Below are 55,064 nucleotides of genomic sequence, written 5' to 3'. Positions count from 1 at the left end.
AAGTTTTTTAATCAGTTGAAATCTAATTTCTTAACTTCTTTTTAACTTGTTTGCCGCATCTCTCAGCGACGTGTTTTATCTTAACATCATCCATAATATATATTTATAACAAATCAATTCATATTTATAAATTATATTTAATATACTCTTTATTTCTCTTTTTAATTAATTTATCCTAATATTGACACACGTGGATAAGTTATTATTGTATACTACTACTTTACTGAGTCTTTCTATTGACATTACTATATTAAATACTTAAACAAAGCTATTAATTGTATATTTATTCCATTAATAAGCTTTAATTATAAGCACATCTAATGTGTTCCCCCTCTTAAATATATATTTTTAGTATTTTATATTGTACTTATAAAACCTACTCGTGAAACACACAATCTATCAGTTCTTCTTTTTAATTCAAATTAAACACCAGCACAATGTTTAATTTATATATAAGTTAACTTTCCTATTGGGAAAATGATGTTTACTTTAGTTCCTTGGTCTTTTAAAGAATTAATATTTATAGATATCCCTAGTTTTTCTGAAAGCTTTTTACAAATATAAAGTCCCATGCCTGTAGACTTTCCATATATTCTTCCGTTTTCTCCAGTAAAACCTTTTTCAAAAACCTTATCTATATCTTGATCATTTATTCCAACACCATTATCTTCAACAACTAAGGTTACATTATGATTATTTTTTAAAGAATAAATTTTTATCTGTGCATTATTGTTTTTAGAGTACTTTAATGAATTTCCTATTATCTGATTAAGTATAAAATAGATCCATTTTTCATCACTATATACATTCTCTTCTAAATCATTTATTTCTAGGGATATCTTTTTAGTTATAAAATCTCTAGAATTATTTTTTATAACCTTATTAATTACCTTTTTTATATTAAATTCTTTAACTATGTAATCCTTGCTTACTTCACCTATCTTTGAATAATATAATACTTGCTCTACAAATTCCTCTACTCTCTTAATTTGATATTTTATTTTATTGGTAGTTTCATTTAAGTTATTATCTATAACTAACATAGATGATGCTATAGGTGTTTTTATTTCATGTACCCAAGTTTCTATATATTCTCTATAGTCTATTTGAGCATTTTTATATTTCTTTATTTCCTCATTCATATCTCTATTTGTTTCTTTTAATATATTATAAAGAAGTCGTCCTTCAATAAAATTTGGCTCTTCAATAAGTTCTGACAATAAATATTTTCTATCTAGCTTTTCAAGCACACCATTTAAATTATCATAAAATTTCTTATATTTAAAAACTTCTATAACAAAATATATTCCTATTGGTAAAAACCATATTAAAAATGTTATAAAAATTAATACTAGTGGTGTTTTTAAAATTATCATTACACTAATTATACTTATAAATAATATAAAGTTTATTATTAAATAAAGTAATCTATCTTTTAAATATTCTAATATACTCATGGCATTATATATCCTAGTCCTCTTCTGGTTTCTATTGCATCTTTTATACCTATATCATCAAGTTTTTTTCTTAATCTTGTTACATTAACCGAAAGGGTATTATCATCTACAAAAATATCTGAATTCCATAGCGTTTCCATAAGTATATCTCTAGAAACTATACTCTTTTGATTTTTAATTAAGCATGCTAGAATTCTTAGTTCATTTTTTGTAAGTTCACAATATTCATTATTATAACTAATACTTCCATTAGACAAGTCCAAAGTTAAATCCTTATACTTTAAAATTTCAGATGAATCATTCTTTTTATAAGTTCTCTTTAAAATTGATGATATTCTAGCTAATAGTATTTGTGTATTATATGGTTTAGTTATAAAATCATCTGCACCTAAATTCATACTCATAAGTTCATCTATTTCACTATCTCTGCTTGTAACTATAATTATAGGTATATCTAAATTTTTTCTTATTTCTCTACATATATGATATCCATCAAATAATGGTAAGTTTACATCAAGTAAAATTAAATCATAATTATTTTGCTCTATATGATTCACTACATTAGAAAAATCATCTGTAATACCAACTTCATATCCATATCTATTAAGAAGATTTTTTAATTCATCTCTTATAGTAACATCATCCTCGACTATCATTATCTTATACATGATACTTCTCCTTTTTTGATATATTTTTTTGTTCTCAAGTTTAATATCGTACTATCTCTATAAAAATAACTACCTTAAATAAAATTTTATTATCTAAAGTAGTTACTTGTTTTAATTTATTTTGCGTTGTTTATCGTATTTTTATATGCAACAACAGTTGTATAAAAATATCCACCATATATAACTAGTATTAATGCTACTGTAGAAATAGATGCTATACCTATATCAGATTTACCATAAAACTTTATATAATCATTAACAACATGTATTCCTACTACTGAATGTATTAATGCTAAAACTAGCGGAATCATAAAATATATAAATACTTGAACAAGTATAGTTTTATTTATCATTTTTTTAGGAACTCCAATTCTCTTAAGTGATTTATACCTTTCTAAACTTTCACTTATTTCAGATAATTGTTGTAATGCTAAAATTGCAGCACTAGATATTAAAAATACAATTCCTATATATATTCCTACATATATTATTAAAGTAGATGCTCCTCTATTTGTTGCATATATATCAGTCTTAGTATCTCCTAAAATAAATATACTATCTTCTCCAACTGATTTATTAGAATCAGTAAACATTTTGAAAAACTTATGATATTTTTCTTCAAAATATTCTTTATTATCTTTAGGATAGTTTACATTAAAATATGCTACACTAGGTTTAATATTCTCTAAAACATTATCAGGAACTATTATTGTAAATATATTTCCTAATAAAGTTGAACTACTCAAAGCTTCTTTGAAAATTTTTTCATTATATATTTTATAATCCTTATTATTTAAACTTATTTTATTTTTTTCTTTTACAAACTTATTTAATGATTTTTCTAAAGCATTAAAATTAGAAGTTATTATTACTTCATTATCTTTTAAGCTTACACATTCTTTATTTTTTAATTTTAATATATTATTGTAATCAGAAATTTTCACTAAACTTATTTCATTTGGTCCATCTTGTAATAATTTTTTAGTAGAATCATCTACATCCTGTAATAAATTATTGATATTAAATTCAACTCTATATTCATTATAAAATTCTATATTTTCACCTTCATTAAAGTTAAAGTTAATTTCATTTAGTGCGTCTTTCATATTTTCAATTTTGTTATCATCTTGTAAAAACATATATCCAGATACATCAAAGGGAGTTGATGCTTCTAAGCTTTTTTCCATTGTGTTCTTAAGACTAATCCCTGTAGATAATATTGTTACCGTAAAAAATAACATTAAACATATTAAGCTCATAGATATAAAATTAGTATTTACTTTGCTATATATTTGTCTGCTTACAAATATATTTAAATTTTTAAAATATATATTTTTATTTGAGTTTACTATATATAAAATAAATCCTGCTAATCCAAAATAAAACATAAAAGTTCCAATAACACCTAATAATATAGCTAACTTGAATCTAATATCATTAATATTTAATCCACTTTTATTAATACAGTAATAAGCTAACACTAGTATAATTATTGATAATATAAACAATATTATATTAAATTTATTATTTCTTATTTTAATATTTTCACTCTTTTTAGGTGAATTAATCATATCTATTAATTTATATTTAGAAATAATAGTTACATTAAATATCATTGCAAATATAAATATAATGCTAAAATACAATATAGTTTTTAATATTGCTGATCCTGAGATTATAAATTTATAATCTATCATAGGTACTTCAAACATCTTGGCGGTAAATACTGATAATCCCTGTGATAAGATAACACCTATAAATAATCCAATAATTAAAGAAATCAATCCAATAATAAATGTTTCAAAAACTAAAATCTTAGATATTTCAGATTTTTTCATTCCTAAAGTCATATATATTGCAAATTCTTTTTTCCTCTTTTTTATTAAAAAATTATTTGCATATAAAATTAATCCACATAATACAAAAGAAATAAAAACTGAAATTCCAGAAATAAAATTATTTATTAATGTCATAATCTCACTTTGGCTACCATTAAGAGAAAATATCATCTTTTGTGATTCTATAGAATTAAAACTATAAAATATACATACACCAAAAGTAAGTGTTAAAAAATATATTGCATAATCCTTAAAGCTTCTTTTTACATTGTTTTTAGAAATTTTAAAAAACATCGCTAGAGTCACCCCCTAAAAGAGTTACAACTTCAATTATTCTATTAAAAAATTCTTTTCTTGTATCGGTACCTCTAATTAACTCATTAAATATTCTTCCATCTTTAATAAATAAAATTCTATGTGCATAACTAGCTGTAAATGCATCATGAGTAACCATAAGTATAGTTGCCTCTAAATTACTATTTAACTTTTCAAATGACTCTAAAAGCATTCTTGAAGATTTAGAATCTAATGCTCCTGTTGGTTCATCGGCTAATATTAATGAAGGATTTTTAACTATTGCTCTTGCACACGCAACTCTTTGTTTTTGTCCTCCAGATATTTGGTATGGATATTTATTTAATATCTCTTCTATTCCTAATTCTTTTGCTACATTTTTTATTAATGAATCTATTGATCTTTTTCTTTTATTTTGAATAGTTAATGCTAATGCTATATTCTCATATGCTGTTAAAGTATCTAATAAATTAAAGTCTTGAAATACAAAACCTAATTCATCTCTTCTAAAATCTTCTAAAGATTTAAGTTTTAATCTAGTAATATCTTTATTGTTTATTGTTATACTTCCTGTTGTTACATTATCTATTGTAGAAATTAAATTTAATAATGTTGTCTTTCCACTACCTGATGGTCCCATTATACCTATGAATTCACCTTTTTCTACATTAAAACTTATATTATCTACTGCCTTTGTTATGTTATCCTTATTTCCATAATATTTTTCAATCTTATCCATTTTTAATATCGTACTCAATTACATCACTCCAAACATTCTTATAGACAGTATTATAAACAATGTAGTTAAAATCACATATCTATATATCTTTCATTTAAATTACATTTTTGAAAGATAAGAAATAAAGTATCTACTCTATACTTTTCTTGAAACCTATTGATATTACTTACTCTAAAGTCTGTCCATCTCTATAATTTCCTGTACAAAAAAAGATATTTCCAAAATAAATTCTATTTTTAGAAATATCCCCTATTACACTATTTAATACTATTTAATAAATTATCTAAGTTTTCTTTTAAAGATTTAGCTTGTTCTTGAGATATATTTATTTTACAGCACATCTCATTAGGAACAGTAACTATCTCCTCTTTTAACTGTCTTCCTTTATCAGTTAATTCAACAATAACTACTCTATCATCATTTTTATCTCTATATCTATTAACCAATCCCATAAATTCTAATTTTTTTAATAACGGTGTTAATGTGCCAGAATCCAAATGCAATCTTTTACCAATGCCTTTTACTGTAATTTTCTCATCTTCCCACAAAACAAGCATTGCAACATATTGAGTATATGTAAGATTAAATTTATCTAAAACTGGCTTATATAATTTAATTATTTCTCTAGAAGCTGCATATAAAGAAAAACAAACTTGATTTTCTAATTTAATGCAATCATATTTACTCATAAAATTCTCCTATTCTTAATATATATAAATTTCAAATTAAAATATCAAAATTAAATTTTAACAAATTAAATCTATTAAAATAATATTATAATTATATAAATTTTATGTCAACACATATAAATAATGTAGCTCTATCATATACTATTTAAAATTAAATTTATTCAGCCTTAAAAAATTTTATAATTTTTTATACAAAAATTTAAGCTTCTTATTATATTAATATAATAAGAAGCTGTTTTTTACAAATTAGCTTCTATATTTTGTTTTAATACATCCTTAGGTAAAAATCCATTTAATTTGCTTACTTCTTTACCATTTTTAAATATCATAATAGATTGAATTGAAGGAATATCATATTTGTTTACCAAATCTCTACTTTCGTCTACATTTACTTTCAAAAATTTTGCTTTATCAGCTACTTCATCTTTCACCTCATTAAATACAGGCGCAACTAACTTAGAAGGACTTCCTAAATTTGAATAAAAGTTCACTACTGTGGTCCCATCTTCTATTTCTTTTTTAAAATCAAAACTATAAACTTGTTTTATCATAATTCTAACCTCCAATTTTTATATTTGTTTGTTAGAATTATTTTTAGCTTCTTTTCTTTCTATATACATAAATTTTAATTTTATTTTAATTATTGGTAATAAACTTTTATTTTATTCTATTTTTTAACATTCCTTTATAATAACTTGTTTAACAAATCAACATATTCATTTTTTATATCTTCATATATTTTTATTAAATCATCAGTTTCTTGTTTTACTCTTTCAACTATATAATCATAATTTTCTACAACTAATTGAACTATGTTGTAATCTACTTTATTACTATTTGCCATATTTTTAAGTATTTCAACTATTCTGTCTTTGCTAAATTCATCTTTATAACTTCTAACAGCCATTAGTGCACTAAAAATATCTGCAATTGCTACTATTCTAGCTTCTCTTGATATTTCTTCACCTTTTAAACCAAATGGATATCCTGTTCCATCTAATTTCTCATGATGAGCCATAGCTATATCTCTAATATCATCTATATCCAAATTACTTAATATTTTGTATCCAATAATAGCATGATCTTTCATGATTTCAAATTCTTCATCTGTAAGTTTTCCTGGCTTCTCCAAAATATTTATAGGAGTAGCTATCTTTCCTATATCATGAATCATAGCTGAAATTTTAATTTTTATACACAAGTCATCATCAAAATTCATCAATTTCGCTACTTCATAGCTCATAGCTTGTACCACTATAGTATGTTTTACTGTTATCTCACTTCTAAAATCTATTGCATATGTTAACATCTTTATATAATTTATGATTTCTTCTCTACTAATATATTTCTTATCAAAAAATTCAATTAACTCATCTTTATATGTGTTATCCTCAAGCTTTTTATTAAAATCTGTTGTTTCTAAAGCTTTTAAATATAAATCTATATTTTCTTTTTTATATGCTTTTGTTCTATTTATAATTAATGATTTATTTATTTTATTATGCTTTAAATGAAGTAATGAAATATAATCTGCCAATCCCATTAATAGAGCTTCATTTGGCATATCTTTAATATTTTTTTCTTTAATCTCTGTGTCTGTAAAGTGATGGCCTAATACCACTTTATGCATCTCAGATACAGGTGAAAAATATTTAATAAATAATGAACCATATATAGCATGATTTATTGGCGCTATTGAATCTATTTCTATAAGTTTATTTCTTTCTGAAACTTTGTATGCCCCTATATCATGAAATATTGCTACTGTGCATAATTTTAAAACTTCATCATCAGTATAACTTCCATCAGCTTGCAATAGCTTCAATAATATATATGATACTTTTTCTCCATGGTCTAACAATCTTTTGTCCATTGCATTAAATGCCCTTTGCATTATTATTATTACATCTTTTAAAGTAACGTTTCTCATTGTATCTCCTATTTACCCTTCTTTGAAAATTTCTTATTTATACATATATTATACTTATTTTGCTTTAATTCCAATAATAAGAATATCAATATTTAAATATTATTTTCTTTTTCTTAAAATATCGATTGTTTTAATCTCAGCTATAGTAGAAAAAATTTTTGCTATTTTAGTGTACTTAAATTTTCATTTTATAAAACCCATATTAAAAAAGAAATATAAAAAAGAGCTAATTTCAAAATTATTATTTAAAATTTGAAAATAGCTCTTTTTTATTTATTGACCCTATTTTAAAATATGTGTTAATATTTACAATAGATTATTTTACATTGAAGTTGGACTTATCTATATCTCACAACCCCCTGCTAAAACATAGCCTATTTATTCTATAAGATGACAGAAAAAAGCATGTTGCTTATTTAGTTCTTTTTGATACCAATCTGTCTTTATTACACTTATATACCCATCCACTATTCTTTTTACTCGTTCTTCTTTAGTGAATTGCACAGTTATCATAGTTAAAAAGAATCCTATAATTGCTATTATTATTACATATCTCATTGTACTAGATAAATTTAAGAATATGCATAAAGATATTGATGAAAAGATTACTACAAATATTGATATATATGTAATAAAGTTTATAATTTTTTTAGTATCCTTTATTTTACTTACTAATTTGTCTACTGTAGATACATCCTTAAAAAACACATCTAGTTTATCTTTATATAACTCAATAAATTGAGATATTATATGTTTGTATATATCTTTATTTTTTATCTCTGAAATTCTCATACACATTACTAATGGATATTCATAATCACTTATGTCATTATATTCATATTCATTTCTATTTTGTAGACTAGGAATTCTTACTTTTAATTGTCCTTTTACATCTAAAACTAATTCATAATTATCGTTAACTAAGTTTATAAAGTTATCTTTAATAATTTCTAATGATCTTATAACTGATGGATTACTTGAATATTTTTTTTCCAAAATATCTATAATTGTCATAATTCTATACCCTTTCAATAACCAAAATTTACAAAAATAAATAATCTAAGTATTCTATATTAAATTATATCAATATTTGTACATATTGTCCAAATATTGTATTTTGATTATATATATTCAAAATAATAATAAAAAATATAAATATATTTAAACATTTACCTCTACTTTAAGATATCGAGCAATATTTAAATATATTTATATCTATAAAATTTTTATTTAATTATGACATACCTATAATCATCCCTATAATATAAGGAACTAACCATACTAACCATACTGCTATACTAAGCTTATGGAAAACAGCTTTCTTATTCTCATCATTTTTATATAATACCCATGTTGCCCATACTGCATGAAATAACATTAATACTATTGCTAAGACCCCTGTTACTCCATGAATGGCTTGTGTTGCTGTATTTGCAATTTGCACTTGAGATTTAGATATTTGTCCCATTAAAAGTGTGCCTATAGTATCACATAAAAGTCCTAACCAAAATATAATTACATGCCTCTTCTTCAGTGTTTTTGCCTTTCTTTCCCCAAATACACCTATTGTATAAAATACAAGTGCTAATGTTATTGCAATAATTGCTAAAATTAATTTCATATCCATACTAGTCATTCTCCTTTATTTTATCCCTAAGTTTTAATAAACTGCTTTTTACTTCTTTGATTTCTTCTTCTGTTAAATTTTTAAATACTTTATCAAAACTCTCATTAATTTTATTTTTATATTCTTTTGCAAACTCTAATCCTTCATTTGAAAATGTAACATAAGTATTTCTCTTATCATTTTCTAATTTAATCTTTTTTACATATCCTAATGACTCTAACCTAGTAACTATTCCAGATACAGTTCCTTTAGATAAAGACATCTTTTCACATAATTCAGATATATTAACTTTTTTATTATGTGCTATTAACTTTATAACCATAATTTGTTGATGTGTAAGTCCCACTTCCTTTAAACCACAACTTACTGATCCAATAGTACTTGAATATATCTCCTTTATTAACATTGCAATCTGAAATGAATCACTCTTCATTTATTTTCCCTCCAAAATCTAATTATTATATCTTAATTTTACTTTTTTAAAATTTAACGAACTTATTAGAAATAATATGCCTGACATAAACAATGCACCTCCTAACCCCATATAAAATGTTCCTATATATATAGGATTGAATATACCTAAGTTTCTTACACTTATTCCTAAAAAAATCATGAATCCCATTATAAAGTAGCTTCTAGCATCAAAGAATGAAAATATACAATGCCTCTCTAATTCACTAGTTACAATTCTTTTAGTGTGCTTATTATACATTTTGTTAAATACAAACTTAAAAAATATACCAAAAATAATAGCAGCAAATATTAAATCAACAATGAAATTACCATTATTATTATTTACATCACCTATTCCTAAAATTAATACTCTAAACCCTGCAAAAGACCAAACTGATCCTGCTATCAGTAATAAAATCTTTTTTTCTACTTTTAAAAATCTATCTAAAACTTTCATAAGTTTTCCTCCTTAAAACAGTTTGCATTGAAACTAAATGGTTCCTATGCAAACTATTTTACTACAAAAATAAACATTGTCAATAAGATCTATTAAATAGGAATTCTTTTCTTAAAATATAAATAATAATTTAGAAATTAGTATTTAATAACTAATTTTTTCTCAAAATTTATATTTTAACATTAAAACCTGTGCTTCACTCATTAACTCTGCAGCTTCCAATTTAAAATATATACTTAATTTCTTTATAATATAAAATTCTATATACAAAAAATAAGGACATATCAAAACAAAATATTGATACATCCTTACTTTAAATATATAAATTTTATAAACTAATATGGCTGATTTACATTATGATATTGCAGTATAAAAATAAGCTTATGTTGGAAACTATTTTAAAAATTTATAAATTAAACTCTATACTACAATATCAACAAATTATAAAATTTTATTTTACTAACTCTTTAGAAACTTTCTTAATGTTTTCAACAGTTAATCCATACTTTTCTAATAATCCATCTGGATCTCCAGATTCTCCGAATACATCATTAACCCCTATTTTCTTAACCATAGTCGGATGGTTATCGCAAACTACACTTGCTACTCTATCACCTAACCCACCAATTATTGAATGTTCTTCAACTGTTACAATTCCCTTTGTTTCTTTAGCTGCTTTTATTATTATTTCTTCATCTATTGGTTTAATGGTTGCAATATTTATAACTCTAGCATTTATACCTTCTGCTTTAAGTTCTTCAGCTGCTTTTAATGCCTTATGAACCATTATTCCAGTTGCAACTATTGTTACATCATTTCCTTCAACTAAAGTAGATCCTTTTCCTATTTCAAAATCATAATCTTCTGTATATATATCATCTAATGCAATTCTTCCTAATCTTATATAAACAGGAGATTTAATTTCAGCAGCTGCTTTAATACATTTGCAAGCTTCAATATCATCAGCTGGTGATAAAACTACCATGTTAGGTAATGATGCCATAAGTGCGATATCTTCTATTGCTTGATGCGATCCACCATCTGGACCTACTGTTATTCCTGCATGAGTTGCAGCTATTTTAACATTAACATTTGGATAACACACTGAATTTCTTATTACTTCAAATGCTCTACCTGCTGCAAAAACTGCAAAAGTAGTAGCAAAAGGTATTTTTCCACCACTGGCAAGACCTGCTGCCATACCAATCATGTTTTGTTCAGCTATACCAACATTAATAAATCTATCTGGATGTGCTTTTGCAAAAATTTCTGATTTAGTAGCTTTTGAAAGATCCGCATCTAATACTACTATATTTTTATTTTCATTTCCTAATTGAGCTAAAGTTGCTCCATATGATTCTCTAGTTGCTCTTTTCATGTGCTTTCTCCTCCTACTATTTACTTAATTCAATTATAGCTTGTTCTTTTTGTTCCTTTGATGGAGCCATACCATGCCATGCAACGTTGTCTTCCATAAAAGATATACCTTTTCCTTTGATTGTATGAGCTATTATAACTGTAGGTTTTCCTTTAACTTGTCCTACTTTATTAAATGCTTCATCTATTTCATCAAAATTATGTCCGTCACATTCTATAACATTCCATCCAAAACTTTTCCATCTATCCCCTAATGGATCTACATCCATTATTTCTGATGTTCTTCCATCTAGTTGTATTCCATTTTTATCAACAATGGCAACTAAATTATCTAATTTAAATTTAGCAGCTGCCATAGCTGTTTCCCAAACGATTCCTTCTTGTATCTCTCCATCGCCTAAGACAACATAAATCTTTTCACTTTTATTATCCATTTTAGATGCTAAAGCTAATCCACAACTATTTGAAAATCCTTGTCCTAAAGATCCTGTAGAAATTTCAACACCTGGACATTTCTTTGCATCAGGATGTCCTTGTAAAAATGATCCTAATTTTCTTAAATTCTTTAATTCTTCTCTTTCAAAGAATCCTCTTTTAGCTAGAGCTGAATATTGTGCTGGTGCAGCATGACCTTTACTTAAAATAAATCTATCTCTACCTTCTAATTTAGGATTTTTAGGGTCTATGTTCATCTTTTCAAAATATAAATATGTAACTATATCTATTATTGATAAAGATCCACCTGGATGTCCTGAACCTGATTCATAAATCATTTCAATAATATCTTTTCTTAATTCTTTTGATATATTTTCTAAATGTTGCTTATTCATAGATTGTTACCTCCAATTTTATATTTGAAAAAATGAGGAATTAAATTCCTCATTTTTTTATTATATATTTATTCTTTTTTTATGCTTCTTTTTTCTTGCTTACCATTGTTAAGCCTATCATTATAGCAACTATTCCAAGTAATGTTGCAGTTAATCCTACTCCTCCAACAAACTCTTGAACTTTACCAAGGAATATACCAACTATTCCAAAGTCACCATCTGAGAATGTTGAGTTAGCAAAACCTAAGTTTCCTAGTACAGGTAATAATGCTACTGGTAAGAATGAAATCATAACTCCATTTACAAATGAACCTATCATAGCACCTCTTCTACCACCTGTTGCATTACCAAATACTGCTGCAGTAGCTCCTGTAAAGAAGTGAGGAACAACACCTGGGATTATGATTACTAATCCTAATGCTCCTAATACTAACATTGATACTACTCCACCTAAGAATGAGAAGATAAATCCTAATAATACAGCATTTTGTGCATATGGGAATACTATAGGACAATCTAATGCTGGTTTTGAATTAGGAACTAACTTAGTTGAAATTCCTTTAAATGCAGGAACTATTTCATTAAGTACTAATCTAACACCATTTTGGATTAATATAAATCCAGCTGCGAAAGTTAATGCTTGAATCATTGAATAAACAATAAAGTTCTTTCCACCTGATAACTCTGTTTCTACAAATTCTGGACCTGCTGCTATAGCAACCCCAACATATAATACTAACATTGTAAGTGAAATTGAAACCACTGAATCTCTTAAGAAACTTAGAGATTTAGGAACTTTCATTTCTTCTGTTGATTTTGAACCTTTTCCTACTAATTTACCAATTATAGCTGATACTGCATAACCAATTCCTGAGAAGTGACCTAGTGCAACAGAATCATTTCCTGTAATTTTCTTCATGAACGGTTGTAATATAGCTGGTGATAAGATCATTATAAGACCTAATGCTAATGAACCTGTGAAGATTAAGTGAGCTCCACTCATTCCAGCTGATCCTAATATAACTGCTATCATACATGCCATAAATAATGTATGATGACCTGTTAAAAATATGTATTTATACTTTGTAAATCTTGCTATTATTATGTTAGCTATCATACCAAAAGTCATAATTAAAGCTGTGTTTGTTCCAAACTTGTCCATAGCCATTGCTACTACAGCTTCATTGTTAGGTATAACCCCTGATATATTAAATCCAGCTTCAAACATAACTCCAAATGGTTGTAATGATCCAACGATTACGCCTGCTGCTGATGCTATAACTACAAATCCAACCATTGCTTTTAATGTAGCTTTTACTATTGCATCAGCTGGTTTCTTTTGAAGTACTAATCCAACTAAAACTATAATACCTATTAATACTGCTGGTTCTGATAAAAAGTCTACTGCAACCTTTAAAATACCACCCATTATAATTCCTCCTAAGCTTAATAATTTACATATTTATTTTTTGGTAAAGTGGTAATTTAAATTACCACTTTACTTGTTTTAAAGACCTATTTTTTCTTGAATCTTTCTCTTTAATTCATCTCTATCTAATAAAGAGTCTAAAACTATAAGTTCTGGTAAGTGACTTGCACTATCTGCTAAATCTATTCCTGTTACAAATATATCTGCATCTGATGCTGTTACGTCAGCTAAAGATGTGTGATTTGCTTCATATTGATCATCTACTCCTAATTCTCTTAATACATCTGTAATGTTCATTTCCACCATAAAACTTGATCCTAAACCTGATCCACAAACTGCCATAATCTTTTTCATAATTAAAGTACCTCCTTGATTTCTTTTTCACATTTTGAATTTATTATTATATCTAATTTTTCTTTATTCATACAAACTTCTGCAATTTTTCTTAATAAATCTAAGTGTGAGTCATTGTCTTTTGCAGAAAGTGTAAAAAACACATTTATTTCTTTTCCTAAAAAATCTACTGGACTGTTAAGTTTTACAACACTAACACCCTCTTTTAAAGTTCCATCTTCTGGTCTTGCATGCGGCATTGCTACCCCATCAGCTATACAAAAATATGGGCCAAGATCTTCTATCTTTTTTAATATAGAATCATAATATCTTTTTTCCACAATTCCGTTTTCTTCTAATATATCGCAAGAAAGCTTTATAGCTTCTTTATAGTCCTCTACTCTATCAACAACTTTTACTAGCATTTATATTACCTCTCCTAAGTTATACTTTTTATTTCATCATAGTTTGCTGCATTTTTAAGTTTTTCTATATTCTGGTCTTTTGTAATTATTTCTAATAAGTTTACTAAATTCATATTCTCAGTTTTATTTGCTAATACAACCATAGCTTTAACTGGAACTTTGTTCTTACTGCCAAATTGTATCTCTGATTTAAGAGTTAATAATGCCATAGAATTTTCTAAAACATTATCTGGTGTAGCATGAACAAATGCTACTTTAGGTATAAATACCATGTAATTACCTAAGTTCTCTATAACTTTTATAATTTCTTTTGAATAATCTTTAGTTATCTTATTTTTATTTACTAATGGTTTTGTTGCTACTTCTATAGCTTCTTTCCAGTCATCAATATCTACATCTAATTGAGTAACATCTTGTGGTAATAACTTAATTATTTCACTTTCATTATCACTCTTAACTAAATCTATTAAATACTCACAATTTTTTTCATAACGTTTATTGTAAATTTCAGTTTTAATTTTATCTACATCGCTATTATCTAATAATGGGTTTACTTTTATAACCTTGTATTTATCCGCTTTAACTGGAATAGTGCTTACTATAAAGTCTATATCTGTATTTTCAAGTTCTTTATCAAGATCTTTTAATCTACATACATTTTTTATTTCTAATTCAGGAAGCATAGCCCCTATTCTTACTTTTAAAAGACTTGATGTTGCTAATCCTCCATTACATACTAGTAAAATTTTATATGTAAATTTAGATTTTATATTTCTCTCAAATATAGCATCAAAGTACATTGCCATATATGCTATTTCTTCTTCTGGGAACTTTACACCTATGATGTCTTCTTTGCTTGATAGTATAGTTTCAGTTATTTGGTATATGAAAGACATCTTGTATTTTATTTCTTCTAACATAGGATTTTCTATAACTAAATTGTTTTTTATTCTATGAATTGCTACTTTTAAATGCATTGCTATTTGGCTTGTAAATTCTAAATCATTACTACAGTCTATATTAAGAGTTTTGCAAAGTTCATCTAATATTTCTTGTGTTATATTATTTACTTCTCCTCCAACAGCTCTTCTAGATCCATCAGATATTTTCAATAAATAACATATTTCTAAATCATCTAAACTTAAGATTTCTTTTAAAACACTAAATTCTCTTCTTCTTATTAAACTGCTTTTTTCTTTTTCAGAATAATCAATTTTGAAATTATTATTATATCTATTTATTGATAGTAAAGTTATAATCTCTAATTCTTCTATTGATTCTTCAGAATATACTGTGCCTATGTTTTTTTCTACTTTCTCTATTTTTTCCTTAATAAAAGAATTTTTTAAGTTTGTTTCTTGCATTAATCTCTTTTTAATATCATGTTTCAGCTCATCACTTAATTTACTATATATACTGAAGAAAACATTTCTTATCTTTTCTTCATTGTCATTTATAGTTATTCCGTAATATGTTTTCTTTGAAACCTGTATATTATATTCTTCTAATTTAGCAGTTACTAATTTAAAATCTTGAACTAATGTATTCTTACTAACATCAACATCCTTAGCTAACTCTTCTATTGTCACTTTACCTTTTATAATTAAACTCAATATAATTACTGTTATTCTGTCATCAGAAGAATAAACTTTATAATCTTGTTCATTTATTACTTCTTGAATATTTTGACCATTTTTAAGAATTAATTTAATTCCTACTCTTGGCTTTCTTTCGAGAATTATATTTGATTCTTTCATTAAATCTTCAATAGAGTCTAAGTCATTCCTAATTGTTCTAGAACTAACTTCAAAAAACTTAGCAATACAATCAATTGTTACATATTCATCTTTTGATTCTAAAAAATTAATTATATCCTTCTGTCTCTTGTTAAGTGTAATCAACTTTTCCCTCCTCAAGCTACCTTATGTCATTATTGTAGTCGGTTTCATTAGTTTCTTCTATACCAATTTACTTCACGAATTGTGGCAACTTTTATAATATATTTAAATTTCAGTTTATACTTTAAGTACTTTTTATATTTTATTATATAGAATTTTGTCATTAAAATTTGTTTTTTGGAATCATAATTATACGATTTGTACTAAAAACAATATTCTATTAAACCAACAAATCTGTTTAATATTTATATTATTTTAATATTAATTAGATTTTATTAATATAGAAAATGGATACATCCTATTTAGTTAAAAATGATGTAGTGAATTAAAATATATATTGAAATTTCCCAGGAAATTTTTTCCTATTATTGATTTTCAATTTTTAATTTTTAAACTGTATTTCGGCGTAGTGTAATCTATGCCTAAGAAGTGTATATTTAAAACAGAGCCGATTTTTTAAATAAAATTATATACATCGTTATATAGCAAAAAAAGCTATAGAGATGTTTCTTATCCCTATAGCCTTCTAAAATTTAAGATTATTTTCTTAAGTGTTATTGTTAAAGCATAATCAAATAAATAATTAAAAACTTAGTTTTACTACTATTTATATTACTATTAAATTTCTAAAATTAATACTTGATATCCTTGCAATGTTATTTTCTTGTCTTCAACATTTACTGTTTCATAATTATTAATTAATACGTTCTTATAACTTGATAGTTCAATTACTTGTTCATCTCTTTGATAATTAGCTACTAACATTAACTTCTTATCTAAGCTCTCTCTGTAAAAAGCAAAAATATTATTATGCTCTTCTAATGCTGGCTTAAACTTACCATATACTATAGCATCTTTAAATTCATCAGATTTTCTTAATTTTATAAGCTTTTTATAAAAACTAAGCACTGAATTTTCATCATCAATTTGTGATTCTGCATTAATTGATTTATAGTTTTCATTAACTTTAAGCCAAGGCTCTCCTTCTGTAAATCCTGCATTCTTGCTATCATTCCAATGGAATGGTGTTCTAGCATTATCTCTACTATATTTATTTACAATTTCTAGTGCTTCTTCATTATTATAGCCATGTTCAATTGCAACATTATATTGACCTATTGTTGAAATATCATCAATTTCTTCTATTGAATTAAATTTATTATTTGACATTCCAAGCTCTTGACCTTGATAAATAAAAGGAATTCCTCTTAACATAAGTGATATAGCTGCCAACATCTTTTTACTATAATCATTACACTCTTCAGTAGGAAGATATCTGCTTACCCCTCTTGGCTCATCATGATTTTCAATAATATTTGCTTTAAATCCAATATCAGCTGTTTTTATTTGGCTATCAAAAATCGCCTTTCTTAATTCGTTTGGAGTAAAATCTCTATAACCATACCAACCCTTTTCATTTTCTCCTAGTATGTTCATACTAAAATCAAACATAGAAGAGAAATAACCATCTTTGCCTATAAATTTATAAAGCTCGCCTTCTTTTTCATTAAACACTTCTCCAACTGTAAAAGCATCAAACTTATCAAAAGTTTCTTCTTTTAATTCTTTAAGCATATCCCCAACACCTTCAGCTGCATCTAACATATTGTGCATACTACAAAGTCCATCTTCTCTATCAGATGGGAAATCTTCAAATCTTAAATCCTTCTTTATATTAATAATCGCATCAATTCTAAATCCAGATAAACCCTTTTCAAGCCACCAATTAATCATGTCATATAATTTCTTTTTTAGTTTAGGATTTTCCCAATTTAAATCTGGTTGCTCCTTTGCAAATAAATGAAGATAGTATTTATTGCTGTTAGGTATCTTTTCCCATACACTTCCACCAAAATATGAACGCCAATTACAAGGTGGATTTCCATCTTTACCTTCTCTAAAATAGAAATAATCAGCAAATTCTCCCTCTGGATCTTCTATTGCTTTTTTAAACCATTCATGTTGATCTGAACAATGATTAACAACTAAATCCATTAATATATGCATATCTCTTTTCTTAGCTTCCTTTAATAATTCATCCATATCTTCCATTGTTCCAAATCTAGGATCTATATTATAATAATCAGAAATATCATATCCTTGGTCTACCATTGGAGAACAATAAACTGGAGAAATCCAAATTATATCTACCCCCAATTCTTTTAGATAATCAAGTTTATTAATAATTCCTCTTAAATCACCTATTCCATCTCCATTAGAATCATTAAAACTTTTAGGATATATTTGATATGCTACTTTGTCATGCCACCATTTTTTTATCATAATTATATTTAGTAAGAGATTTAAATATTTAAATTCATATAAATCTCTCACTAAAATTCACCTCCTCATAAGACTCTCGTTGTTTTACTATAATTATATAATACAATCTTAAATTTGAGTTTTCTTACGTATTAATGATTTAAAGTTACGTTTTTATGACTTTTTATTACCAAAATCTTTTCTGTATTTCATTGGATTTATTCCTGTATGCCTTTTAAATACCTTAATGAAATTCCCCATATTGTGAAATCCACACTCTAGACATATATCCATGACTTGCCTATTAGTTTCCCTTAACAGTTCTTTAGCCTTCTTTATTCTATATTCATTAACATATTCCATAGGCGTTTTACCAATCATCCTTTTGAAAAAACGGCAAAAGTATTGTTCATTCATATTAATTTGCTTAGCTAAATCTTTTATATGTATCTTTTCTGAATAATTATTTTGAATATAAGAAATAGCTGTTTTTATATAATCTACTCTATAATCTTTATTGTTATCATTCTCTTTTATAAGCAAATTATTTTCATATAGTATTGCTAAAATTTTTAATAAAGATGCTTTTATTTTTATTTGTGATGATAATTTTTCTGCAATATTACCTTCTGGATTTTGTGATATTTGTCCACTTATTTTATATGCGTCTAAAATCTCATAATACTCTTTTAAAATTTCTTCTCCATATTTTTCTTTCTTAAAAATAAAATGTGGCATCTTTAATTCACCATTTAATAATGGTTGAATTAATGAGCCTTGTATAGAATCAAACATATCAAAACTAAGCATTTTTAAATCAAAAACAATAGCACTTTCTTTGCACGGGTGATTTGATTTGATAAAATGAAGCTCCTCACTATTGATAAAACAAATAGCTTCTTCATGTACAACATGCTTATCCATATCTATTTCTACTTGAAATTCACCTTTTTTCATGTGAATTAACTCTAATTGATCATGCCAATGGTGTTTCACGATTAAATCTTCCGAATCACTTCCTGTATAGTAAAATGCACATGGAAAATTTACAGTTCCATGCTTTTTAATTTCCTTAAGTTGATTTTTTTCCATAATCTAACCTCTAACCCAAAATATAAATTATTTTTTTCACTACTTTTTATATAATTTTACCATATAAAAATATTTTAAATTTAGATTACTATAACATTAAATCAATATAATTATCTAATATAAAATTCTTTAATAGTATTAATTAAACTCTATAATATTAAATTTTTGTATAGTTGTTGCAATAATAAAAAGAGTAGTTATTTGTTTTAAAATACATTTGAAATATAATGCATTCTAAATCTAAAAACTACTCTCTCTTTTTTAATGTTATTTATTTATAACTGTTTTAGACATTTCAATCATTTGATCTTTATCAACATCATCATACCCCATATTCATAATGCTATATTGAATACCATTTTCATACCATCTTACAAATTGTGTATTAGATTCACTAATTTCATCAGCTCCAAATCCAATTTGCAAAGTTCCCTCTTGAATTAACTTTGATTCTTCTTCTGATTCTACGTAATCTACTGGTACAGCTTTATATTTAAAATTGTTGTAATATACCTTGATTCCATTGTACTCAGTAATATCTTTTTTATCTTCCGAATCTTTATTAAAATATTCTTCACTAATAGGTGTTGCTTCCAAAAATAAACTTTGATCTTTTCTAGCACCATCTTTTTTATAGCTGAAATTTGCATCTTTAGTTTTTAAAACTGAATCACCATTATCATTTTCTAATGAACTATCTGAAAAGTTAAATGATTCAAACTTAAATCCATTTGAAAATTCATCTACATATTTAGGACAATAGCCGACTGTTTTTTTAACTACATCTTCTGTTGGAAACTTATTAATTTCATTCATTCTAGAACTGCTTGAATTCCAGTGTAATCCTCCTGTTGCTGCAACACAAGTTGCAGTTGTTGCTATAAATAAAAGGCCTACTACTATCATGGTTTTCGCTTTTAAAAATCTAATTTTCATATTAAATAACACTCCCCTATCTTTTTCCTCTAAAATTCCAGCTCTAATTTTAAAAAACATATTTTCTGGAGCTGAAATTTCATCAGATTTTTTATTTAAACAATCTATAATTTTTTCATCTATGTTTTCATTTAATTTTCTGTCCATTAAACTTCACACTCCTTTGCTTTTGATATTTCACACTTTTTATCTTTTGATAAGGTTTCTTTTAATTTTTTTCTTGCAGTATAAAGCCTTGATTTTATCGTTCCCTCAAAGCATCCCATAATTTTTGCAATTTCCTTTACAGTTAATCCATTAAAATAAAAAAGTATTATCACTGTTTTTTGCTTTAAATCCAAATGCTCAATTTCAGCATGAAGTGTTTCTGCCTCTTGGTCTCTTATATATATATCAATTGATTTATCAATACTTTCATCATTTGCTTTTTCAAAAATATTTTCAAAAGGCAAAGCTTTTTTCTCTTTACCTACATGTTTCCAGGCAATTCTTGTTAGAATCTTAAAAAACCATGGTTTAAATTGTTCTATATTTTTTAGACTCTTAGCACTTAAATAACATTTTATAAATGCTTCTTGTACAATATCTTCACTAGTAAATTTATTACCTGTAATTAAATATGCATATTTTAATGATTGACTTTTGTATATTTCAAATATTTCGCCTAAAGCGTTAATATCACCAGACTGGATTTTTTGAACAAGTTCTTTTTCACTCACTTTTATATCTCCTTCCTTAAAGGCCTCTCTAGATGCATCTATATATAAGAGACTTTAACTTTAAAAATGGTTCATTTATAATAAAAGATTTTTTTTAATATTTTTTTAACTTTATATATTCATCTTACTTATAGTCTATTAAAATAAAATAAGACTTTTAAAACAAATAAAAAAGCGCTCTTTGATTATAAAATGTATTTAAATCATAGAGTACATTTTATTTCAAAGATAGCACTTTTAATTATATAGCTATAAAATTATTTTTATTGCGTATGTTATGTATTCATTATTATATAAATAATTTAATTATTAATATAAACAATGCTGAAAATATTGCTGTTATTGGAATAGTTAAAAACCATGCCCAAACTATTTGTTTCGCTACTCCCCATTTTACATTTTTAAATCTTTTAGATGCTCCAACCCCCATTATAGTTGTTGTTATTATATGTGTTGTACTTACTGGTGCATTAAATAATGTTGCTGTTAATATTACGCAAGCAGCACCAGTTTGAGCTGCAAATCCATTTACAGGAGTTAATTTTGCCATTCCACTTCCCATAGTTTTTATTATTTTTTTACCACCTATAGAAGTTCCAAGTGCCATTGATAATGCACAAATAAAAATTACCCATGTAGGCACTTCAAATGTACTTATTAATCCACCACTTAGTAACGCCATAGTTATTATTCCCATAGATTTTTGCGCATCATTTCCACCATGATTGAATGCCATAAATGCGCCAGCTAATACTTGTAATTTTAAAAATATCTTATTCACAACAGTTCTCGTATAAGACTTTAATACAAAATTTAATATTATCATTAATATATATCCAACTATAAATCCTATCACAGGTGAAAGAAATAACCATAAAATTACGCTGTGAAAAAGGTTGTACCAATTAACAACATTAAGAGTACTAGTATATGCAATTCCCGCTCCTACAAGTGCTCCTATTAAGGCATGAGATGAACTACTTGGAATTCCAAAATACCATGTTAGTAAATTCCAAATTATAGACGAAATTAATACACACATTATTACCCATTGTGGTATAGATGCATGGCTTACAATGTTCTCGCCAACTGTTTTTGCAACTGCTGTTCCCATAAAGGCACCGAAAAAATTAAATATACAACATATTATAATAGCTTGTTTAGGGGTAAGTGCCCTTGTAGTTATTGAAGTTGCAACTGCTGTAGCTGTATCATGGAAACCATTTATAAAGTCAAATGCTACTGCAAAAATTATTATTAGTATTGTTACAATTAACGAACTATGCATTTTTAATTACAACTCTTTCTACTATATTAGCTACTTTTTCACAATTATCCACTGTGTCTTCTAAAATCTGATAGATTTCTTTCCACTTTATAATTGTTATAGGATCTCTCTCATGTTTAAATAATTGCTGTACAGTTTTTCTAAATATTTTATCTGCTTCACTTTCAATTTTACTTATATTCATGATTTTAGTATTTATATTTTTAGATTTACAGCCATGTATTTTTAACTCACTCATTAAAACTACAAGTTCTTTAGTAGCTTGTACTAACATATTACATATTTCTCTTAATTCTTCTGTACTTTCTGTTATATCAAACATTATAAATCTGTGAACTGTTGAATTAATGGAATCTAAAATATTATCCATTTCTTTTATGATTTCATATACATCTTCTCTGTCTATAGGTGTTATAAATGCATCATTTAATTCTTTAATTAAAGTGCGAACTAATTCATCACCAATGTTTTCTAATTCTGATGTATTCTTTACTTGTATCTCTCTCTTATCTAAACACTCCAAACTTTTTCTCAATTCAATAGCCGCTTCATTAACAATTTCAGCTGATTTTAATAACATCTGGTAAAATTTATCTTCTTTACAATTAAAATTAAACATTATTTCATCTCCTAGATTAATATAAAAATATTATATCTGATTTTAACCCCAAAATAATTATATTCCTTTTGTGGTAAATTTTTAAACTGGTTTGAGTAAAATTTTAGAAATTTAACATAGATTTAATATTTTATGTAAAGTATTTAACTTATAAACGCTAATAAGAGTCTATTATTTTGTATGTAAAATAATTACTTTTAAGTTTATTTATTATGTATTTTTATCCTAAAAAATAATAAATTAACTAATTATTTACATAATAACTGGTTTATTTTATTATTACCATAAATTATTTAATATAAAAACTAAAATTCAATGTCTAAATTTGTGGTAAAAAAATCCTTAAATGATACTTGCTAGAAATTTAAATCTGTAGTATCATTCAATTGTGGTAGCAATATTAACCATAATTGAATAATATTTTATAGTAAGAGAGTTTATTGATCGCTATTTTTAAAGATGCATTTTTTGCCTTTATTAATAGCGCTTTTTTAATTTTATTATTACGAATTAAATGAAAACGTTTAGGAGTGGTATTAATGAAAAAAACACGTAAATTAGTAGCTTTAGCTACTGCATTAGTTTTAAGTGTAGGTCTTGTTGTTTGTGGACAAGTGAGCTGTAATGCAGCAACAATCTCAGCTTCAAGAGAAGCAAATCAAAGTATTAATAAGTCTGATAAAATAATAATTGCTCATAGAGGAGCTTCAGGTTACTTACCAGAACATACTTTAGAAGCATATTCTTTAGCATATGCAATGGGAGTAGATTATATAGAAGCAGATGTTAATATTACTAAAGATGGTGTTCCAGTAGTAATGCATGACACGCATCTAGATACAACAACTAATGTAGCTGAGCTTTATCCAAACAGAAAACGTGCTGATGGAAGATACTATATAGTTGACTTTACTTTAAAAGAAATTAAAAACCTTACTGTGCATGAACGTATAGACCTTGATACAGGAAATGCTGTTTTCAAAGATAGATTTCCTCTAGGAAGTTCTCATTTTGAGGTACCTACTTTAGAAGAAGAAATTCAATTAATACAAGGACTTAACAAGAGTACAGGACGTAATGTGGGAATATATCCTGAATTAAAATTCCCTAAATTCTATAAAGAAAATGGACATGATATTGGAGCTATCACTTTAAAAATGCTTGATAAATATGGTTACAACCAAAAAGATGCTAAATGTTATATTCAATGTTTTGACCCAACTTATTTAAAGAGCTTTAAAGAAACATTAAACCCTAAATGTAAATTAGTTCAATTAATAGGTCATTCAGATTGGGAAGATAATGAAGGCGATGATGTTCCATACATGCTTTCTGCTAAGGGATTAAAAGAAATTGCAAAATTTGCTGATGGCGTAGGCCCATGTACAGATCAAATATTAGATGAAAACGGAAATCAAAAGAAGAGTGCTTTAGTTGCTAATGCAAACTTTGTAAAAGATTCACATGCTAATAATCTTGAAATACATCCATATACAGTGCGTAAAGATGATCTACCAAAATACGCTAAAGATGCAGACCAATTCATTAGAAAATTATTATTTGAAGTTAATGTAGATGGTTTATTTACAGATTTCGCTGATATCGGAGTAAAGGCTAAAAGCGAAGGACCAATTAAATAATTTAAATAAATGTTTATACTTTAGTCACGTATTAATCCATGTATAAGTATACCTGAACAGGCTAAATAAAAACAAGTTACCGATAGTTTAGGTTTTTCTTCTAACTATCGGTAATTTTTATATGTATTACAACAAACTTATCATATACTTATATTCTATCTAGCTTGTTGAGTTCTACCACTTTGTCTCTTTCCTTGCTGACTACCATTGCCTTGGCTTCTTCTTTTATCAGCATACCAATTTCTTCTTGGTTTTTTATTAGCATCAGTAGTCTTCTTATCTGCTTCTTTCTTTTGAGCTGGTTCTCTAGTTATAACTATTCTTTCAAATTCAACATTCTTCATTACAGGAATGTTTTTTCCTATTGTCTTTTCAATATCCTTAAGTGCACTTTTTTCATCAACATCACAAAACGATATTGCTACACCACTATGTCCAGCTCTACCAGTTCTTCCAATTCTATGTACATAAGTTTCTGGTACGTCAGGTAAATCATAATTTATAACATGTGATAATCCATCTACATCGATTCCTCTTGCAGCTATATCAGTTGCTACTAAAACCCTTATTTTCCCCTCTTTAAAATTGCTTAAAGCAAGTTGTCTTGCATTTTGAGACTTATTACCGTGAATTGCTTGAGACTCAGTTCCAGTCTTAGCAAGATCTTTTACAATATTATTTGCTCCATATTTTGTTCTTGAAAATACTAATAATGACTTAATAGATTCATCTTTAAGAAGATGAACAAGTAAAGACTTCTTATCTTTCTTTGTAACAAAATATACTCCTTGAGTAATAGTATCTATAGTTGATGAAACAGGTGCTACTTCAACTTTTACTGGATCTTTAAGAATACTGTTTACTAAGCTCTTAACTTCTGAAGGCATAGTCGCAGAGAATAAAAGATTTTGTCTAACCTTTGGTAACTTAGCTACTATTTTCTTAACATCACGAACCATTCCCATATCAAACATACGGTCAGCTTCATCTAACACAAAATGTTTAACATTACTTAAATCAATATATTTTTGATCTATTAAATCAAGTAATCTACCTGGTGTTGCAATTAAGATATCTACTCCCTCACCTAATATTCTAGTTTGGGGTTTTTGTGATACTCCACCAAAGATTACTGTATTTTTAATATTAGTATGCTTACTATAAAGAGTAAAATTCTCTTCTATTTGAATTGCTAATTCTCTAGTTGGCGCTAATATTAAAGCTTTTATTGTTCTTGGTTCATCTGATTTCTTTTGATTTTTTGCTATGTTTTGTAAAACAGGAATAGCAAAAGCTGCTGTCTTACCTGTACCTGTTTGTGCACATCCTAGAAAATCTTTTCCCTTTAATAATGATGGAATTGATTGTTCTTGTATTGGTGTTGGATTTGTGTATCCCGCTTCTGTTAAAGCTTTCTGAATTGGTTCTATTATATTTAAATCTTTAAATAACATCTTTTCTCCTTTTTAGGGCATTATACAAATTCACTGCCCTCATAAATTATATTATTAAAATAAACTCTTATATTTATTTCTTTACAAAAAACAAAGAAAGACACTAGCTATATGTAAGTAACAAACCCATACTTATAGCGAGAGTCTCTCATAATTATTATACAATTATTTTAGTAAAATAGCATCATTTATTTATAATATCCTCAGAAACAATAAAAAACTTTTATTGAACTAATGTCAGATTTTATCTTTACTAATTACTGATATGGTATATTTTTTAATTCTATAGAATCAACTACTTTTGTAGTTTTATCAAAATAAATTTCCATCTTTTGACCATATTCCCCAATATCGCTTGTAAAGTAATTAACAAAACCAGCTTCATTCATATAATCTACTTTTGGCTTACCATATGCATTTATAACATCATCATAAGTTGAATTTAAAGTAATACCTTTAGGTAATACAACAGTGTTCTTATAAGGTTCTTTACTTTTTTTAATTTTGATTTCACCAATTTTAGCATCATCTAACTTCACTGTTGTTCCACTATTATTATAAATTGTTACCCTAATTCTAGTATCCTCACCTTTTTTTCCATCATCCATTATTATATCATCTACATAATAATCATTTTCTAATTCTTGTGACTTATGATCATAATCATTAAATTTAAATCCATTATCAGCCAACGTTTTTACATTAATAGGCAACGATAACTTGACCCCATTCAAGTTAATATCTCCAGATAAAGGATCTTCTTTCATTTGTTCTGCATATGTTTTTGTATCCTGATCTGTTAATTCTTTTACTTTACTGCCTCCACTACACCCTACTATTAATAGAGTGCAAATTACTCCGCAAAAAAAGGCTATTACTTTTTTTTCATTTGCTATCTACCCCTTCTTAAATTAGTATATATTTTTATTCCGGAAACAATTATACCACAATAATGTATATATTACATATTATATGTAATATATACATTATTGTGGATTTTAGTTGGTAATTTGCCTTACTATTATATCTTAAGATATTCTCTAATTTTTGTTCATAAAAGTAGCTTTAACCAAGTAATATCTACAAAATTAGGTGTCAACTTAAAGCTGACACCTATTAACCATTTTGGACTTATCAAAGAAATAAAATAATAATTTATTTCTTAGTACCTTTTTCACTAATTTTTTCTAGAGCCTTTTCTGGAACATTATGCTTTTCAACTACATTGGTATCTAATTCAATAGTTTTGCTTACATCTACTTTAATATAAATTCCTGGTTCATAGTAATCTTTAGCAGTACCTCGTTTGAAAAAATGAACTTCTCTTTCTTTTCCTTCTTTATTAAATCCAATTAAATCATATGATTTTCCTTTTTCTTGCTTTTCACCTTTATTATCAACTAACCATGAATCCTCATTTACTTCATCTAATGGTATTTGAGTGTAATATGTATCTGAAACAACATATCTACTATTATAGTATCCTTTGGCCCAAAATGCTCCAGATATAATGATTACTATAGCAATAATTCCTATTATTTTTTTCATAATTATTCCTCCTAAAATTCTAATTCTTTTTTTCTAAACATTATTATTGTAATAATGGTAGGTAATACAATATATACCAAAATTCCTGCTATGATTAAAAAGTCAAAACTTCCTGTTTCAATGAAAGATAATTTTTCTTTATATAAAATTATTGTATACATGAATTTAGTCAAGTCCCCAATTGAATTTATAATAAAACCTTGCCCTAAAATAGTCGCTAAAATTAGCATAACAGTCTTTGATGATAACAGAACGTAGAATATAGTACCTATCATTGCATTTTGTGAATAATAAACTAATATAGTTGACATACTGATATATCCAATAATTCTTAATGCTTCTGCGCCAACGCCTAAAATAATTGTAAATATTTCTTTACTTGATAAAGACATTTTTAAAAATATTGGAATAACTAAAATCACAATTCCCAACAATAATGCTGATAAGAGTGAAAGTATAGCCACTTCAATAATTTTTGTTAAAACAACTTTACTTCTTGAAATTCCATATCCAATGGCAATCTGCATAGACTTGCTTTTAAAATCATCATAATAAATTGATAAAAAAATAGAAAGTCCCATAACCAATGGAAAGAAACCTAAAAATGTATCTGTTTTTTCAAGATATGCATTCTGATTAAATGTTGGATTATAATATATAAAAATCATTAGTAGAAACAATCCAATAAATCCACCTAGTGTATAAATAAATGATTGCTTACGACTAATCCTACGAATATCAGCTAGAATATAATTAATCATTTTATTTTCCCTCCCACAAGTTCAAAGTAATAATCTTCTAAAGTTTTAGTAGAAGATTTTTCTGCTAAAATTTCAATATGATTTGACTTTAAAATTTCTCTAGTTCTATCTATGTCATTTACACTTATTTGGATAGTATCTGATTCACTTTTTAAATCGTCTAGAGTAATTTCACGTAATACTTTTCCTTCATGCACAATGCCAAATCTATTTGCAGTATGTTCAAGTTCACCTAATATATGTGAGGAAACAATAATTGTCATTCCATATTCCTGATTCAGTTGTTTTACCAGATTTCTAATATCTACAATTCCTTGAGGGTCAAGTCCATTTGTCGGCTCATCCAATATAAGAATCTCTGGATTTCCAAGTAATGCACTTGCAATTCCTAATCTTTGTTTCATTCCCATTGAAAAAGATTTGTATTTTGCTTTAGTAGTATTCAATCCAACTATTTTAAGGACTCGTTCTATTTCCTTCTTATCCTTAATACCTTTTAATTTACGATAATATTGTAAATTTTCTTTTGCATCAAGATAGTCAAAAAAGTTTTTTCCTATAAAGAAACCTATTTTTTTTCTATTAGTTAATAGTTCAGAATAATTCTTACTGTTTTTGATAGACAACTCTCCATCTGAAAAATCTGATAAACCAAGGATTATTTTAAAAATAGTTGTCTTACCTGCACCATTTTTTCCTATTAAACCATATATCTCTCCTTTTTTTACATGCAAGTTTAAATCTTTGGTAACATGAAAATCACCATAATATTTATTAATGTGTTTTAATTTAATCATAATAACTCCTTTATTTATTCTCAAAAACTTTTCAATTCTAGTCATACTTTGTTCATAATCTTCAAAATTTGTACAAAATACTAGCGTTTCATTTTTATAAATTTCTATACTTATATATTTATCTTCAATATCAATAAATTTGATAGTTATCTCTCTTGGTACATGAAGTAGATTTACTATTTGTCTAATATTATATATTTTGAATAAACTTCAATCTTTAATATAAGCTTAAATAAACCTTAATTCCTAAAAATCATTGCAAAAACCCACAAGGCTTACCCAATTAATATCTTGCTAAAATATTTTTTAATTTTCTCTTGTGCTTTTATTTTTTACTTTAGGTGTAAGATAAACCATACTCTAGCTATCTTTTTTATAAGCTATTAAATTTATTTTATTATATCTATCTAATAAAAAACCGTATCACTTATTTGTGATACGGTTCTCCATTACTTATTCTAAATGAGGTTTTTCCAATTAATACCCACATATTCATTCTACATAATTATGGTATAATATCCAAGTTAGAATATAGAAATGCCGTAGTAGGATGGCTACGGGGGTTTTGAACATTTTATCCTCCTTGGACTATTGTAGAATTAACTATAAAAAGCTTTGTTACTATTTATATTATTAAATTAGTTTTAAAACATAATCTTTTTATTTCTAAGTTAATTATCAAGATTAAATTTCTTGGTATTCATAGAAAGCTTAATGGCAAAGAGAAAAAGCACCCATCCCACAAAGAATAGTGTACTTTACTCTTAATTAAATTTATTTAATTAATTCAATAGCCCTAAAACAAAATAAATGTTCTAATTCTTCATTTTTTAATATTAAATGTTTTTAAGTGTTTCTATTATCTCATTTTCATATATTCCACCATGATAACATATGATTCTATCAATATCATAATTCAAAAATTTTTTAATAGACCTTTTAGCCTCTTCTATATCGAAAGTATACTGAGGTAATGCAATATCTAAATTTCCATTTTCTACAACCAAAGCATCTCCAGTTATTAATGATTTGCTTTCTTTGTGATAAATAGATATGTGACCTAGCATATGTCCAGGTGTAGCTATTATTTCAATTCCTCCACAAAACTCTAAATAATCTTTATCTTTTAATGTTATATCTACATTACAACTTTCTACTGCTTCAAGGATTTTATGAAAATGATTAGCTTGCTCTTTTTGATTTTCTGTTAAAGAATCATATATACTTTCAGCTTGTTGTAGTCTTAACGATTTTTTACTAGCATTAATATATGGTTCCTCTTCTTTAGATGCTAATATCTGTATATTAGGATATTGTCTCTTAAATTCTGCTAACGCTCCCATATGGTCAAAATCATGATGCGTTATAATTATTTTAGATAAATTTTTTATGTTGACTCCATTATTTATTGCAACCTTCTCTATCAATCTAAGAAAATCAGGGTATCCACAATCTATTAATACCATTTCATTTTCATCTTCTAATATTACAGGGTAAATAGTATCCTTTTTGTTACCAAATTTGAAAGACAATTCTAATATGCTTATCTTACTCATGTTAATTCCTCCTAATAATAATTTAATTATTTAAATAGTATCATGCGTTTTAAAAATATAGTTAGTCTATAAACATTTCTGTATTATTTATTCCTACATACTAAGTGCTTTATTTATAATACATTTTATATTCCCTAATAATTTTCCTAATACTATTTTCAGTAAGATAATATTTATTTGCTAATTCCTTAACTGAACTTCCATTATTAAAGCTATTGTAAATTTGTATATTTCTTTCTATTAATTCATTTTTAAATCCACTATTTTCTCCCCAGTTTTTCCTATTTTCATCTTTTCTAGGTATATATAAATAACTTCCATCAACGTACTGTTGAATTATCTTAATAATTTCCTTAGGTAATATATTTTGTGCATTTTTATATTTCATAGCCTTTGCTCCTATTTAATATTATATTTTTTTAATATTAAAGCAAAAACTGCACAAAACTACTTTGATTAAATCTCTCTTTTAAAGCAGCTCCTAACAAAATATGTTCTGTGCTATTACAGTCTTTGCTTGGAGCTTAATGCAATAACTAGTTTTTGTGTTAAGTTTTTCATATGTTCTCTCCTAACTATTGATTTATATATTTACTAAATCTTAAACTCTAAATACTAATTATTCAACAGTCCAATTTCAGTAAAAACCTCACTTATTTGTGATACGGTTCTCCGTATCAGTTACAAATGAGGTTTATTCTATTTACTCCCCTTATAGTTCTCTCTTATAAATGGTTCTTGAACCTTCTTATCTAATAACTCTTTATAATTTCCAACTTTCCTATATGCATTTCCCTACGTTTCCCTTTAATAAACTTTTTACATCCTATACCTATCTACTTCTCTTTGTACTTTATATAGTTTCAATCTCAACTTTTATTGCTGTAGCACCTTCTAGTTGAATCCAGTTTAAATTCGCTTTGAATTCTGTAGTAACCTTATCTAAATTACATATATTTTCTATAACATACGCTCCTTTATTTTCAACATATTTGTCTATTGCTACGTGAGCTTTGCCATGTTGTATTCCACTTAAGTCAATACCTATTAATTTTATATTACACTCTAATAATTTATCTATAAGCTCATTAGTTAAATATGGACTTGCTTTAGAATTAAAATATTCTTCACTTCCATATCCATAATTTTCTAAATATCCGGTTCTAAATATTACGAAAGAATTTTTTTTAATTGATATACTGTCTAATATATCAATATCTATAATATCTAGATTTCTAACATCTATTACAGTAACATCTATTTCTACTGGTAACTCTATATTTGATAGATTGTAGCAATCTATATGCGTTCCTATATGTTGTCTTTGATGTGCTGGTTGTGAGTCTCCCCATTTTAATATTTTCTTTGGAATATTAAATTCCGTTAAATGTAAATTCATATTATATATCTCCTTCTGATTCTATTATTTCATCTAAATAGTTATTAAATTTTATTAAGAAACTAGCTACAATTTCTTGGTCTTGCTTAGTTATGCTTTTAAAAAATTTATTATTTCTTTCTTCCCACTGCTTATGTTTTATTTCATGATATTTGTATAATTTTTCTCCCAATTCTGTTAACTTAAAATATATTTCTTTATCATTCTTAGGCTTTTTATATTTATCAATAAGGTTATTATTCAAAAGTTTTTTGCACAATTTACTTATTGCACCTCTCGTCATATTCATACTTTGAGATATTTTAGTAACATTAGGATCTTTTATTTTTCCTATAAAATCTAAACAATGTATTTCTGAAACTCCATAATTTTCATATTCACCTTTAAATGCTAATTTTCCTAGAGTTTCTTCCTTTTCATATATATTTTTTAAACTCTTCATAATAATATTATTATCCACTTAAAAAACCTCCTTTAGAGTTCTAACTAAACAGTCTTTATGATTTTTGTTTCCTTGGAAATAATATTATAATATTTTTGTTTCCTTGTCAACATTTTGTTCGACTCAATTTGTTGCGTAAATCTTGTAATTTTATATAACCCCAAAAAAGCTATAGAAATCATTCCATAGCTTTTTGAGTATTACATTTTAATTATACAAATTTAGTAAGTGAGGTTCCTTCTATTTTACCCTTATGTATATATTCTACATATTCAAATTATATTCTAAAGTGGTTTTATATAAATATTTTTAGATAATTCCTTAAGTTGATCTATATCTAATATATGTATTTTTTTATCATCACATCTTATAATTGACCTTAATTCCATTTCTTTAAGAGTTCTATTCAAATGTCTATATGTTGTACCTAAAAATTGTGCAATTTCCAAGTATGATGAATTTAAAATTATATAACTCTTATCTGTCAAATGCTCAACTAAATAACTTGATAGCCTGTTAATAAGTGGATATATAAAATTATATGAGCTGTTATTAATAGTTCCATAAAGCTTCTCACTCAAAGAATCTACTAAATGATGCAACAGCCTTATATTATTAAAGTATTTTTCTCTAAGTATAGCTGCAGGTATTGCTATCAAATAAGTATCTTCTACTGCATCAATATTGCAAAGGATAGGGATATCTTTTAAAAGTTCTAAATCTCCTATAGTATTAAAATCTTTATAGAATTTTAAAAGCATTGATTTCCCATTTTCAAAAGGATAATAAATTTTAATTTTACCATCTACAAGTAAATAATAATATTCAAGATTTTCCCCTGATTCTAATATATACTCTTCCTTTTCATAGAAATGAAGTTGTGCATATTTTAATATTTCATAGTCAAAAATCTGTTCTATATTATGTTTTTTAATATACTGCTTTATAAGCCTAACATCTGAAATTCTTCTCATAAAACCTCCTTACATGACTAATGTCATGTTCTAATTGTTATAAATATATTATTTTATTTATAAAGACTTGTAAAGGGGTGAACGAACTTGAATAAGTATAGAAATTTAGCTGTTTTAAATTGTATTCTTCTTGCTATAGTGTGGTTATAAATTATTTATATGAAATTTGGAGGACATATTATGAAATATAAAGTAATATTATTTGATGCAGATGAAACATTATACGATTTTAAAAAATCTGAAAGAGAAGCATTTAAAAACACAATGCTTAATTTTAACATAAAATATAATGAAGGCTATCACTTAAAAATTTATCAGGAAATAAATACCCTTCTATGGAAAGAATTTGAGCAAGGATTTATTACACAAGAAAAATTAAATGTAGAAAGATTTAAAAGATTATCAGATCAATTAAAGGTAAGCTTTGATGAAACTAACTTTGCAAAGTCATATATAGAACATTTGGCTGATGCATCATTTCTATATGATGATAGTATAGATCTTATAGAAAACTTAAATAAGTTTTACAAGCTTGCTATCGTAACTAATGGTCTTACCTTTGTTCAAGATAGAAGAATTAGAAAATCTATTATATCAAAGTATTTTGATATAATAGTAATATCTGAGGAAATATTACTATCAAAACCAAACCCTAAAATTTTTGAGCATACTTTAAAAAATATAAAACATACTGATAAAAGTAAAGTATTAATGGTAGGAGATAGCTTAACTTCTGATATACAAGGTGGAATAAACTTTGGTATAGATACATGTTGGTATAATCCTAATAAAATTATAAATAAAACATCAATAAAACCCACTTATGAGATCTCTAATTTTAATGAGCTTAAATCTTTACTACTTAATCTGTAAAAATTTCTATAAGTAATAGTACAAAAGGTATAAAATTAAATTTAGTTCTATACCTTTTTAAATTTTAATAAAAACCTCTGTTACTTATGATACGGTTCTCCGTATCAGTAATAAATGAGGTTTTTATAGTTTCATAAATATATTAAATAAAAAACTCGAATTTATAGATTTTTTTTATAATATAAATTATAACTTCTTCAATTATTATTTATTAGATATATTATTTAACCACTTTTCCTTGGTAATACAAGTAATAACCTCTGTCCTTATATCATCCATCAAAGGCCAAAGCTTGTTATAGTTGGTGCGGTTATACTCAAATCCACATTTCTCTTGAGCACGAAGTGATTTCTCATTTCCCTCAAAATAACCACACCAAAGTGCTTTAAGTTTAAGTTCTTCAAAACAATAGCGCATTAATTCTCTAATAGCCTCTGGCATAAGCCCTTTGCCCCAATAAGGCACACCAATCCAATATGCAATTTCACCTTCGTCTGATCCGATTCCAAAATCACTTGCTTCTCCTCTTAAAAGTCCAATACATCCAATAGGTTCTTCCTGTCCTTTTTGAACAATTGCGTAAATCCCTTCATTTGAAAATACGTCTCTGATGGTTTCTATACTGTATTTAATGCTAGTATGTACTGGCCATCCAGCTATTGGTCCAACTTTAGGATCGCTAGCATATTTATATAAAGAAGGTGCATCTTCACTTCTCCATGGTCTTAGTATAAGACGTTCAGTTTCTAATATTTTTTTCATTTTAATTTCAATCCTCCTTAAAAATTCTTATTTTCTTTCACCTACTTATCAAATATATATTAATCGTAATATTTGATAGTGGTTCTTAAATTCTTTAAAACTATGTTTTTATTTTATATTTGTAAACACTATAATAATAGCCTTAAGAATAGCTATAATTGTTTTTTCCTATACATAAAAAAAGATACCACCACAATGGTAGTATCACTTTTATTCTATCTATTTACTATTTTTCTTACTGAATCATATGATAAACAATACTCCTTAGCAATATTGATTATTGTTGCTCCATCTATATATTTATTGATTATTTCTCTATTACGTTTTATGTAGTATTCTCTTGAACCACTACATTGTCCCCACTTTTGCTTCTTACCTGATGTAGGAATATATAATAATTCTCCATCTACATAATTAAATATTTCTTTCAATAACTCCTTTGGAAGAACATCCGCCGCATTAATATATTTCATATTCATACTCCTTTACTTAATCAATTAAATAAAGTGCAGAATTAGCAGCTAATGCAACTTTTTATCCCACGCAGTTTGTTGCATTTCTACTATTCTGCATGGGCATAAACACTACTAAAATCATTATCATATTTAATCTTTATGAACATACCCCCACCTCCAAAGCTTTCATATTTATAAATATGAATATATCATATTTTATATCTATGTCAATATCAAAATAATTCTTTTCGATTTACAATACTATAAATTGGAAATAATTTAAATATACTAAAGATAACATATATGGATTTGAATGCTCTTCCTAAGTTATATATTAGCTATAACTATTTATTCTAATTATTTTATTTCTCCACTGATAAAGCTCATTACTCTTAATTCTAAAAAATAAATAATAACCCCCCAACAACACATTTCTGATATGCTCCCTTTAAGGTAGACAGATTAAAAAAATAAAAATCTGTTACTTGAAAGGGAGTATTTTTATGTCTAAAAGATCTAAATATACAGCAGAAGAAAAGTATAAAATTTTAATTTATTATGAGAATGAAGTTGGATCAATACAAGAAATCTGTATTAGATATAATATTAGTACGTCTACTTTTTATGAATGGAGATATAACTATGAAAAGAATGGAATAGACGGATTAATTGAATCAAAAAAATATAATAAATATTCAAAAGAGTTAAAGGAACAAGCTATACAAGACTATTTTTCAGGAAAATATTCACAGATGGAAATTGCAAAAAAATATGAATTACCCAATAGATCAGTATTTAAACTTTGGATAAACAAGTATAATTGTCATAGAGAAATAACTGGAACACCGAAAGGAATGAAACACTCTATGGCAAAAGGACGAACTGCATCTTTTAATGAAAAACTTGAAATTGTACAATACTGAATTGCTCATAAAAATGACTATAAAAAGGCCGCCGAGACTTATCAAGTCTCATATAATCAAGTATATCAATGGGTTAGAAAATACGAATTTAGTGGAGAAAATGCGCTACAAGATATGCGCGGTAGAAAAAGGCCTGAAGCTGAATTGACACCTGAAGATAGAATAAAACTTGAAATGAAAAGACTTGAAGCCGAAAATGAAAAACTAAGAGCGGAGAATGCATTTTAAAAAAAATTGGAGGAACTAGAAAGGAGGCGGTATTAAGCCGCATAAGACAAGAAAACAAATATATTTCTATAGAGGAGCTTCATAACACTGAAAAGTTCTCTATTTCACTATTGTGTGAAATAGCAATGATTTCACGTTCATCATTTTACAAGTGGGTAAATCGTGAAAAATCTGCTTTGGAAAATGAGAATAAAATGTTAGTTGATGAAATTATTAAAATCTATGAGGACGTAGATGGCATTTATGGATATCGCAGAATGACAATGAATTTAAATCGAAAGCTAGGTCAAAATTTCAACCACAAGCGTATTTATCGACTTATGAAACTTGCAGGTCTACAATCTGTAATTAGAAGAAAGAAAAAACGTTATATGAAACTTGATCCGCAACAAGTAGCAGAAAATCTTCTGAACCGTAAATTTACAGCCGATAAACCGAATCAAAAATGGCTTACAGATGTTACTGAATTTAAGTATGGAAACTCTGAGAAGGCATATCTAAGTGCTATATTAGACCTAAATGATAACTCTATTGTTGCATATGTACTCGGACATTCTAACAACAATGAGCTTGTATTTAAAACTTTAGATTTGGCGCTTACAGCTTCGCCCGGCGCAAAGCCTATGCTTCATAGTGATCGAGGATTTCAGTATACTTCATATGGATTTAAACGTAAGTTAATATTAGCAGAAATGACACAAAGTATGTCTAGAGTAGGCAAATGTATAGATAACGGTCCTATGGAAGCATTTTGGGGAATCCTAAAGTGCGAAAAGTATTATCTACACAAATATGATACATATGAGGAACTTTCCAATGCAATTGATGAATATATAAGTTTCTACAATACTAAAAGATTACAAAAAAGATTAAACGGCCTAAGTCCTTTGGAATTTAGGGCTTTAGCCGCTTAATATGATTTTTATTATTTTCACTGTCTACTTGACAGGGTGCAGTTCAATAGGTATTGCGGCATTTCATGAAAAAATAAATGCAATGAATTTATTGGGAATTTTACTTGTTATGGCATCAATTGGATTAATGAATTTGAAATTAGCTGCAATAAAAGACAACAAATGTCTTTGAAGTACTTAAAAAGACTGGACAATTATATATCCAGTCTTTTTCAACACGTTATAATCCAATTTTAGTAAATTTATCATTCATTTATTAAAGACCACTGTTGATGCTTCATTAATTGAATTAATGCTTAACTAAAAACTGCCATTAGGCTTATTCAATTTATTCTGTTGATTTAAAGCATCCTTCATAATGCTTACTAACTCATTTTCTCTATTATTTTGAAAAACACTAAACCTCCACTGTTGGCTATTTTTTCCCGAAGGTGCTTTAGTTGCTAATTATAAAATTTTTTCTATTATCTCTTTTGGTACTGTTTTATCTTGAAACTTTCTTATCTTCTACTGTCCTTATTAGATCAATATTAGTCCTCCTCATTTAGTACCTTAATTCACATTGTGAATCAATTATAACATGATTTTTGACATTTTTTCTTCATTAATATTATATAGAAAGTTATATATTTACAGGATTTATCATCAACTTTCTTCTAGAAACAAAATAAGAAGTTTAAATATTATTTATTTTTTTGCTTTTAAAAATTCTTTAATTTCTTTATAATACTCTTTATCAGCAAGCTCTCTTGGAGCAAAAAGTCCAACAAAGAAAGTTTTTATCTTAGAATCTACTAAAGAAGCTTTAAGCATAAAATGATCAGTTGTTGGTATCAAGGTAACCTTTAGAATTTCTGAAGGTACTTCCTTTTCATAAACTTCTTTTGTATTTTCACTATCTACATTTATATCCTTACCACCTAAAAATAACTTTACAGGACTATAAAAATGTTTAATATCTTCTGTTGCATCTGCTTTATAATTCTTCTTAATAAAAGTCCGGCGGTCTTCTGATACTGCTTCTTTTTGTCCAACTTCTTTTACATACTCTTCATAGCTGACATCCTTTTTAAGGAGTTCCAATTCATTTTCAAATTCTTTTTCTTTTTTAATCATCTCATCTTTCGTTGCACCCTTTTTCTCCAGTTCTTTTAAAGTATTGTATTTACCTTGCTCAATCCAATTTATTGCAGGTGCCACTAGTATATTAAAAGCAATATTTTTATTAAGCTGAACAATTTTAGGAATAACCCAACCTGCTTGACTTGCTCCCCATAAACCAATTCTGTTATTATCAATTTCAGGTAAAGTTTTTGCCCACTCGATAACTTCATTTGCTTCACTTGCTCTGTCATCCATTGATTGCAATAACCAATTTCCCTCTGAACCACTAATACCTGGTTTGCTCCATGATAATGATGCATAACCTTGTTTAGCTAATTCTTCCCACAGTGGTTTGTACTGCTCATTATATGATGCATCAGCCGGACCATCCCCATGTATGAATACCACTAAACCTGCTTTATCTGATAGCTTTTGTGGTAATACTAAAGTCCCTTTCAAAATACCCTTTGAAGTTTTAATATCAACAGATTTTTCTACAATTTTGAAGTCATTTTGAATTAAAATTACTCCTCCTAAAATAATCGCAACCATAAATAATGCTGTAAAAACTTTAAAAATTCTTTTTTTCATAGTTATCTTTCCACCTTTTATTAAAACATTTTAAACTTATAAATTTCTATTGCTTTTTCTTCTTCCTTTTAATAATTTTCTTTTACTTTTTTAATTAAGTTCTTTCTCATAAATACCCATTGATTTATCCCTATAAAATAGCCCTTAAAACGGCTACTAATATGCTCAATCTCTTTAAACCCTTTTCTGTCATATAAATGTTTTGCTATATTACTTTCTGCTACTACTAATGACAAACTTGAAAATCCCATGCCACTTAACACTTCTTCTGCATAAGATATAAGAAGTTCTCCTACCCCATTTCCTCTGATAAACTTATCCACAGCAATGTGCTCAACATAGCATTCTTCAACAGTAAATCTTTCCAAAACAAATAACTTAAAAATCAAGAACAGCATATTAAAAAATCCGTAATGATAGCAGAGGTTGAAAAAAGGAATTTTTTTATTACTCTTTAGTTGTTTACCTACTCTTATTAATATAGCTCCTACTACCTTTCCATCCTTTTTGGCAACAAAGTGTACGTAGCTTGAATTTTCTGCTTTTATATCCCAGATAGAATACAGAATATTTTCAATGTTATCCATTGTCAAGTTTTGCCTGTGGTAAAACTTCTTCTCAAATGAACTGACTAATATAGATATCACTTCTTTAAAATCACTATCTTGATACTTTTCAATGCTAATCTGTGCCATAATACTATCTCCTTTGCAATTCTCATTTATTGATGTTATACTCATCATAAACTATGGAGCTACTCAAGTGTCAAGATTATATTTTAGGAGGTACTTATGCAAAAATTATTAAGGATTGGTCAGGTAAGTAATTTATACAACATATCTCTTGATACCTTACGATATTATGATCGCAAGGACTTATTAAAACCGATTATCGATGACCAGAACGGATACCGTTATTATTCTTTAGAGCATCTTGATATATTAGAAATGATTCTTATAGGTAAATATCTTGAAATCCCTTTAGAGCAGATGAAAGAAAAAATAGATTCTGAAAGCATAAGTGGATATCTTAATATGATGGAGGAACAGAACCAATCTATTGAAGAAAAGCTTGCTATATTAACCAAACTTAGCCAATATACTAATGAAATGACAAATATGCTTAAACATATACAAAATTTTTCTAATGACAGCACTTTTTCTAAAATAACTACAGAAAAAGATTTAGATATTACCATTTATCAAATTAACCTTAAAAACTTTCCTAATAACCTAGAGAACACTCAGATAAATGGAATAGAAGCCTTTGACCAATGGATTTCTTATAATGTAGATAATAATTACTCAATTATAGGAAATAGTGAGATTTTAGGCTTATCTATTAATAAAAATATCATCCATTCGAATGAATTAGGCATATATCTTGACACTGTTACAAAGGAAGAAAAAATGTCAAAACACCATATATCAGGAAGTTACAGACACATTAGTTTTTGGGGAAATGAATATGAATTACAAGAATATCTGCACTTGCTTTGCAATCATTTTAAATTAAAAAATACATCTCTTCATATCAAATTTTGTTTTGCATTGCTTCATAAAGATATGAAACATGAATATTTTGCAAATATTTATTTCCCCCAATAATATAAACACACTTACTTTTACTCTAGATATAATAATTTTTAGGAGAGAAAAAATTCTTATTTATAACACTTTTGAAAACACGGATATTAAAAACTTACACAATACATTTTTGGATGCATTTTCAGACTATCAAGTTAAAATGGATTTGCCTCTTTTAAAGTTCCAGCAGATGCTGCTTCGAAGAGGTTATATTCCTGAAGCTTCAATAGGAACATTTAACAATAATATTTTAGTTGGATTTCTTTTAAATGCAATTAGACAATGGAACGACAAATCAACTGCTTATGACACTGGCACAGGTGTTATAAAAAGCCATAGAGAGCATGGAGTAACAAGTAATATGTTTCAAAATGCCAAGCAATTATTAAAAAAAATTGGAGTAGAACAATATTTACTTGAAGTAATTCAATCAAATACTTCTGCAGTTAATCTTTATAAAAAACAAGGCTTTGAGATTTCAAGAGATTTTGAATGCTTTATTTTAGATAAAAACAATTTTACATCCATGCCAACATATGAAGTTGAATATATAAATTCAATTAATGAAAATTGCTTTCTAGAACTAACAAACTTTTGGGATTTTAAACCATCTTGGCAGAATTCTATTGACTCAATTAATGCTGTATCAGATAATTTCATATATTCTATTATAAAAATCGATTATATTATTGTTGGATATGGAATCATTGATAAAAATACAGGGGATATTCCACAGATAGCAGTATCTAAAAATTATAGATGCAAAGGAATCGGAAGAAGCATATTGGCAAACTTATTAAATAGTACAAAATCATGTAGTAGTAGTGTTTTAAACGTAGATAGTCAGTGTGATTCTATGAAAGATTTTTTGGTGAATTTAGGGTTTAAACAACATGTCAAGCAATATGAGATGGTTTTAAAAATATAAGTCCTATAAAAATTCTTATGTTTCAGAGAGAATGTAAAAGAATTTGTGTAAATTGAATATTTCAATATATCAAATTTTTTTGCCCCTCTTTTGAACCTGCTTCAAAATACATCTGTTGAAGGTTTTATGAATGAATCAAATATTAAGCTTATTTCAGTTTCTGATACTCCCTAATTGTTAATAGAAAAAATGAAAATTTATATTCCTCCAACAATGGAGAATAAATGGAGCGAATTGCAATAATAGTAGTTACATCAACGTTAAGCAGAAAAACTTAATGTTGATGTAACTATTTTTATCCAATTTTAGTAAAGTTCGCATTTACTTATGATACGGTTCTCCATTACTTATTCTAAATGCTCTATATATTTGTTCTAATAGCATAACTCTGAAAAGTTGATGTGGAAATGTCATTTTACTAAAGCAAAGACTATGATTAGATCTTTTTAAAACAGCTTCACTTAAACCTAAGCTTCCTCCAATTACGAAGCATAAGTTGCTATTACCTCTTACTCCGCAATTATCAATGAATTTAGATAGTTCTTCTGATGACATCATCTTACCTTTAAGATCTAATGTAATTACATACATATTATCTTTTATAGAATTTAAAATCTTATTGCCTTCTTTATCTTTTATGATGAGTTCGTCCTTTTCAGACGCATTGTCTGGAGTTTGTTCATCTTGTAGCTCCACTATATTTAATTTACAATAACGAGATAATCTTTTAGAATACTCATCTATAGCATGTTTCAAGTATTTTTCTTTAAGTTTTCCTACTGAAATAATTGTTATATTCATATTTTCTCCTTAGTTTTAGTCTCATAATCTATTTTATTTTCACCTTATATTTTAGGTAATTATTAATATTTTAGTACAAAAATAAGCTCGTAAAATTTAATCTTTTCTACAAGCTAAGATATAAAACTAAAAGTTCTACCTATACTAAAATACTAATATACACTTTAAACACAATTCTGTTTTAATAGCCTAAAGTTTCATTTATAAATATTACATGTATTCTATCTTTATCAATTTGTCTCTTAATTAATGTGTATTCATTACAAATTCTTTCTTTGCTATTACAGTCCATGCATTTTCCTATTTTTGAGCATGGTGTAGCCTTGTTTAATCTTTTTGTATTTGCTGGTGCTGATACTTCTTTATTTCTTTTAATTGCATCCTCTATAGTTGGAACTATCTTATTTACGCCTGCAATTATTATTACTTTTTTGGGTCCATAAAGAATAGCTGCTACCCTATTACCATTACCATCAACATTATAAATTTCACCTTTTTCAGTAATAGCATTTGAGCTTGTGAAATAAGCATCTGAAAGAAATGCTTGTCTGTATATTTCATTTACTTCTTCACGTGTGATATTAGGTTTATTTCTATCTAATAAATTGTATTTTCCATTCTTAAGATAATCCATAACCCCACATTCAAATAAGGTCATTGATCCTCCAAATGCAATTTTATTGCCTGGTTCTATTATATTTTCTATAATACCTATTAAGTCATCTTTAGATTTAGCAAAATATCCATTCATATTACTTTTTCTTAACTCATCTATTGTTCTTAATATTTTTTGTTCATTTACCCACATAATATTATTGTCCATATTATCACCCCACGCTATATTGTATTTATAATCCCAATCAATCATATTGAGTATAAATCATAATATCATTATACAAAATTTACCATATAGAAATCAAATAATATCCCTATAATATTTTCACTTAATTTTAAAACGTATATTATCTTTTATTAATAAAAGGTTTACTATATTTATCAACTAATACCCAAAATAAACATAGTTGATTATGAATTTAAATTCTTATATATTTTTACAATGGTTGTCCATTAAAATTTTCTATATATAAATAAAAGGGATCATTGTAGATCCCTTTTTAGAAAACTATTTACCACAACACTTTTTATATTTCTTTCCGCTTCCACATGGACAATCGTCATTTCTTCCAACTTTTTCATTATTTCTAATGATTTTAGAATCTCTAAATTGTTTTTGAATTTCTTTTCTCTTTTCTTCTGAGAATATTCCATCCCATTGTGGTAAAGTGTAAAGATATTCAGCTTTTGCATCTAACATATTATAATATAAATTTTCTAAATCAATATCTAATACTAATTCAGTATTTTCATCTAAATTTTCTAAATCATATTGATTTTTTAAACTATCATTTATTCCATCAATGAATCCCATTATAAATTCTAATGAAGAATCATATTCTTTTGCTAAACCAGCAATTGTTGTTTTCTTAGGTTCTTTATGTTTTGCTAATAAATCTTTATAAATGCTTTTTTCTAACTTACTATATTCTTGCCAGAAAGCATTTTCTCCCTTAGTTTTTACATAGTCTACAACCATATTAGTCCAATCTGTATATAAACTCATTTTTAAAATCCTCCCTTAATGTTGCTTTTGTTTTATATTTATAAATTTATTTTATAGTAACCAATTTAAAATTCTATAAATTCACTAGGTTCATGTCTATTTGCCATAGTTAATGTTATGTCATTCTTTTCATTAATTCCATTTTCTCTTAATACATTAACTACTGTTTGATATGCTAAATCAGGTTGATTATTAGTACTGCTTAAATGTCCTAAAATAACCTTCTTATTAAAGCCATTCTTTAATATTTCTACAATAGCTTCACCGCAATCATCATTAGATAAATGTCCTATCTCACTTAATATTCTTCTTTTTAAGCTATAAGGATATGGTCCATATTTAAGCATACTGACATCATGATTACTTTCAAGTAAAATAATTTCTGATTCTTTGATATTATCATATATTTCTTTTGTAAATGTTCCTAAATCAGTTGCTACACTAACTTTTTTATCTTTGTTAGCAATAGTATACCCCATAGGAGATATTGAATCATGAGGAATATTAAAGGCTTTCACATCTAAGTCTTTAATTTGAGTAACTGATCTTTTATCAATTACCTTTATATTATGCTCTTTTATCTTTCCAATTAATGATTCCATAGCACTCCAAGTGTTGGCATTTGCATATATTGGTATATCATATTTTCTTGATAAAACTCCAACACCCTTTATATGATCACTATGTTCATGTGTTACAAAAATACCATCTAAATCATTTGGTGACTGATTTATTGATTTCAATGCTTCATCAATTCTTTTACCTGGAAGTCCAGCATCTATTAATATTTTTGATTTTTCAGAAGCAACAAACATACTATTCCCACTGCTTCCACTGTATAAAGAACAGAATATCATTTAAATTCCTCCTATGATAACATAAAAAGCCACCCTATTCTACTATAGTTCTCTTTATATCCGCTCCTAAAGCTCTTAATTTATTTTCTATATGTGGATATCCTCTATCTATATGTTCTATACTTGTTATTTCTGTTCTTCCTTCAGCTAATAAACCAGCTATAACCATAGCAGCTCCAGCTCTTAAATCAGTTGCTTTTACTACTGCTCCAGTAAGTCTTTTAACACCTTCAATAATAGCTACTCTACCTTCAACTTTTATGTTAGCGCCCATCTTTTTAAGTTCATCTATATGTTTATGTCTATTTTCCCATATAGACTCAGTAACTATACTCTTTCCAGAAATAACGCTTAATAAAGCTGACATAGGTTGTTGAATATCAGTCGGGAATCCTGGATAAGGGGTGGTCTTTACGTTTACTGCTTTTAGTTCATCACTAGCACAAACCCTTATACAATCATCATCTTCTTCAATTACTGCACCCATTTCTTTAAGTTTTGCTGAAATTGATTCTAAATGCTTTGGAATAACATTCCTCACATAAACATCTCCACGAGTTGCAACAGCTGCTATCATAAATGTACCAGCCTCTATTTGGTCAGGTATAACGCTATAAGAACAACCTTTTAGTTTTTCAACACCTTGTATTCTAATAACATCAGTACCAGCACCTTTAATATTTGCACCCATTGAGTTTAAAAAATTAGCTACATCAACTACATGTGGTTCTTTTGCCACATTTTCAAGAGTAGTAACACCATCTGCTAATGTTGCTGCAATCATAACATTTATTGTAGCACCTACTGATACTACATCAAAAAATATATTTGTTCCTTGTAATTTTTCTGCTTTTACTATTACAGCACCATGTTCTATAGTAACTTCTGCACCAAGAGCTTCAAATCCTTTTATGTGTTGATCTATAGGTCTAACACCAATTGGACATCCACCAGGTAACACAACCTTTGCTTGCTTAAATCTTGCTAATAAAGCTCCTATAAAGTAATAAGAGGCTCTCATTCTTCTTACATCCTCAGTTGAAGCATCAAAATTACTTACATTTGTACTATCTATTTCTAATGTATTATTATCTATTTTTACTGTATTACAACCTAAACTTTCTAATATTCTTTCAAGGCAATGTACATCTTCAATATCTGGTATATTATCAATTACACATTTTCCTTCACTGGCCATTATTGCTGCTGGTAATATTGCTACAGCTGCATTTTTAGCACCATTGATCTCAACAGAACCTCTAAGAATATTCCCTCCATTTATTATCAATCTTTCCATCGAATTCACCCTATTCATAAAATCTATATTTAAATACGTCAAACTCCTGATTATATCTATATTTTCATTAGACATTATTGTCCTATTATATTTATTAAAATCTACTTTTATCATTATATCATAAACTTAATTTATTTAAATATATTTTTTTCCTTATATTAATAGTTTTTTAAACATTTTACTTAATAAATTTCCTTTTTATAATATTAAATGTAATATAGTCAAATTTTAACGATATAAATTATGGGTATTATGTAAAATTATTTACTTAATTACATTTTTATTATTATCATTCATATTTTAATTATTCTTCTATTTTTTTATTTGTTCTATTGTGTTATAATTTATTAAAACTTTGTAATAGCAAGACATTAGTTTAGATTGTGAGGTTTACATGAAGTATTATATAGTTGCGGTATTTGATGATGAAACATATCAATTAATTTCACCTATTCAAAAAAATATGTCAAAAAAATTTAGAGGCAATAGAAATTCACCTATGCCATTTATTCCTTTATGTATTGTTGATAATCCTAATTTCGATAAACTTTATCCGATTATAAACAAAATTATATCACCATATAAAGTTTTTAGGATTGATGCTTTGGATTCTGTTTATGTATACGATAATACTAGAAGCGTTAATTTAAGGATTGATAATAGAGGATATATTAAGAGAATTTCTCGTGCTCTTAGTGACATGCTTATTTTAAGTGGATTTAATATTAAAACATTTGATGAAAATTTTGTTTCTCTATCAAATTTAGGTTATATATCAAAAGACTATAAAAAGCAGGATATAAAGTTAAATTTTCCATACCTATATAAAAATAATCCTTATATAAAATTAAAGATTAAAAAAATAGAAGTTTGGAAAATACCTACATCTAAAAAAGATTTACCGTTAAAATCATTTGTTTTAAAAAAATTTTAAATATATTTATTTGTTTTAGTAAAAGAGAATTTGATAATTAATCATTCCCTTTTACTATTATTTTTTGTATTTTTAAGAAAATTAAAAATATTTTTTATTGTATTCGTTTTCTCCACTTTCTTTTATTTTAAAACTTTTGTAAAATAAAAATAATGATTTATTAAAGTAGGGGGATTCAGTATGAATGTTAAAGACCTCTTTGAAACTCAAAGAATAATAAATAAAAATTTAACATTAAATAATCAATTAGATGACTGTAAGATTCAAACTAGAAAATATTTGGAATTCAACGTTAAGATTAGCGAACTAGCTAATGAAACTAAATGCTTTAAATACTTGATGGATACTAACAATTTTATAGATATGCAAGTTGTATTTAGAAAATATGTATCCTGTTTATCGCAAATTATTACTATCGGACTAGATAATAATTATTCTGATATAACTGAGATTGATGTAAAACCTAATGACTACTGTTTAAGTGATCAATTTTTAAACTTATATATTGATATAAACGATTTAATTATATCACCATCAAAAGATCACTACCTTACTTTATTCGAAGACATCTTAAGTTTAGCAATAACCTTAGGATTTACTCAAACTGAACTAAAAAATGAATTTTCTAAAAATACGTATGAAAAAGTAGCTCTTTAATTTGGAGCTACTTTTTTTATTGTTTAAAAAATTATAAATCATATAATTTATAATTCCAAAAATCACCTTCACATTTTTTTTATAACCTTAATATTTGCCTCATAGTAAGGACATAATATTTTTGAGGTGATTTTTATGATGGGCATAATATATGCTATAATTTCTGGAATTTCAATGAGTTTACAAGGCGTATTTAACACAAAATTAGGTGAAAAAATAGGAATTTGGGAAACAAATGTTATAGTACAGCTTACTGGACTAATTTTAACTTTAGTTATATCTTTTTTTTGTGGAAAAGGGAGTTATTCTAATATAAAAAATGCTAATAAGATATTTCTTTTAGGAGGAGCACTTGGAGTTGTTATTATATTTACTGTAATGAAAAGCATTGGTGGAATGGGTACTACCTTTGGTATAGGTACTATATTAATAGCTCAACTCTTAGCAGCAGGAATAATTGATGCCTTTGGATTGTTTGGCACTGAAAAAATCAAATTTACACTTCATGAATTTTTAGGAATAGCAATTATGATAGTTGGAATTATAATATTTAAATGGAAACACTAATTTAATCGTTGTATAATATTTTTGAATTACATATTTTAAATACGGTAATTGATATATGGAATAGGTAAAGTGGCATTGTAATTTAATTTTGATAATTATGCTAAGCTTTACTTATTCATATATCAGTGCTCTACTAAAAAATATCCAAAATAAAACAATCATTTAAATATAGAAAGGACCTTCTATGTCAAATTTTTTTAAGAATATAAATTTTTTATTTAATTTAACTAACAACAATTTAAAGGAATATTTTAAAGAGAAAAATGCTATTAAATTTGATCAACTACAATTTAACTCTGTTAATTGGTTTGGTCATGCTACAACAGTTATAAACTTAAGTGGAAAAGTAATTATAACTGATCCTGTATTATCCGATGTATTAGGTTATTTTAAAAGAGTTGTTCAAAAACCTAATTACTTAAAAGATTTAAAAATAGATTATATAATCCTATCTCATGGACATATGGATCATATGCACTTTCCATCTCTTAGTAAACTAAATAAAGATGCTATTGTTATAGCGCCTAAAGGATATAAGAAAATCCTTAGATTATTAGGATTTAAAAATGTATTTCTTTTGCATCCTAATGAAACCTATGAAGATGATAATATTAAAATAACTGCATATGAAGCAAATCATGATGGAAGAAGATTTTATGTAGGAATTGATGATGAAAGCTTATCTTATCTAATTGAAAGAAACGATAAAAAAGTTTTTTTTGCTGGTGATACTGCATTTACTGATAATTTTAAAGGAATTGTATCTGATATTGCTTTAATGCCAGTTGGATGTTATATTCCAGAAAGATTTTCTCATATGCATTGTACTCCTCTTGAATCTTATGAAATGTTTAAAATGATGAATTCCAAAGTAATGATACCTATTCACTATAAAACATTTATAATATCATTAGAAGATTTCAATGAAACTGAATTGATATTAAAAAACTTAAAAGATAATAATATAAAGATAATTGATATTGGAGAAACGTTTATTTTCTAGTCTTATTCTTTATATAAATACTTATATTATATATTTCTAAATATAATTGTAAATATTTTAGTTAACTTGTGTATTAACAAAACACCTATTATTCATATACTATATATTGAAATAAATAATTGGGAGAAGAATATGTTTGCATTTTCATATAAAAATAAGCTAGATCCTAATTTAAAACACTATATGTCTAATAATTGTTATAAAAATTATCGAGTGCTGATAAAATATAAAAATTTTCAATCCTCTATAGAGAAAAAAGTTACATCATATAAAGGTAAATTACATCATGTTATAAAATGTTCTAATTTAATAAGTGCTACTTTAACTTCTAAAGGTATTGAAAGAATTGTTGAATATCCAGAAATAGAAAAAGTTTATTTAGACGAATATTTATTTCTTTGCGGTATGAGTGTTGCTACAGCTAACAAAGTACACTTTTCAGAGAAATATAAGTTGTCAGGAGCTGGTGTAGGAATTGGGATTGTAGATAGTGGTGTATTTCCACATCCTGATTTAATATCTCCTAGCAATAAAATATCATTATTTGTTGATTTAATTAATGATTTTAATTATCCTTACGATGATAATGGTCACGGTACATCAACTAGCGGCATTTTATGTAGTAGTGGACTTGCCTCAAATAATATGTACAAAGGAATAGCACATAAAAGTAAATTATTTTGTTATAAAGCTTTTGATAAACTAGGAAAGGGTTTTGCTTCTGACATATTATATTCAATAGAATCTTTAGTAGAAATCTCTAAAGAAAATAACATAAAAGTATTATGTCTACCATTTGAATTATTAAGTCATAATACATTTATCATCTCTTGCTTTGATTTGACATTTAAATATGCAATATTAAATAATGTTATTCCTATAGTACCTAGTGGAAGTACATTAAATAACTCGTCTTCTATTATGGGAATATCTACGTGTGATAATTGTATTACGGTTGCAGGCTTAGACAGCACTACTCCGATAATAAAGCCATATACCTTTTCTTCATCAGGTCCATTTGGAAAATCTGGAAAGCCTAATTTATCTGCTTCTTGTGTAAATATAGTTTCATTGAACAGTGATACTAATTACTTAAGTGAAAAAAATGGCTTAAAGATTTATCCTAAAAAGCTTGAAGCACCATATAAAACTTTTACCGGAACATCACTTGCCGTATCATATGTTAGTGGATTATGTGCTTTGCTATTTGAAAATAATCCTGAACTAACTTTTAATGATTTAACTTCACTATTAAAAGTTGCATGTGATCCTGTTGATGATATTCCTAAAAATATTTGTGGTGAAGGTATTATAAATATTGATACATTGATGCCCTAAATTATAAAAATAATAAATACTATAAATATTTTTAGTATTTATTATTTTTTTATTTGGCTCTATATATTAGTAGAGTGTTGATATAGATCTTTTTATTTATTGCTTTATATATGACTCTGGGTTTATTGGAGTTCCCTTTGATCTTAATTCAAAATGTAAATGAGGTCCTGTACTTCTTCCAGTACTACCAACAGCACCAATAACATCTCCTTTTTTTATTTCTTGTCCTTTCTTCACATGAATTGAGCTTAAATGACCATAAAGTGTTTCTAATCCATCTTCATGTTTTATTTTAATCATATTACCATATCCGCTTACAACTCCAGCGTCTTCAATAACCCCATCAAAAGCCGCTGTAACAGGGTCCCCTGTATTCCCTGCTATATCTATTCCATTGTGAGTCTTCCCCCATCTTGGACCAAATTTAGATGTGATGTATCTACCTCTAGTTGGATATTGTAAAAATGTTGCTTTAGTTCCAATTGGAGTTTTGCTACCTCTATATTCAATCCTATCTTTAGCTTCTTTTGTTACATATTCTGAAATTATATTTTCATTCAGCTTTTCTCCATTACGGTAAGTAACTTCAGCAGTAACTTTTTTGCTACCAGCCTCGCCTTCTTTGATATTGTTTTCTCCTATATACATAGAATCATCTCTTTTTATTTGTGTTTTAGGCGCTACAGTTACTTCTTTTTCTTCTTTAATTTTAACATCTACTTTTATATTTTCATCATTTATCATATTGTCAACTATTTGCTTAATATCATTTACATTTGAAATTGGAACTTTAACATCTGAGTATTTTACATTAGCATTAATCTCAGTATCAAGTACAGAATCTAATTTTATATTAAACTTATTTAAATTTTGCATTATGAAATCTTTAAAAACATCACTAGCTTCATTTTCATTGAATACTATTCCGTAATCTTTATTATTTATGTTTATTAACTTTGCATCAACTTCATCATTAATGATTTTCTTTATATTCTTTTTAATATTTTCTTCACTAGATTTTTCTATATTTTCTTTGTTAGTCTTAAATCTTAATTTCTTATCTTGTACTAAATCAGTACCTAGTCTTTTATTTAATTCATCATTAACCTCACTATACATTTGCTTAAATTCTTTCTTATCATAAATATAACCTACTAGCCTTCCATCAACATATGCTTCAAATACCTTATTAGAATTTGCATTTGCTATTAAAATTATTGAATTAAATATAACTGTAAGACAAATTATAAATTTAATTACTTTCATTTTTCTCGTGTTCATAATTTAATCCTTTCACTTTTATAATTAAAAATACAATTTATAATCTATCCTATTACAAACAAATTTATTCATTAGTTTAAAGTATTAGTTGTTTTCTGTATTCATTGTGGTTATAATATTGGTTTGTTATAATAATTTACAAAGACTTTATTATGAAAGGTAGGTAGTGATAAGTATGAGCACTTTTATGCTAAAAAATAAGGTACCAACATTTACTCCTATAAGTAATATTTTTATCGAAAAGTATATGCCTAAAGCTAGAGGAGAATTTATAAAAGTTTATTTATTAATGCTAAAGTATAATACTTGTAACGAATTAGGAGTCAGCTCATCAATACTAGCATCCTCTCTTAATTTATTAGAATCTGATATTATGAATGCCTTTAATTATTGGAATGATGAAGGAGTAATAAAATTTACTCCTATTGATAACATGGGAAATTTTAATATAGAATTCTTAAATTTATCAGAAGAAAATTTAGATGATTCAAAACAAGTTGATTTACTTAATGCACTTGATGAAAATAATACAAAAGATATGTTAAAACATATAGAAAAGTTACTTGCAAGACCACTATCCCCTAAAGAAATGTCAATTTATTTAAATTGGCAAAGGGAATTAGGTTTTTCCTCAGAACTAATTTTAATATTAATAGAATATTGTATATCTAAAGGAAAGTCTGATGCAAGATATATAGAAAAAGTTGCTTTATCTTGGCATGATTTAAAGATAAGAACCATTGATCAGGCTCAAAATTTAATAAAGAAAACAGAAGATAAATGGTTAAACATAAGAAAAATACTAAATTATCTTGGTATAAAAAATACTGAAATTATGAAACCTCAACAAGATATTATAGAAAAATGGCTTTTAGTTTATAAATTTCCTACAGAGATTATATTTAAAGCCTGTGATATATGTTTTGAAAGGTTAAATAGGGCAGACTTTAAATATATCGATGGTATATTATCTAACTGGTATAAGAATAATATAAAAACATTAGAGGATATAGCACTTAAAGATAAAACCCCTAAAAATAAAAATTATAAAAAAACTAACTATTCTTCTGAAAAGCCACCTCTTAAGTTTAATAACTTTGAAGCAAGAGAATATGATTATGACTCTTTAGAAAAAAAATTACTAGGATGGGATAATAATGATTAATGGATATCAAGCAGAAATCTTAAAAACATATGAGAATATTAGAGAAAATGAAGCCAAAAATCTAAAATTAAGAAGGCTAGAAGTATCTAATATATGCCCTGAAATTTTAGAGTTGGATAATGAAATACAAAGAATGTCTTTAAGAATGTCTTTAGAAATCATAAAAGCTGATGACAGTGAAAAAACATTAACACAATATAAAGAAAAAATTACAGACTTAAGAGTAAGAAAATGTGAAATGCTCGTAGCAAATGGTTATGATCCTGAATATTTAAATTTAAAGTATACATGTAGCAAATGTAAAGATACTGGATTTATAGGTGCAAATAAATGTACTTGTTACAAACAAAAATTAATCAGATTACACTACAAAGATTCCGAATTAGAAAATACTATAAAAGAAAATAATTTTAATAATTTTGATTTAAATCTATTTTCTACCCATAGATTAGGTGATGAAAAGTATTCTCCAAGAAAAAATATTGAAAATATATTAGAATATGTTTTAAATGATTATATTCCGAACTTTTCATCTCAAAATATAAATTTATTATTCTATGGTAATCCCGGTAGTGGAAAAACTTATTTATCATATTGCTTATCTAAAGCAATATTAGATAAAGGTTATCTAGTTGTATATAAAACATCTGATGAATTAATTAAAAATCTAAGTGAAATAAGATTTAATAATAATGCCAATTTAGAGGCACTACTTTTAAATTGTGATTTACTAATAATTGATGATTTAGGTGCAGAACATTTAAATGAATTTTCTATAACAGAATTATTTAATATTATTAATAAAAGAATATTAACTAAAAAGAAAATGCTTATTTCTACTAATTTAACATTACCAGGTATAACAAAGCAATATACAGAAAGAATTGCTTCTAGATTACTTGGTGATTTTAAACTTTGTAAGTTCTATTCAGAAGATATAAGAATTAAGAAAAACCTACAAAAAAATAGATAAAAAAATAGCTTCTAATAATTTTAGAAGCTATTTATATATATAAAAGTAGTTATTGACGTTAAAAACAAAAAACTCTAGTTTTACTAGAGTTTTGTTGGCGACTCAGAAGGGGCTCGAACCCTCGACCTCCGGCGTGACAGGCCGGCACTCTAACCAACTGAGCTACTGAGCCATATTATTTTTTATGTTTTATGGTGGGCACAACAGGGCTCGAACCTGTGACCCTCTGCTTGTAAGGCAGATGCTCTCCCAGCTGAGCTATGCGCCCATAAGGA

The 55,064-nt window shown here is 26.5% G+C and carries 54 protein-coding genes, 2 tRNA genes and 2 pseudogenes; 13 read left to right on the top strand and 45 right to left on the bottom strand.

The window, feature by feature from the left end:
- Positions 1-446: 446 nt before the first annotated feature.
- The 23 genes from RGC78_RS11455 to RGC78_RS11345 form a co-directional block, all read right to left on the bottom strand.
- On the bottom strand, positions 447-1,457 hold the full coding sequence (locus RGC78_RS11455) for a sensor histidine kinase (protein ID WP_309556676.1): 1,011 nt from the start codon (positions 1,455-1,457) through the stop codon (positions 447-449).
- Positions 1,454-2,125: a response regulator transcription factor gene (locus tag RGC78_RS11450; RefSeq protein ID WP_252216492.1), complete on the bottom strand. Its 672-nt coding sequence runs from the start codon at positions 2,123-2,125 to the stop codon at positions 1,454-1,456. Before RGC78_RS11450 ends, RGC78_RS11455 begins: the two co-directional genes overlap by 4 nt.
- Positions 2,126-2,241: 116 nt before the next feature.
- Positions 2,242-4,257 (bottom strand): FtsX-like permease family protein, encoded by a 2,016-nt coding sequence (locus tag RGC78_RS11445; protein WP_309556675.1) that lies wholly within the window; start codon positions 4,255-4,257, stop codon positions 2,242-2,244.
- Complete coding sequence (locus RGC78_RS11440) at positions 4,247-4,996, bottom strand: ABC transporter ATP-binding protein (protein ID WP_434062235.1); 750 nt, start codon at positions 4,994-4,996, stop codon at positions 4,247-4,249. Before RGC78_RS11440 ends, RGC78_RS11445 begins: the two co-directional genes overlap by 11 nt.
- Positions 4,997-5,253: 257 nt before the next feature.
- Positions 5,254-5,685, bottom strand: a complete 432-nt coding sequence (locus RGC78_RS11435; protein ID WP_252216483.1) for a MarR family winged helix-turn-helix transcriptional regulator — start codon at positions 5,683-5,685, stop codon at positions 5,254-5,256.
- A 239-nt stretch (positions 5,686-5,924) separates the two neighbouring features.
- Positions 5,925-6,236 carry a thioredoxin domain-containing protein gene (locus tag RGC78_RS11430; RefSeq protein WP_252216479.1) on the bottom strand — a complete coding sequence of 104 codons (312 nt, stop codon included), beginning with the start codon at positions 6,234-6,236 and terminating at the stop codon, positions 5,925-5,927.
- A 134-nt stretch (positions 6,237-6,370) separates the two neighbouring features.
- Positions 6,371-7,615 carry an HD-GYP domain-containing protein gene (locus RGC78_RS11425; RefSeq protein ID WP_309556674.1) on the bottom strand — a complete coding sequence of 415 codons (1,245 nt, stop codon included), beginning with the start codon at positions 7,613-7,615 and terminating at the stop codon, positions 6,371-6,373.
- 378 nt (positions 7,616-7,993) lie between these two features.
- On the bottom strand, positions 7,994-8,629 hold the full coding sequence (locus RGC78_RS11420; protein WP_252216473.1) for a hypothetical protein: 636 nt from the start codon (positions 8,627-8,629) through the stop codon (positions 7,994-7,996).
- Between the two features lie 220 nt (positions 8,630-8,849).
- A complete protein-coding gene (locus RGC78_RS11415) occupies positions 8,850-9,242 on the bottom strand; it encodes an HsmA family protein (protein ID WP_252216470.1) in 393 nt (130 codons plus the stop codon).
- A 1-nt stretch (position 9,243) separates the two neighbouring features.
- Positions 9,244-9,675, bottom strand: coding sequence for a MarR family winged helix-turn-helix transcriptional regulator (locus tag RGC78_RS11410; protein WP_035783310.1), 432 nt, complete (start codon positions 9,673-9,675; stop codon positions 9,244-9,246).
- 18 nt (positions 9,676-9,693) lie between these two features.
- On the bottom strand, positions 9,694-10,152 hold the full coding sequence (locus tag RGC78_RS11405; protein ID WP_309556673.1) for a hypothetical protein: 459 nt from the start codon (positions 10,150-10,152) through the stop codon (positions 9,694-9,696).
- A gap of 451 nt (positions 10,153-10,603) precedes the next feature.
- Positions 10,604-11,530 (bottom strand): transketolase family protein, encoded by a 927-nt coding sequence (locus tag RGC78_RS11400; protein ID WP_309556672.1) that lies wholly within the window; start codon positions 11,528-11,530, stop codon positions 10,604-10,606.
- A 16-nt stretch (positions 11,531-11,546) separates the two neighbouring features.
- Positions 11,547-12,359, bottom strand: a complete 813-nt coding sequence (locus RGC78_RS11395; protein ID WP_309556671.1) for a transketolase — start codon at positions 12,357-12,359, stop codon at positions 11,547-11,549.
- Positions 12,360-12,438: 79 nt separating this feature from the next.
- The gene (gene ulaA, locus RGC78_RS11390) at positions 12,439-13,788 is read right to left on the bottom strand and encodes a PTS ascorbate transporter subunit IIC (RefSeq protein ID WP_252216460.1); all 1,350 of its coding nucleotides are present in this window, start codon (positions 13,786-13,788) and stop codon (positions 12,439-12,441) included.
- A gap of 78 nt (positions 13,789-13,866) precedes the next feature.
- Positions 13,867-14,142, bottom strand: a complete 276-nt coding sequence (locus RGC78_RS11385; protein ID WP_003373783.1) for a PTS sugar transporter subunit IIB — start codon at positions 14,140-14,142, stop codon at positions 13,867-13,869.
- Between the two features lie 2 nt (positions 14,143-14,144).
- On the bottom strand, positions 14,145-14,546 hold the full coding sequence (locus RGC78_RS11380) for a PTS sugar transporter subunit IIA (protein ID WP_252225724.1): 402 nt from the start codon (positions 14,544-14,546) through the stop codon (positions 14,145-14,147).
- Between the two features lie 14 nt (positions 14,547-14,560).
- Positions 14,561-16,447 (bottom strand): BglG family transcription antiterminator, encoded by a 1,887-nt coding sequence (locus RGC78_RS11375; protein WP_252225722.1) that lies wholly within the window; start codon positions 16,445-16,447, stop codon positions 14,561-14,563.
- A gap of 615 nt (positions 16,448-17,062) precedes the next feature.
- Positions 17,063-18,727, bottom strand: a complete 1,665-nt coding sequence (locus tag RGC78_RS11370) for an alpha-glucosidase (RefSeq protein WP_252225737.1) — start codon at positions 18,725-18,727, stop codon at positions 17,063-17,065.
- Between the two features lie 153 nt (positions 18,728-18,880).
- Positions 18,881-19,798, bottom strand: a complete 918-nt coding sequence (locus RGC78_RS11365) for a helix-turn-helix domain-containing protein (protein ID WP_252216451.1) — start codon at positions 19,796-19,798, stop codon at positions 18,881-18,883.
- A 267-nt stretch (positions 19,799-20,065) separates the two neighbouring features.
- Positions 20,066-20,881, bottom strand: a complete 816-nt coding sequence (locus RGC78_RS11360; RefSeq protein WP_252216448.1) for a hypothetical protein — start codon at positions 20,879-20,881, stop codon at positions 20,066-20,068.
- Positions 20,881-21,453, bottom strand: coding sequence for an RNA polymerase sigma factor (locus RGC78_RS11355; RefSeq protein WP_252216445.1), 573 nt, complete (start codon positions 21,451-21,453; stop codon positions 20,881-20,883). Before RGC78_RS11355 ends, RGC78_RS11360 begins: the two co-directional genes overlap by 1 nt.
- A 289-nt stretch (positions 21,454-21,742) precedes the next feature.
- Entirely contained in the window at positions 21,743-22,741 is a 999-nt protein-coding gene (locus RGC78_RS11350; RefSeq protein WP_252216443.1) for an inorganic phosphate transporter, read from the bottom strand.
- Positions 22,734-23,360 (bottom strand): DUF47 domain-containing protein, encoded by a 627-nt coding sequence (locus RGC78_RS11345; protein ID WP_061280548.1) that lies wholly within the window; start codon positions 23,358-23,360, stop codon positions 22,734-22,736. The genes RGC78_RS11350 and RGC78_RS11345 overlap by 8 nt, the downstream gene beginning before the upstream one ends.
- A 539-nt stretch (positions 23,361-23,899) precedes the next feature.
- Between RGC78_RS11345 and glpQ the strand changes: the two genes are divergently transcribed.
- A complete protein-coding gene (gene glpQ / locus RGC78_RS11340) occupies positions 23,900-25,000 on the top strand; it encodes a glycerophosphodiester phosphodiesterase (protein ID WP_252216441.1) in 1,101 nt (366 codons plus the stop codon).
- A gap of 155 nt (positions 25,001-25,155) precedes the next feature.
- On the opposite strand, the gene RGC78_RS11335 is transcribed toward glpQ, so the two are convergent.
- The 10 genes from RGC78_RS11335 to RGC78_RS11290 all read right to left on the bottom strand — a co-directional run bounded on the left by RGC78_RS11335 (position 25,156) and on the right by RGC78_RS11290 (position 33,931).
- On the bottom strand, positions 25,156-26,454 hold the full coding sequence (locus RGC78_RS11335) for a DEAD/DEAH box helicase (protein ID WP_252216440.1): 1,299 nt from the start codon (positions 26,452-26,454) through the stop codon (positions 25,156-25,158).
- A 257-nt stretch (positions 26,455-26,711) separates the two neighbouring features.
- On the bottom strand, positions 26,712-27,221 hold the full coding sequence (locus RGC78_RS11330; RefSeq protein WP_309556670.1) for a hypothetical protein: 510 nt from the start codon (positions 27,219-27,221) through the stop codon (positions 26,712-26,714).
- Positions 27,222-27,609: 388 nt separating this feature from the next.
- Positions 27,610-28,002: a YxeA family protein gene (locus RGC78_RS11325; protein ID WP_309556669.1), complete on the bottom strand. Its 393-nt coding sequence runs from the start codon at positions 28,000-28,002 to the stop codon at positions 27,610-27,612.
- A gap of 11 nt (positions 28,003-28,013) precedes the next feature.
- Positions 28,014-28,763: a hypothetical protein gene (locus tag RGC78_RS11320; protein WP_252216435.1), complete on the bottom strand. Its 750-nt coding sequence runs from the start codon at positions 28,761-28,763 to the stop codon at positions 28,014-28,016.
- Complete coding sequence (locus RGC78_RS11315; RefSeq protein ID WP_309556668.1) at positions 28,760-29,560, bottom strand: ABC transporter ATP-binding protein; 801 nt, start codon at positions 29,558-29,560, stop codon at positions 28,760-28,762. Before RGC78_RS11315 ends, RGC78_RS11320 begins: the two co-directional genes overlap by 4 nt.
- Positions 29,561-30,396: 836 nt before the next feature.
- Positions 30,397-31,116 carry an MBL fold metallo-hydrolase gene (locus RGC78_RS11310; protein WP_252216431.1) on the bottom strand — a complete coding sequence of 240 codons (720 nt, stop codon included), beginning with the start codon at positions 31,114-31,116 and terminating at the stop codon, positions 30,397-30,399.
- A 109-nt stretch (positions 31,117-31,225) separates the two neighbouring features.
- Positions 31,226-31,504, bottom strand: coding sequence for a CD3324 family protein (locus RGC78_RS11305; RefSeq protein ID WP_252216429.1), 279 nt, complete (start codon positions 31,502-31,504; stop codon positions 31,226-31,228).
- A gap of 465 nt (positions 31,505-31,969) precedes the next feature.
- On the bottom strand, positions 31,970-32,515 hold the full coding sequence (locus RGC78_RS11300; protein ID WP_252216427.1) for a cyclase family protein: 546 nt from the start codon (positions 32,513-32,515) through the stop codon (positions 31,970-31,972).
- A 1-nt stretch (position 32,516) separates the two neighbouring features.
- A complete protein-coding gene (locus tag RGC78_RS11295) occupies positions 32,517-32,957 on the bottom strand; it encodes a MarR family transcriptional regulator (protein ID WP_286673980.1) in 441 nt (146 codons plus the stop codon).
- Positions 32,958-33,241: 284 nt separating this feature from the next.
- Positions 33,242-33,931, bottom strand: a complete 690-nt coding sequence (locus RGC78_RS11290; RefSeq protein ID WP_309556667.1) for a Crp/Fnr family transcriptional regulator — start codon at positions 33,929-33,931, stop codon at positions 33,242-33,244.
- A 180-nt stretch (positions 33,932-34,111) separates the two neighbouring features.
- Between RGC78_RS11290 and RGC78_RS11285 the strand changes: the two genes are divergently transcribed.
- The gene (locus RGC78_RS11285; protein WP_309556666.1) at positions 34,112-34,804 is read left to right on the top strand and encodes a YjjG family noncanonical pyrimidine nucleotidase; all 693 of its coding nucleotides are present in this window, start codon (positions 34,112-34,114) and stop codon (positions 34,802-34,804) included.
- 204 nt (positions 34,805-35,008) lie between these two features.
- Here RGC78_RS11285 and RGC78_RS11280 read toward each other — a convergent pair whose 3' ends face one another.
- Together RGC78_RS11280 and RGC78_RS11275 are read right to left on the bottom strand one after the other, a co-directional pair.
- Positions 35,009-35,572, bottom strand: coding sequence for a GNAT family N-acetyltransferase (locus RGC78_RS11280; RefSeq protein WP_309556680.1), 564 nt, complete (start codon positions 35,570-35,572; stop codon positions 35,009-35,011).
- 209 nt (positions 35,573-35,781) lie between these two features.
- The gene (locus RGC78_RS11275; RefSeq protein ID WP_309556665.1) at positions 35,782-36,039 is read right to left on the bottom strand and encodes a CD3324 family protein; all 258 of its coding nucleotides are present in this window, start codon (positions 36,037-36,039) and stop codon (positions 35,782-35,784) included.
- A 485-nt stretch (positions 36,040-36,524) separates the two neighbouring features.
- Here RGC78_RS11275 and RGC78_RS16200 point away from each other — a divergent pair.
- A pseudogene (locus RGC78_RS16200) lies at positions 36,525-38,086 on the top strand (IS3 family transposase).
- A gap of 687 nt (positions 38,087-38,773) precedes the next feature.
- Here RGC78_RS16200 and RGC78_RS11250 read toward each other — a convergent pair.
- A complete protein-coding gene (locus tag RGC78_RS11250; RefSeq protein ID WP_309556663.1) occupies positions 38,774-39,781 on the bottom strand; it encodes an alpha/beta hydrolase family protein in 1,008 nt (335 codons plus the stop codon).
- Positions 39,782-39,849: 68 nt separating this feature from the next.
- Positions 39,850-40,476 carry a GNAT family N-acetyltransferase gene (locus tag RGC78_RS11245; RefSeq protein WP_309556662.1) on the bottom strand — a complete coding sequence of 209 codons (627 nt, stop codon included), beginning with the start codon at positions 40,474-40,476 and terminating at the stop codon, positions 39,850-39,852.
- A gap of 96 nt (positions 40,477-40,572) precedes the next feature.
- On the opposite strand from RGC78_RS11245, the gene RGC78_RS11240 reads away from it, so the two are divergent.
- The 3 genes and pseudogenes from RGC78_RS11240 to RGC78_RS11230 all read left to right on the top strand — a co-directional run.
- Complete coding sequence (locus RGC78_RS11240; protein WP_309556661.1) at positions 40,573-41,388, top strand: MerR family DNA-binding transcriptional regulator; 816 nt, start codon at positions 40,573-40,575, stop codon at positions 41,386-41,388.
- 52 nt (positions 41,389-41,440) lie between these two features.
- Entirely contained in the window at positions 41,441-42,295 is an 855-nt protein-coding gene (locus RGC78_RS11235; RefSeq protein ID WP_309556677.1) for a GNAT family N-acetyltransferase, read from the top strand.
- Positions 42,296-42,346: 51 nt separating this feature from the next.
- A pseudogene (locus RGC78_RS11230) lies at positions 42,347-42,538 on the top strand (TIGR00730 family Rossman fold protein); the annotation flags it as partial.
- A gap of 78 nt (positions 42,539-42,616) precedes the next feature.
- Here the strand turns inward: RGC78_RS11230 and rlmH are convergent.
- The 5 genes from rlmH to murA all read right to left on the bottom strand — a co-directional run bounded on the left by rlmH (position 42,617) and on the right by murA (position 46,871).
- Positions 42,617-43,096 (bottom strand): 23S rRNA (pseudouridine(1915)-N(3))-methyltransferase RlmH, encoded by a 480-nt coding sequence (rlmH, locus tag RGC78_RS11225; protein WP_053342617.1) that lies wholly within the window; start codon positions 43,094-43,096, stop codon positions 42,617-42,619.
- A gap of 181 nt (positions 43,097-43,277) precedes the next feature.
- Entirely contained in the window at positions 43,278-43,919 is a 642-nt protein-coding gene (locus RGC78_RS11220; protein WP_252225714.1) for a lactate utilization protein, read from the bottom strand.
- A gap of 300 nt (positions 43,920-44,219) precedes the next feature.
- On the bottom strand, positions 44,220-44,717 hold the full coding sequence (locus RGC78_RS11215) for an SEC-C metal-binding domain-containing protein (RefSeq protein WP_035783332.1): 498 nt from the start codon (positions 44,715-44,717) through the stop codon (positions 44,220-44,222).
- A gap of 65 nt (positions 44,718-44,782) precedes the next feature.
- Positions 44,783-45,574 (bottom strand): MBL fold metallo-hydrolase, encoded by a 792-nt coding sequence (locus tag RGC78_RS11210; protein WP_309556660.1) that lies wholly within the window; start codon positions 45,572-45,574, stop codon positions 44,783-44,785.
- A 34-nt stretch (positions 45,575-45,608) separates the two neighbouring features.
- Entirely contained in the window at positions 45,609-46,871 is a 1,263-nt protein-coding gene (murA, locus tag RGC78_RS11205) for a UDP-N-acetylglucosamine 1-carboxyvinyltransferase (RefSeq protein ID WP_252231244.1), read from the bottom strand.
- 394 nt (positions 46,872-47,265) lie between these two features.
- On the opposite strand from murA, the gene RGC78_RS11200 reads away from it, so the two are divergent.
- From RGC78_RS11200 to RGC78_RS11180, 5 genes are all read left to right on the top strand, one after another.
- Positions 47,266-47,805, top strand: a complete 540-nt coding sequence (locus RGC78_RS11200; RefSeq protein ID WP_252216413.1) for a hypothetical protein — start codon at positions 47,266-47,268, stop codon at positions 47,803-47,805.
- Between the two features lie 180 nt (positions 47,806-47,985).
- The gene (locus tag RGC78_RS11195; protein ID WP_252216411.1) at positions 47,986-48,462 is read left to right on the top strand and encodes a dUTP diphosphatase; all 477 of its coding nucleotides are present in this window, start codon (positions 47,986-47,988) and stop codon (positions 48,460-48,462) included.
- Positions 48,463-48,597: 135 nt separating this feature from the next.
- Positions 48,598-49,029 carry a DMT family transporter gene (locus RGC78_RS11190; protein WP_252216410.1) on the top strand — a complete coding sequence of 144 codons (432 nt, stop codon included), beginning with the start codon at positions 48,598-48,600 and terminating at the stop codon, positions 49,027-49,029.
- 184 nt (positions 49,030-49,213) lie between these two features.
- The gene (locus tag RGC78_RS11185; protein ID WP_252216409.1) at positions 49,214-50,032 is read left to right on the top strand and encodes an MBL fold metallo-hydrolase; all 819 of its coding nucleotides are present in this window, start codon (positions 49,214-49,216) and stop codon (positions 50,030-50,032) included.
- Positions 50,033-50,164: 132 nt separating this feature from the next.
- Positions 50,165-51,370 carry a S8 family serine peptidase gene (locus RGC78_RS11180; RefSeq protein WP_252216408.1) on the top strand — a complete coding sequence of 402 codons (1,206 nt, stop codon included), beginning with the start codon at positions 50,165-50,167 and terminating at the stop codon, positions 51,368-51,370.
- A gap of 96 nt (positions 51,371-51,466) precedes the next feature.
- On the opposite strand, the gene RGC78_RS11175 is transcribed toward RGC78_RS11180, so the two are convergent.
- Positions 51,467-52,651 carry a peptidoglycan DD-metalloendopeptidase family protein gene (locus RGC78_RS11175; protein WP_252216407.1) on the bottom strand — a complete coding sequence of 395 codons (1,185 nt, stop codon included), beginning with the start codon at positions 52,649-52,651 and terminating at the stop codon, positions 51,467-51,469.
- 175 nt (positions 52,652-52,826) lie between these two features.
- Here RGC78_RS11175 and RGC78_RS11170 point away from each other — a divergent pair, with 175 nt between their 5' ends.
- Positions 52,827-53,816, top strand: coding sequence for a DnaD domain protein (locus RGC78_RS11170; RefSeq protein ID WP_252216406.1), 990 nt, complete (start codon positions 52,827-52,829; stop codon positions 53,814-53,816).
- The gene (locus tag RGC78_RS11165) at positions 53,809-54,789 is read left to right on the top strand and encodes an ATP-binding protein (protein ID WP_252216393.1); all 981 of its coding nucleotides are present in this window, start codon (positions 53,809-53,811) and stop codon (positions 54,787-54,789) included. Before RGC78_RS11170 ends, RGC78_RS11165 begins: the two co-directional genes overlap by 8 nt.
- A gap of 95 nt (positions 54,790-54,884) precedes the next feature.
- Here RGC78_RS11165 and RGC78_RS11160 read toward each other — a convergent pair.
- Positions 54,885-54,961: transfer RNA gene (locus tag RGC78_RS11160), tRNA-Asp, on the bottom strand.
- 20 nt (positions 54,962-54,981) lie between these two features.
- Positions 54,982-55,057: transfer RNA gene (locus RGC78_RS11155), tRNA-Val, on the bottom strand.
- Between the last annotated feature and the right edge of the window lie 7 nt (positions 55,058-55,064).

This window comes from Clostridium aquiflavi (assembly GCF_031344075.1).
In the GTDB taxonomy this organism is placed as follows: domain Bacteria; phylum Bacillota; class Clostridia; order Clostridiales; family Clostridiaceae; genus Clostridium; species Clostridium aquiflavi.
The sequence above is the reverse complement of the archived record's forward strand: the minus strand, read 5'-3'. Positions and strand labels throughout refer to the sequence as shown.

Bases quoted from the DNA above. Each gene is read 5' to 3' on its own strand.
- RGC78_RS11455 (WP_309556676.1), bottom strand. From the start codon at position 1,457: ATGAGTATATTAGAATATTTAAAAGATAGATTACTTTATTTAATAATA.
- RGC78_RS11450 (WP_252216492.1), bottom strand. From the start codon at position 2,125: ATGTATAAGATAATGATAGTCGAGGATGATGTTACTATAAGAGATGAA.
- RGC78_RS11445 (WP_309556675.1), bottom strand. From the start codon at position 4,257: ATGTTTTTTAAAATTTCTAAAAACAATGTAAAAAGAAGCTTTAAGGAT.
- RGC78_RS11440 (WP_434062235.1), bottom strand. From the start codon at position 4,996: ATGGATAAGATTGAAAAATATTATGGAAATAAGGATAACATAACAAAG.
- RGC78_RS11435 (WP_252216483.1), bottom strand. From the start codon at position 5,685: ATGAGTAAATATGATTGCATTAAATTAGAAAATCAAGTTTGTTTTTCT.
- RGC78_RS11430 (WP_252216479.1), bottom strand. From the start codon at position 6,236: ATGATAAAACAAGTTTATAGTTTTGATTTTAAAAAAGAAATAGAAGAT.
- RGC78_RS11425 (WP_309556674.1), bottom strand. From the start codon at position 7,615: ATGAGAAACGTTACTTTAAAAGATGTAATAATAATAATGCAAAGGGCA.
- RGC78_RS11420 (WP_252216473.1), bottom strand. From the start codon at position 8,629: ATGACAATTATAGATATTTTGGAAAAAAAATATTCAAGTAATCCATCA.
- RGC78_RS11415 (WP_252216470.1), bottom strand. From the start codon at position 9,242: ATGGATATGAAATTAATTTTAGCAATTATTGCAATAACATTAGCACTT.
- RGC78_RS11410 (WP_035783310.1), bottom strand. From the start codon at position 9,675: ATGAAGAGTGATTCATTTCAGATTGCAATGTTAATAAAGGAGATATAT.
- RGC78_RS11405 (WP_309556673.1), bottom strand. From the start codon at position 10,152: ATGAAAGTTTTAGATAGATTTTTAAAAGTAGAAAAAAAGATTTTATTA.
- RGC78_RS11400 (WP_309556672.1), bottom strand. From the start codon at position 11,530: ATGAAAAGAGCAACTAGAGAATCATATGGAGCAACTTTAGCTCAATTA.
- RGC78_RS11395 (WP_309556671.1), bottom strand. From the start codon at position 12,359: ATGAATAAGCAACATTTAGAAAATATATCAAAAGAATTAAGAAAAGAT.
- ulaA (WP_252216460.1), bottom strand. From the start codon at position 13,788: ATGGGTGGTATTTTAAAGGTTGCAGTAGACTTTTTATCAGAACCAGCA.
- RGC78_RS11385 (WP_003373783.1), bottom strand. From the start codon at position 14,142: ATGAAAAAGATTATGGCAGTTTGTGGATCAGGTTTAGGATCAAGTTTT.
- RGC78_RS11380 (WP_252225724.1), bottom strand. From the start codon at position 14,546: ATGCTAGTAAAAGTTGTTGATAGAGTAGAGGACTATAAAGAAGCTATA.
- RGC78_RS11370 (WP_252225737.1), bottom strand. From the start codon at position 18,727: ATGATAAAAAAATGGTGGCATGACAAAGTAGCATATCAAATATATCCT.
- RGC78_RS11365 (WP_252216451.1), bottom strand. From the start codon at position 19,798: ATGGAAAAAAATCAACTTAAGGAAATTAAAAAGCATGGAACTGTAAAT.
- RGC78_RS11360 (WP_252216448.1), bottom strand. From the start codon at position 20,881: ATGGACAGAAAATTAAATGAAAACATAGATGAAAAAATTATAGATTGT.
- RGC78_RS11350 (WP_252216443.1), bottom strand. From the start codon at position 22,741: ATGCATAGTTCGTTAATTGTAACAATACTAATAATAATTTTTGCAGTA.
- RGC78_RS11345 (WP_061280548.1), bottom strand. From the start codon at position 23,360: ATGTTTAATTTTAATTGTAAAGAAGATAAATTTTACCAGATGTTATTA.
- glpQ (WP_252216441.1), top strand. From the start codon at position 23,900: ATGAAAAAAACACGTAAATTAGTAGCTTTAGCTACTGCATTAGTTTTA.
- RGC78_RS11335 (WP_252216440.1), bottom strand. From the start codon at position 26,454: ATGTTATTTAAAGATTTAAATATAATAGAACCAATTCAGAAAGCTTTA.
- RGC78_RS11330 (WP_309556670.1), bottom strand. From the start codon at position 27,221: ATGAAAGAAGATCCTTTATCTGGAGATATTAACTTGAATGGGGTCAAG.
- RGC78_RS11325 (WP_309556669.1), bottom strand. From the start codon at position 28,002: ATGAAAAAAATAATAGGAATTATTGCTATAGTAATCATTATATCTGGA.
- RGC78_RS11320 (WP_252216435.1), bottom strand. From the start codon at position 28,763: ATGATTAATTATATTCTAGCTGATATTCGTAGGATTAGTCGTAAGCAA.
- RGC78_RS11315 (WP_309556668.1), bottom strand. From the start codon at position 29,560: ATGATTAAATTAAAACACATTAATAAATATTATGGTGATTTTCATGTT.
- RGC78_RS11310 (WP_252216431.1), bottom strand. From the start codon at position 31,116: ATGAGTAAGATAAGCATATTAGAATTGTCTTTCAAATTTGGTAACAAA.
- RGC78_RS11305 (WP_252216429.1), bottom strand. From the start codon at position 31,504: ATGAAATATAAAAATGCACAAAATATATTACCTAAGGAAATTATTAAG.
- RGC78_RS11300 (WP_252216427.1), bottom strand. From the start codon at position 32,515: ATGAATTTACATTTAACGGAATTTAATATTCCAAAGAAAATATTAAAA.
- RGC78_RS11295 (WP_286673980.1), bottom strand. From the start codon at position 32,957: ATGAAGAGTTTAAAAAATATATATGAAAAGGAAGAAACTCTAGGAAAA.
- RGC78_RS11290 (WP_309556667.1), bottom strand. From the start codon at position 33,931: ATGAGAAGAATTTCAGATGTTAGGCTTATAAAGCAGTATATTAAAAAA.
- RGC78_RS11285 (WP_309556666.1), top strand. From the start codon at position 34,112: ATGAAATATAAAGTAATATTATTTGATGCAGATGAAACATTATACGAT.
- RGC78_RS11275 (WP_309556665.1), bottom strand. From the start codon at position 36,039: ATGAAATATATTAATGCGGCGGATGTTCTTCCAAAGGAGTTATTGAAA.
- RGC78_RS11250 (WP_309556663.1), bottom strand. From the start codon at position 39,781: ATGAAAAAAAGAATTTTTAAAGTTTTTACAGCATTATTTATGGTTGCG.
- RGC78_RS11245 (WP_309556662.1), bottom strand. From the start codon at position 40,476: ATGGCACAGATTAGCATTGAAAAGTATCAAGATAGTGATTTTAAAGAA.
- RGC78_RS11240 (WP_309556661.1), top strand. From the start codon at position 40,573: ATGCAAAAATTATTAAGGATTGGTCAGGTAAGTAATTTATACAACATA.
- rlmH (WP_053342617.1), bottom strand. From the start codon at position 43,096: ATGAATATAACAATTATTTCAGTAGGAAAACTTAAAGAAAAATACTTG.
- RGC78_RS11220 (WP_252225714.1), bottom strand. From the start codon at position 43,919: ATGGACAATAATATTATGTGGGTAAATGAACAAAAAATATTAAGAACA.
- RGC78_RS11215 (WP_035783332.1), bottom strand. From the start codon at position 44,717: ATGAGTTTATATACAGATTGGACTAATATGGTTGTAGACTATGTAAAA.
- RGC78_RS11210 (WP_309556660.1), bottom strand. From the start codon at position 45,574: ATGATATTCTGTTCTTTATACAGTGGAAGCAGTGGGAATAGTATGTTT.
- murA (WP_252231244.1), bottom strand. From the start codon at position 46,871: ATGGAAAGATTGATAATAAATGGAGGGAATATTCTTAGAGGTTCTGTT.
- RGC78_RS11200 (WP_252216413.1), top strand. From the start codon at position 47,266: ATGAAGTATTATATAGTTGCGGTATTTGATGATGAAACATATCAATTA.
- RGC78_RS11195 (WP_252216411.1), top strand. From the start codon at position 47,986: ATGAATGTTAAAGACCTCTTTGAAACTCAAAGAATAATAAATAAAAAT.
- RGC78_RS11190 (WP_252216410.1), top strand. From the start codon at position 48,598: ATGATGGGCATAATATATGCTATAATTTCTGGAATTTCAATGAGTTTA.
- RGC78_RS11185 (WP_252216409.1), top strand. From the start codon at position 49,214: ATGTCAAATTTTTTTAAGAATATAAATTTTTTATTTAATTTAACTAAC.
- RGC78_RS11180 (WP_252216408.1), top strand. From the start codon at position 50,165: ATGTTTGCATTTTCATATAAAAATAAGCTAGATCCTAATTTAAAACAC.
- RGC78_RS11175 (WP_252216407.1), bottom strand. From the start codon at position 52,651: ATGAACACGAGAAAAATGAAAGTAATTAAATTTATAATTTGTCTTACA.
- RGC78_RS11170 (WP_252216406.1), top strand. From the start codon at position 52,827: ATGAGCACTTTTATGCTAAAAAATAAGGTACCAACATTTACTCCTATA.
- RGC78_RS11165 (WP_252216393.1), top strand. From the start codon at position 53,809: ATGATTAATGGATATCAAGCAGAAATCTTAAAAACATATGAGAATATT.